Below are 57,671 nucleotides of genomic sequence, written 5' to 3'. Positions count from 1 at the left end.
TGAAGATACATGGAGACGTCTCCTGGAGCGCCATCATTTATCTTTTAGCGTGAATGCTTATCCGAAGACTTCTGAAGATATGGAGAAATTTCTGAAAAGGGCAAAAGAGTATGGCGGCATTCAACATATCAATGTTCAAGTGATGACGCCTTTTCTAATAGATGAGCCTGCTGTTCAGCTTCTCCATTCTATTGATGCTTTGTCTCGGGAGGCAGGAATTCCAACCTATATCGAGACGCATCGCGGTACGATTACTCAGGATCTACTACGTACGATTGATTACATCAAAGCGCTTGATACTCTTCGCCTGACGATTGATTTATCTCATTATGTGGTGGCTGGCGAGCTGCATACCATTTCGGACGAAGCGGAGCAGTTAATCCAGACTGTTCTGACACGCAGCTCGGCTTTTCATGCCCGGGTGTCTAATGGTGAGCAGGTGCAGGTCGACGTAGGGAAAGCAGGAGAACACCCTATGATGAGACACTTCGAACGCTGGTGGAGCGACGGCATGAAGAATTGGCAATCGGGAGCGGGAGAAGGAGATGTGCTGCCGTTTGTTGTAGAGCTTGGTCCGCCGTCCTATGCGATAACGACAGATGAATACGCCGGTCGTACCAATGAAATTAGCGATCGTTGGGAGCAGTCGTTGTTCTTTTTGAATACAGCTAGAAGACTTTGGTCGGAAATAAAGTAACTGTCCGTTAGTAGAGTGCTAGCAAAGCACAATAGGTCAATTCATAGCATAAAAAGTGATTATCAAGCTGCCCCGTTATATCCTAATATGTAGAGGTAGGAGGGGGAGATGATGTCATTGGATTATGAAGCTTATCTTTTTGTGCATTTTACCGGGGAGCATGAGGATGGAGAGCAGGTTTATTTCTCTGTAAGTCAGGATGGATTGCACTGGAATGATCTTAATCAAAGCCAGCCTGTATTAAAATCTGGTATTGGTGAAAAGGGAGTGCGGGATCCATTTATCATCCGTTCTCCGTTGGATAATAAGTTCTATATCATTGCTACGGATCTGCGGATTGCAAGTGATAAGGGCTGGGATACTGCGCAACACCGCGGCAGCCGCTCAATTATTGTTTGGGAGTCTTCTGATCTAGTGAATTGGTCCAGGGAAAGAAGTGTAGAGCTTGATCTTCCGTATGCGGGCTGTGTATGGGCGCCGGAAACGATCTTTGATGAGGAAGCCGGTGAACATCTTATGTTCTGGGCCTCGATGGTGAAAGAGGGAGACAAGGAGCCTAAGCAGATCATTTACAGCTCCAGAACGAAGGACTTTGTTACCTTCACGAAGCCTGAGAAATATATCGAGCGTGGCAATCATGTCATTGACACGACGATTATCAAAGAGGGTAATACGTATTATCGTTACTCGAAGGATGAAACAACGAAGTGTATTACGGTAGAAGAGAGCAGCTCCTTATCCCGTGATACATTCGTGGTTAAGAGCTCATCTGTTTTGGACAATCTGTTTGGGGTTGAAGGGCCTGAGGTGTTCAAATTTAATGATCGGAATGAATGGTGCCTGATGGTTGATCAATATGCAGCCGGCAAAGGGTATTTACCGCTCATTACCGAGGATTTGTCCAGCGGACAGTTCCGTATTCTGAACACGGAAGAGTACGACCTTGGAGCAGCAAAGAAGAGACATGGATCTTTCTTGAACCTTACTGGTAATGAATATAAAGCATTAGTGAAAGCATGGGGCATGTCGGCCGCCAAGTAAACGGCAGTCAAGTAAAACAAAAAAGCTTAGCATTGAGTACTCCATGCTAAGCTTTTTTGTTGTGTTTATTAGCAGCTGTTTACTCCGATGTAATGATCACTTGAATATCGTATTCGCTGCATATTTTATTAAATGGAGCAGGCGGCTCGGCGTCTGTGATTAGTACGTCGATATCGTCAAATGGACATACGCGGTGAAAAAGGTTTTTCTCGAATTTGGCTGAGTCTGCCAGAAGAATAACCTGATTAGCCCGCTTGATCATTTCCCGTTTCATATAAGCCTCTTCCACTGTAGGTGCAAATAAGCCTTCGGCAGTAATTCCGCATGTCCCCAAAAAGAGCTTATCTACTCGGATGTCGCTTAGCATCTCGATTGTGCGTGGTCCAAATGCATATCGATGCCAGGCGTGAAGCTCGCCGCCAAGCATATGGGTTGTCGTATGTGGCTTGTCGCAAAGAATTGCAGCGATATCAATGGAATTGGTAACCACGACATTGTCTTGAGTGGACATGAATTCGGCGATATATTGCGTCGTAGTTCCTGTATCGAGCATCAAATAATCACCGTTCTTGATTAACGATACCGCAGACAATGCAATGGAACGCTTGCAGCCAGCATCAGTGAGCCGTTCTTTATAACTGTTGATATGCTTGGTCATAGAAGGCAATACCGCACCGCCCCGTACGCGGAGGATCAGACCCTCCGATTCCATTTTGACCAGATCACGTCTGGCTGTATCGTAGGAGACCTCATACATCTTACAAATATCGGTCATACTTATATTTTGATTCAGCTTCAAATATTCGATGATCGATTTGATCCGTTCTTCTTGGTTCATATAATGCCCACCTTATAAGTGCTTCTTCTCTCATTATAAGCAAGCGGGCGTCTTATGTACAATTATTTTGTGCGTATTTCACTTATAAATATAAGTAAAATAATTAAATTTCATTGAAAACCTGCATGTAATCTCTTATACTGGTGAAAAGATATTACGGAGAAGGAGTGCTCGGGAATGAACAAAGTGAGCGTAGGATTAGTTGGTTTTGGATTATCAGGACAAGTCTTTCATGCTCCAATCATCCAGTCTATAGATGGAATGGACATTGTGAAGGTCGTCTCAAGCAACCCGGAAAAGGTGGCGCGATACTTGCCAAATGCGGCAGTCGTAGATTCATTGGATAACATGCTGTCTGATGAGAGCATCGATCTCGTTATTATAACTTCACCTAATCAGACGCATTATCCATTTGCCAAGCAAGCCTTACTTGCCGGTAAACATGTTGTTGTAGAGAAGCCTTTCGTTATTTCATCGGAAGAAGCTACCGATTTGATCGAGACAGCCAACAAGCAAAACAAGAAGCTCAGCGTGTATCAGAACCGGAGATGGGATAATGATTTTCTCACCGTCAAGAGCCTTATTGCCTCCGGTACATTAGGGGATATCGCCTCATACGAGACACATTATGATCGTTACCGGCCGCAAGTATCCGACAGATGGAGAGAGCAGGCTGGCCCTGGGTCAGGCATGCTGTACGATTTGGGAGCACATTTGATTGATCAAGCGCTGCATTTATTCGGGAAGCCGGCAAGCGTGTATGCAGATCTTTTTGCACAAAGAAAAGGCTCCGAGGTCGTTGATTATTTCCATCTTGTATTAACGTATGAGAATATGCGGGTCATTCTCCATAGCGGCTCTCTTGTCATGCAGCATGGTCCAAGGTTCCAGGTGCACGGCAGCCAAGGCAGCTTTATCAAGTATGGTCTGGATTCGCAAGAGGAGATGCTGCGGAAGGGCGGCCTGCCGGGGCAGCCGGATTGGGGCAAAGACCGGGAAGAATGGTACGGCGAGCTTACGTTAATGACTGACGGCAAGGCTGAAACGAGTAAGGTTGAGACTGAGCAAGGAAGTTATGAACGCTTCTATGAGGGGATGTACCAAGCGATAACGGACAATAAGCCTGTGCCGGTTGAGGCAGAGGATGCAAGGAATACGATCAGAGTCATTGAACTCGCGATGCAAAGCAGCGCGGAAAAAAGAGCGTTGCCCTTTGTGTAACACATAGGTGAAATAGGGGCTGTACCAGAAGCTAATTGATGAATTGGCTTAAGCGTCTGAGGATTCCTTAGAATAGGTGAGTTGCCAATAATCCCATTATCGATTAGAATACTGAATAAACGTTCAGTGTTATTACATGCATCATCCTACTAGATAGAGGTGAAGACTAAGTGAATAAGAAGCAGCAGCAAACCGAGCAGACAAAGAAGAGGATAGCTGATGCCGCTCGAGCTTTATTCGTGCAGAAGGGCTATAAGGCGACTTCCATTGAAGATATCGTGAAGGCAACCGGCTGCAGTGCCGGCAACATTTATTATCATTTCAAGAGCAAGGAAGGCTTGTTCCTGCATCTGATCGAGGATTGGAATACGGAGTGGGAGGTGAATTGGCTGGCGAAGGAGCCTCTCTATCCGACTACCATCGAAAAGCTGTATGGTATGGCGGAGCATCTGGCGGAAGATCAGCTGAATCACCCTCTTACTAAGGCCATTGATGAGTTTTTTTACAATGCAGAGAAAAATCCTGAAGTAGAAGAGCGCATTAATGAGATGGTTAAAGGTTATATTGATTTTAACCGAGAGCTGTTGCAGCGGGGGATCGATAATGGCGAATTCGAAACGACGAATGTGACTGGACTCGCTATTATTCTGGATAGTCTGATGTACGGTCTAAATCAGCATACGAGAAGAATGGAACGGGATGAAGCGCTGGCGGCTTACCGGCTGGCGATGGATGTGTTCTTGCACGGCATTGCCAAGACGGGCCGCTAGGCCTTTTTTTACGCAATAATCTAGAATGAATATTCAGTATTATGACAGCATGGAATCGGGGGGAAATAGAATGACGCTATTGCTAAAAAATCGGGGAGCAATGCTCATCCTGATGTTTAATTTATTGCTAGTCTTCACGGGGATTGGGCTCGTTATCCCGATCATGCCGAAGTTCATGGAGACGCTTGGTATTACCGGGGGAATAGTTGGCCTTCTTGTCGCTGCCTTCTCGCTGACACAGCTTCTGTTCTCGCCACTTGCAGGCCGTCTGTCGGATAAATTCGGCAGGAAAAAGATGATCGTCATCGGCATGATCTTATTTGCTGTATCGGAAGCATTGTTCGGATTTGCTTCTTCTTCCGTCCTGCTGTTTGTGTCGAGGTTACTGGGCGGCATTGCGGCAGCCATGATTATGCCTGCGGTTATGGCTTATGCAGCTGATGTTACAACCAAAGAAGAACGTGCCAAAGGTATGGGCTTTATCAACGCAGCGATTACAACCGGATTTATTATCGGTCCCGGTATTGGCGGCTATATTGCCGAATTCGGGATTCGTGCACCGTTTTATGCTGCGGGGGCAGCAGGTCTTGTTGCAGCCTTCATCAATCTGGTGAGTCTGCGGGAGTCGAGACCGGTAAAGGATGTGGGAGAGTCCTCAACAGCTCCGTCTACGACTAAAGCAAAAGGACAGGGAGGCCTTCTCAGCCAACTGAGGCATTCCTATCGCGAGCCTTATTTCTTAAGCTTAATTATTGTATTTGTCTTGTCCTTTGGCCTTGCTAATTTTGAGACCGTATTTGGATTGTTCGTGGATCATAAATTCGGCTATGAGCCTAAGGATATCGCCTTTATTATTACGTTTGGCTCGATCGCTGGTGCTGTTGTCCAGGTGACCATCTTCAGCTGGATCCTCCAGCAGTTTGGTGAAAGGCGTGTCATTTCGGTCTGCCTGCTGTTTGCCGGCCTATTTATTGCGCTGACGTTGTTTGTCCATCAGTTCTGGATGGTATTTGCCGTTACGTTTATTATCTTCCTCGCAATCGATATCTTGCGTCCGGCGATCAGTACCCAGATGTCGATGGTGGCCAGGGATCAACAGGGTTATGTAGCCGGTCTTAACTCTGCCTTCACCAGCCTTGGCAATATTGCAGGTCCGATCATCGCAGGATTCCTGTTCGATCTAGATATCAACTACCCGTACGCACTGGCTTGTATCGTATTGCTGCTAAGCTTCATGCTGACCTTACGGGAGAAGAAGCGCAGTCTGCAGAGAGCACGTTCATCTTCGTAAATTCATTGATTTTCCGTTTTTTCCTACAGATGTCGGTATATTTTATACCGGCGTCTGCTTTTTTTTAAAATATAAGCCCCCGTATAGATTTTCTCTATACGAGGGCTTATATTTTTCCGCGAAACATTTGCTGCTCCTCCTAAGGACGGCGCAGCCGTTACACTTATTTAATGCCATTATCAAAAAAATGAGCAACTTATCCCAAAAAAAGAGGCGCTTACTGACTTTGAAGTAAGCGTTTACACTAAAGGTGTCGACAAATCAGTTGTTTACTTCCGAGAGGAGGAAGGCTAGCCGTTGCAAGCTTAGCAAGCATCCATCGTCAGTCACAATCATTAAATTGGGATGAATAGGATGGTGTCAGCATGGTCAGTACGAAGGGGTTAAAGAGAAGAAGAGTAACGTCGGTCTTATTGGCGGGTACATTATTGCTTAGCGGTTCGCTGCAGGTAATGCCTGGTAAAGTCTCAGCAGATGCGGTTAGCTTTAACACGCAGGTTGGCGGCATCTTTGATGGAATGCCATTGTTTGATGGAGTTCCTTCGCACTTGGATGCATTCGTCGATACTTACTTTAATTATGTCGGACTTGAAGGCGCGGCTTTATATGCAACGGGTATCCGCGACAACTATACGTTCGTGATGGATGACAATCCGGTCAAGGGGAAAACCGTACCTGGGGGCATATCCGCAGCAGATAACGTGTACGGTGTATCGACCGATTTTCCGGCTCTTGTAGGCTTGGGGCAGACTTGGAATAAGGAGCTCCTGACGCAAGTAGGGCAAGTGATGGGCAGTGAGAAAATCAGCCAAAACAATGTAAAACAAGGCACAGCTAATATTCACAACGGTTCTAGTACTTCCAGACTGATTGCTTTCACTGCGTTATCGGATATGCGTATTAACCCGCTCAACGGACGTTTCCCGGAGGGTTATGGTGAAGATCCGTATTTGTCGGCAACGATGATCGACAATATGGCAGCAGGTCTCTCCGGTACGGATCAAAGCGCGAGTGAAGACGGCTTCTGGATCCGGGCCATTGTAGGAACCAAGCACTTCTCCATGTACAACGCGGAATGGTTCCGGCAATCTTCCAGTACGGCAGCCGGAGCGAGATCCATTTACGAGTATCAGACTCCATCTGCGTTTAAGGGATTAGCGTCGGGTTCAGTATCTGGCATCATGACTTCATTCGGCCGCACAAACGGCATTCCAAACCTTATTTCTCCTTACATGATTCTGGGCGATAACATAGCCAAATATGGCATGTACTCCTCGCCGGATTTTAACGGGGAGCAGCATTTGTATAACACAAGCTTCGGGAACGGCTATGATACCCAGTACACCTTGGACCGCAAACATGCGCTTGCGCTGATGGTGCTTGGTCATTCGGAGTCTGTTCGGGCAAGCGGCACCGATAAGACGGATGTCGTGACGCTGGCGAACGCTGTCAAAGAAGGTTTGTACGGCATTACCCTGCAGGATGTTCAAGCATCTGGTCGTCCACTTATCAATCAGCTTGTCCGCGCAGGTATATTTAACGAAGTGGATCAGAATGGTATTCCTAAATATTATCCGTTTGCCAGCCAGGCAAAGGATGTATCCTCTAATCTCACCAGCTTCAGCACCACGGCCCATCAAGAGGTTGCTCAGCAGGCTGCGAGAGAAACCGTTGTTCTGTTGAAAAATACGGACAATGCGCTCCCGCTTGCGAAAAACAAAAAAGCAGCTGTTATCGGTGCTTACGCCGATATGCGTATGAAGGCCCAATACTCGGCAAGCACACCAAGCCTTCCGACGGCAGGCAAAACACCATTATTCTCTATCCTCAGCACGATTGGCACTTCCAATGTTCAATTTAATACAGGCGGCGAAGTTATCGCACTTAAATCCAAGGCAAACGGCAAGTACCTGACTGCTGGAACTGCCGCAGGTGCACAACTGTCAGCTGACTATACGCCAGCCGGAGAAACATTCAACAATGCCCAGCTGTTCGAGGTTTATGACTGGGGTCAGCAAGCAACCAGTCTTGTCTCGAAGGAAAATAACCGTTGGGTGACAGCTCCAACCGCAAATAACTCGGCTGTTGGGAATACGGCAACAGCAAGCCTGCTGCTGACAAACCCAGACTGGTCTACCCTTACTTCTCTGGGCAATAACAGCACCGTGCCTGCCAAGCTTCGCTTCGAGAGCAACGCGGATAATTCCGTATCCATTATCTCAGGCGGATTAGGCTTCCAGACGGGTGTATACAGCGGCAGATTCCTGACAACTGCAGGGGATGGCAAGATCGCAACTGGCGCTGCAGCTATCGGCAATCAAACGAACTTGAATACACGCGGCGATGACGTGAAGTTCGAGAAAACAACAGTGAAGGAAGCAGGCGCGGACGCAGCTGCATTGGCCGAAACACAAGATTATGCCCTTGTATTCGTAGGCGCTCATCCAAGTAACAGTGCGGCAGAAGGCAATGACCGTGCCGATCTGTACCTTGGCACTAATGATTACAAGCTGGTGAAGAATGCAGCCGCTGCTTTCGCAGCGAAGAACAAGAAAACGATTGTGGTTCTGCTTGCAAGCTCGCCGGTTATTATGGAAGCTATTCAGAATGATCCTAACGTATCTGCCATCGTAGAACAGCCTTATTCCGGCGAATTCGATGCGCAAGGACTTGTTGATGTGCTCTATGGCGACTATGCACCAACGGGAAGATTGTCTTCCACGTGGTATGCAGATATGTCCGCACTTCCAGCAATCGATAAGTATTCGATTCCAGAAGGCAATGCAACAACATTAAGCCAGATCGATCCGCGTTATACGGTTGATATGTTTAATGCAGATCCGGTAGAAACGAAATTAACGTACATGTATACGAGTGCTCCGGTTACGTATCCATTCGGATATGGACTTGGTTATGCTGAATTTACTTACAAAGACTTCGTCTCTCCGTCTACAACCAGCAGCAGCTCGCCATTCAACGTGTCCGTCGAAATTACGAATGAGGGCAATATTGCAACATCAGAAGTAGTACAGCTGTATGCGAAGAAAAATGGCTCTGCATACGGTGCCGAGACACCTCAGAAGAAGCTTGTTGGTTACGAGAAGGTATCGCTTACAGCAGGTGAACATAAAGTGGTCACTCTGACTGTAGATCCTAAGGAYCTCGCTATCTGGGATGTGAATAAGGGAGATTACATCGTAGAGGACGGCTCCTACTCGCTTATGGTAGGCCACTCGTCAGACGATATCCGCTACACAAGCAATATTACGATTGCAGGTGACCAGCTCTCTACCCTCCCTGCAACAGAGAAGTTTAATGTGTTCGATCATGCCTTTGCTGCAAGTTATGTGAACTATTCGGAGGCTTCCAAAGCCCGGACGGTAGAGAGCTTGAGAGACGACAAAGTAGCAGGCGAATACTACACGGTTAATTCGAAGAAACAAGGCTCCTGGGTAGCCATGCCGAAAGCGGACTTCACCGGAGCGAACACGCTTGTAGCCAGCGTTGCGAGCAATGGAAGCGGCGGCAGCATTACGTTAAGAGCCGACTCTCCAACTAATGAGCCATTTGCAACAATCGCAGTGCCGGTAACGAGTGTATCCACCTACACGATGCCGACTGCGGCGGACCAAACCGTTAAAGAGCTTGGATTTACAGAAGTCGAAGCAGCAATTGACGATGCACCGCAAGGGCAGCACACGGTATACGTCGTGTTCGACTCTCCGGATCTGCGTATCGACAGCATGCAGGTGACGGAAAATGAGCTGACGATCAGCTCTCCGGCTGCTAATGCCGTTTTGCCCGGCGCAGAGATCGGCAGTGCTTATGATCAGCAGCTCACGCTTGGCGCAGTTGGCGGTACAACTCCTTATACATGGAGCGTGACGGGACTTCCGGATGGCTTGACCTTCGATCCAGCGACCGGACGAATTACCGGAACTCCTGCGGAAGGAACAAATGAAGCAAGCCCGTATACGGTGACGATTACGGTTACGGATGCCAATACGACTTCGATTTCAGTGACGAACTCACTGGTTGTCAACGCTGCTGGTGCTTTTAAAGCCTCCCTGAACGGAGTCAATCAAGTCTACTCCAATGCTCCATTTAGCCTTAACATTGGCTTAAGCCATGTATCTTCACCGCTGCTCGCTCAGGATATCGAGGTAAGCTATGATTCCAGTGCGGTTGAGTTCCTAAGTGCGGAGTCTCTGGCGGATGGTGTGAGCATTGTTGGTACAGATTCGGATGATCCTGGAACGGTGCGGATCCTGCTTGTCAGTGAAGGTCCGGACCATGCCGTATCAGCTGATGGTAATGTGATTAAGTTGAATTTGAAAGCCAAGGCGCTCACGCAAAACCAAACAGCAGCCTTCGCGATCACAAACGCTGTATTCTCGGATGGTACTACGGAGATTACGGCAGAACCTGGTGATTCGTTAAGCGTTCAAATTCTGTACGTCAATAATCATGCGCTGCTTGATAAGATCACAGAAGCACAAGCCTTCCATGATGCTGCAGTTGAAGGATCAGCACTTGGTCAATACCCTGCAGGCTCCAAAGCAACTTTGCAAGCGGCAATTGATGCAGCGATTACGGTTGCTGGAGGTACACCAACTGAGCAGCAGGTTCAAGATGCTGTTGCAGCACTTAGCCAAGCGCTTCAAGCGTTCAAGCAGCTTGTTGTAACGCAGGTTGTAGGCGATGTTAATGGTGACAATAGAATCAGCGTGCTCGATCTGGCTCAAGTGTCCGTCAACTATGGCAAAACATCGCAATCTACAGATTGGAATGCGATAAAACGGATGGATCTTAATAATGACGGCGTTATCGATATTTCCGACCTCGTCATGATCGCGCAAAAAATTCTGCAATCTTAATTCAAAGAGGAGGAGGGGGTGACCCTTCCTCCTGCTTTCATGGGGGAGATTATCGATGCTGCGGAAATGGTTCTTATCTACAATCGCCTTATGTTTGCTATTGTCCGGTGTTGCGGTTACTTCGGTGTCAGCGGCAGCAGCTTCTTATTCTATCAGCACGGATAAGACTAGCGTCGGCTTGAATAAAGCGTTAATCGTAACGGTTAATGGGAATGATTTGAAGGATGTTTATGGTTATGAGATCGTCCTTTCTTATGATACAAGCAAGCTTACTTTTCAATCAGCGAATAATGTTTTGCCGAAAAACAATACATCCGAACAGAACGGCTTCGCAATCTCTCCTATTAAATCGGGCAATAAAGTGACTTTCGCTTATACAAAGGTGGGTTCGGTTTCAGGTGCTTCCGGGGCTAAATCTCTAGCTGCCTTTACGTTTAATGGACTAGCAGAAGGAAAGGCTTCGGTAGTTATTGAATCCGTTAAGATTGTCCGCACGGATTTGACGGCCGATAAGCAAACGCCAAATAAAACCTTACAGGTGAATATCCTGGCTTCCACGAATGTCAGCGGCGAATTTAAAGATGTTGCTGCAAACTTCTGGGCGAAGGAGGCCATTACTAGAGCGGCTAAGCTTGGCTTCGTCAATGGTTATACAGATGGTACGTTTAAACCGCTTAAGCAGGTTACAAGGGCGGAATTTGTGACGATGATGGCGCGTGCGCTGCAATTACCTCTTAATGGGGATAATTCAGCTGCAGCCTTTAAGGATAATGACAAAATCGGCAATTGGGCGAAGCCTTATGTGGAGAGCGGAGTGGCTGCAGGCTGGATCAAGGGCTTTGCAGACGGAACGTTCCGTCCTGATCTTCCGATTACCCGTGCGGAAATGACTGTTATAGCAGTTCGTGCGCTTAAGCTGGATACCGAGCAAGCCGGTCAGCTTACATTCGCAGACGCAGACAGCATACCGTCTTGGGCGAAGGAGGCTGTTGCAGCTGCCGTTAAAGCCAGTCTCGTGAACGGCCGGGGCAATAACAGGTTTGTACCTGCAGATTCTGCGAATAGGGCCGAGGCTGTGACGATGATCTTACGAATTGTTGATTATAATAAATAGCGAATGCTGCACGTTAGAAGCCCGGAATCCTAGTGATTCCGGGCTTATTCGTATATTCTGCGTAAAGTTTGCGAATACTGAATATTTTCGCTTGAAATCTCGTATCTCCTACTGATAGACTGAACATCTGCCTGAAAGAGTAGTGCCAAATTCGAAGGAGGCTTATACCAATCTATGAATCAGGATTTTATTGAAATCGTTAACGCAAGAGTGAACAATCTCAAGAACGTCAGTGTACAGATCCCGAAAGGAAAGATCACGATCTTCACAGGGGTATCCGGTTCAGGCAAGTCATCCATCGTATTTGATACGATTGCCCAGGAAGCAGGAAGGCAGTTAAATGAAACGTATAGCAGCTTTATCCGGACTTTCCTGCCGCGTTACAGCAGGCCGGAAGCTGATGAAATTAGAAATTTAGCTACGGCGATTGTAATCGACCAGAAACGTCTGGGAGGTAATGCCCGTTCTACGCTTGGTACAGTTACGGACATTAACTCTTTACTGCGTCTGTTGTTTTCGCGTTTTGCCGAGCCTCATATCGGTTACAGCAACGCTTATTCCTTTAATGATCCAAGCGGTATGTGCCTCGAATGCGAAGGGATTGGCAGGTCGATTACGCTAAATGTGGAAGCCGCATTGGATATGGACAAGTCATTAAACGAAGGAGCTATTCTGCTTCCGGCTTTTGCGCCAGGTACTTGGCAGTGGAAGTCGTACGGGGAATCAGGCTTCTTCGATAACGATAAGAAGATTAAAGACTTTAGTGAAGAAGAACTGGACAAGCTGCTGTTCGCAGAGCCTCAGAAGGTTACCGTCACTTATCAGGAGAGCGATATTAATGCCACCTATGAGGGGCTTGCCGTCCGGTTTATGCGTCAGAATGTAAAGACCGACAGGGTAACTTCCTCCAAAGGGGCCGATAAGCTGAGCAAGTTTACAACGACCGGCAGATGCCCTGTCTGCAGGGGCAAACGGTATAATGAGAAGGTTTTATCCTCCAAAATGATGGGTTATTCGATTTACGACATGACCGTCCTGCAGCTGGATGAGCTGATTCATGTACTGCAACGCATCGACAACCCGGTGGCAAAGCCGATCGTGGATGGTCTTGTGGAACGACTCCGAAACCTGGTTGAAATCGGACTTGGCTATATGGACTTAACTCGGGAGACAGCTACTTTATCCGGCGGTGAATCCCAGCGGGTGAAGATGGTCAAGCATCTGTCGAGCAGCTTAACCGGGCTAATGTACATTTTCGATGAGCCTAGTACGGGTCTGCATCCAAGAGATGTATACCGTCTGAATGAACTGCTGGTCAAGCTCCGTGACAGAGGCAACACTGTACTCGTCGTCGAGCATGATCCGGATGTCATTCAAGTGGCAGATTATATCATTGATGTTGGACCCAAAGCTGGCTCAGGCGGCGGAAAGATTATGTACAGCGGCAGCTACGAGGGCTTGCTCACATCGGGAACCCTTACAGGCGAGTATTTAACCCGTCATGAGGAATTAAATGCTAATCCAAGGCCAGTCTCGGAATTCTATGAAAGCAAGCGAAGCAGCCTTCATAATTTGAAGAACGTCAGCCTCTCTGTTCCCAAAGGCGTCTTCACGGTTATTACTGGTGTAGCGGGCTCAGGTAAAAGTACACTTGTTAATCAAGTGTTTGCGCATGATTTTCCCGAGGCGATTCGAATTGATCAAAGTGCGGTGAACGGCAATATCCGCTCTAATCCAGCAACCTATTCAGACATTATGGGGTCGATCCGTAAAGCATTTGCGGATGCTAATGACGTATCGGCCGGGCTGTTCAGCTTTAACTCCGAGGGCGGCTGCGAGGCCTGCAACGGAACAGGTTCGATTGAGCTGAACATGTCATTTATGGACAAGGTGGAGATAGAATGCAGCGAATGCAACGGCAACCGCTTCAAACAGGAAGTGCTTCAATATGAGTACAAAGGGAAAAATATTGTCGCAGTGATGGAAATGACGATTACCGAAGCAGAAGACTTCTTCGAAGCCAAAGATATCCGGACTAAGCTGAAGGGTCTGGAATTGGTGGGTCTTGGTTATCTGACTTTAGGCCAGCCGCTTTCAACGCTCTCAGGCGGCGAATGCCAACGGCTGAAGCTGGGTAAAGAGCTGAATAAGAAAGGTAATATCTATATTCTCGACGAACCAACAACCGGTCTTCATATGTCGGATGTGTCCAACATTTTGAATATTATTAATGAGCTGGTCGAGAAGGGGAATACCGTAATTGTGATTGAACATAATCTGGACGTGATCCGCAAGAGTGATTGGATTATTGATTTGGGGCCGGATGGCGGCTCAGGCGGCGGGGAAATGATATACGAAGGACCGCCGGCAGGGATCTTAACCTGCGAGCGTTCGGTTACGGCAAAGTATTTGTAGTCTAGAATAGACAGCTCTGTTCACTTGATGCTATTGGTCAAGCTGAGCAGGGCTGTTTCTTTTTTAAACCCGATTAAACGGATTGGATATTGAGAACATATAGAGCCCGGCTACATATGCTGATAGCAAGCAACACATTGTGGCAGCACGAGGGGAGCATGCGTACAGATGGGCAGAGAGTTTACAGCGCTGTTTGACGAATGGTCGGAGTCTTATGATCGTACGGTTGCCGGGGAAGATGTGGAATATCGGGAAGTATTCGAAGGATATGACCGCATCCTTGAAGCGGTAGCGGATAGGGTAAGCGGCACGGTTGTAGAGTTTGGCGTTGGCACAGGTAATTTGACCGAGAAATTGCTTGCGAAGAGCGATAAGGTATACGGAATAGAGCCCTCAGAAGGGATGCGCCGGGAGGTGCTCAAGCGGGAACTGCCGATGGAGCTCTTGGACGGCGACTTTTTGGAATTTCCAGAGCTGCCTGCTTCGATTGATGCGATTGTAAGCACGTATGCTTTTCACCATCTGACGGATGTGGAGAAAGAACGGGCAGTCGCGTTGTACAGCCAGCTGCTTGCCCCTGGAGGGCGTGTTGTATTTGCAGATACGTCATTTGCAAGTGCGGAGGAGCGGCATGAGATTGAACAATCTGCGCTTGAAGCGGGATTTTTGAATCTTTATCAAGATTTGCGCACGGAATATTATACGTCTTTGGAGATCCTGAATAAGCTGTTCATGGAGCATGGATTTACGGTCAGCTTCACCCGCCTCAATCGTTATGTCTGGCTGCTGGAAGCAGTCAAGCTGGCCTAGAAACTGCACCTCCAGATGGGAACAGCAGAGGAGAGATGCTTACATGGCTGTATATCGCAATGTCCGTGAGCTGATCGGGAATACACCAATCGTTGAACTGACCCGTTTTCCGTTACCCGCAGGTATCCGGTTATTCGCTAAGCTGGAGATGATGAATCCCGGGGGCAGCGTGAAGGACCGTCTTGGGCTTGCGCTGCTTAACGACGCGGCGGAGCGGGGAGAACTGAAGCCCGGGGGAACCATAATAGAGCCGACAGCCGGCAACACTGGAATTGGCTTGGCACTAGCCGCAATTGGGCTTGGCTATAAAGTGATGTTTGTTGTACCTGAGAAATTCAGCATCGAGAAGCAAACATTGATGCGTGCGCTTGGTGCGCAAGTCGTCCATACTCCAACCTCAGAAGGAATGCTCGGAGCAATAAGTAAAGCGGAAGAGCTTGTACGGAGCATTCCGGGAGCGTATACACCGTCACAGTTCTCCAATCCGGCTAACCCTGCTGCCTATTATTCAACGCTTGGTCCAGAGCTATGGCAGGAGCTGGAGGGGCAGATTGATATCTTTGTTGCAGGTGCGGGAACCGGCGGTACTTTTATGGGGACAGCTCGCTATTTGAAGGAGCAAAGTCCGTCTGTGAAGACCGTGATTGTTGAACCGGAGGGCTCGATATTGGCAGGCGGAGCGGCAGGCTCCCACCGGACGGAGGGTATTGGCGTGGAAAAGCTTGCTCCGTTTATGGATCCTTCTTATTTCGATGCCATTCATACGATATCGGATGATGATGCTTTTGCTCGTGTGAAGGAGCTGGCAAGGCTGGAAGGACTGCTTGTTGGAAGCTCTTCCGGTGCTGCGCTTGAAGCTGCTCTGAGGGAAGCGGAGCTTGCCCCGCATGATAGCCGGATTGTTACGGTGTTCCCGGATGGCAGCGAGAGGTATCTCAGCAAGCAGATTTACGGGGAGTAAGGAGGCTGCAAGGGATGAAGCGATTAACGAAGCTGATCCACGGCGGTACGCCGGTTGATCCGCATACAGGTGCGGTAAGTGTGCCGATCTATCAGACCAGCACCTATAAACAGGATGATATTGGCGTTCACCGCGGCTACGAATATTCACGTACAGGCAACCCGACACGGCATGCCCTGGAGGAATTGATCAAGGAGCTTGAAGGAGGAGCGCGCGGGCTCGCCTTCAGTTCGGGGATGGCCGCTATTCATACGGTGCTGTCCCGCCTCGATAGCGGTGATCATCTGCTTGTAACCGATGATGTGTATGGCGGAACGTTCCGGATCGTAACTCGCGTGCTGGCGCGGCTTGGCATCGAGGCTACCTTCGTAGATACGGCGGATATGGTTGCGCTAGAGGAGGCTGTGCGGCCTACCACCAAAGCTTTGCTGGTAGAAACGCCAACGAATCCGCTGCTGAAGCTGACGGATATTGCTGCTGTATCTGCCTGGGCGAAGACTCAAGGCCTGATGTTTATCGTAGACAACACGTTTGGTACGCCGTATTGGCAGACACCTCTGACGCTTGGCGCTGATGTTGTTGTTCATTCGGCGACCAAATATTTAGGCGGGCATAGCGATGTTGTTGCTGGGCTGGTTGTAACGGCTGATGAGAAGCTGGGCGAAGAGCTGCATTATATTCAGAATGCCGTTGGCAGCGTGCTTGGTCCTCATGATTCATGGCTTCTGATGCGGGGGATGAAGACTTTAGGGCTTCGTATGGAGGCGCATGAGGCGAATGCCCGCGCAATCGCTAGTGTTCTTGCTGACCATCCAGCGGTACGGAAGGTTTATTATCCCGGGTTACCGGAGCATCCGCAGCATGAGCTGGCAAAGCAGCAGGCGCTTGGCTTCGGTGGAATGATCTCCTTTGATGTCGGAAGCGCGGATCGGGCAGCGGAAGTGCTGCGGAAAGTGAAATATTTTACACTTGCTGAAAGCTTAGGCGCGGTAGAAAGCCTTATCTCTGTTCCTGCACGAATGACGCATGCGTCAATTCCGAAGGAGCGGAGAGAGCTGCTTGGCATTACTGACGGGCTGATCCGCATCTCGGTTGGCATTGAGGACCGTGAGGATCTGATCGCAGATCTGGTGCAGAGTTTGGGAGAGTAGTGTGGGGAGTGGGGCTGTTCCAAGCCAGTTCGGCTGGTGGAACAGCCTTTTTTGCTGCTCTTTAAGTCCGATCAGGAGGCTTAAGTTGGATTTACTACAGTCTAATTCAACTTGCGGTTACTTAGGCTGGACTTATGTTGGATTTGCTCCAGTCTATTCAGCAAGTCATAGCTCAAAAGGGGCAAGCGGCAGCTTTTAACTGCATAAAATCCAACCTAGCCTACCTTGTCTAGCAAGTAAATGGAGCTTCATTGGACAAAATCCAACCTAACGTGTATGAGACAAGAGTGCGGGAAATATGAATGCGGCTGTTCAGAATATTGACTTCAAGTAACAAAGAAGAGCTTTATGTCGCACCAGTTCGCCGAGCATTCCGATAAGCCATAGGAGTCATCTGATACTGCTCGGCGAATATTCGGTAGAGGAATCCGAGGCTGCTGTATCCCACATCATGGGCAACGTCCTCAATGGGACGATCTGTGTTCGCGAGCAGGCCCGCCGCATGGATCAGACGCTGGGTTTTGACCAGCTCGATAAACGTTTTGCCGGTTCTCTTCTTGAGCATATTGCCGATGTAATTGGCATTAAAGCTGAAGGCTTTCGACAGCTGGGTTAGGCTGCAGTCCCGATAGTTCTTCTCAATATAATCGAGAATCTGGATCAGGTCGGCTTTGGCAGCCCCTTGCAGACTTTCGTTGTTCGTTCTGACAGTATAAACTCTCATTAATTCTGTAAAGATGAGCATGGTGTAGTTATAGATCATCTCCTGAGCGTAGACCCGGCTGCCAAACGCTTCGCCCATCATATTTTTCATGAAAAGTTGCAGGTCCTTATGCCCCTCCGACTCAAAGACGATGTACCGGTTATGATTCGTATTCTCCGTAATCGCATTAGCCAGGAAATCCGAGACAATTCCCCTCGATCCGAAACGACTTAAGAAGGAGGAAGTGAAGGTGTCTTTCTTCATGATTATATTAATGAGCAGGTCATCTTCCCCCATAGCTTCAATGCTGTGAACAACCTCGGAATCCAGAAGACAAACTTGTCCCTCTCGAAGCATTACTTCTTCACCATTAATCGTCTGCCTGCACGTTCCGGAATAGATATAATTCAGCTCGATAAAATCATGATAATGCGGCGGCATCGGAGCAAAGCGGTTATGCTTGCGAATATGAATCGGCCCATTGGTGAAAAAAGGAGAATCCGGCATCCGGAAGGGGACGGTTATTTCCCGCTGCCGTGGTGCAGAAGGAATGTCATTCACGTTCTCCTTCCACTCGAGCTGCCTTGCTTCCGTCTCATTGACTTCTTTTAAATACCTATCGAGCTGTTGGTGGTTCACCATAATCCCCCTGTCTTCATCATCTGTAAATCGGAGAACGATATCCGTAAAAGCGGAATTGTTAGGAGCGATAGAAAGCGTTTTAATAAGAATATCGCGATATGAACACTGCATGCAATCGAAGAATGCCGGAGAGGGTTGAACAGAAGATGAGACGATGGATGGACACAACGCTAAGCATTGAACAAAGAGTAAAGGAATTGCTTGAAGTTATGTCGCTCGATGACAAGCTAGCCCTGATGCATCGCGGAACACCTGATGAAAAATTAGGCATTCCTCTACTGAAGCTGAACGACGGGCCTGGCGGTGTGACTGGGCCTCATGAAACGGCAGGGACGCAGCTGCCTGCTCCAATTGCGCTGGGAGCAGCATTTGATCAAGAAGCCGCTTATCAATATGGGGAGATCATAGGCAAGGATGCTCGGGAGCGCGGGACATCGTTATTGCTTGGTCCCACGGTTAATATCGCTCGAACTCCGCTTAATGGACGGACATTCGAAGGCTACGGCGAGGACCCGATGCTGTCTGCTGTAACCGGAACGGCGGTTATTCAAGGTATCCAGGAGCAAGGCGTCATGGCTTGCATCAAGCATTACGCGGCCAATAATCAGGAAGCAGACCGTATGGTGCAGAACAGTATTATCGATGAGAGGACGCTGCGCGAGATTTATCTTCCTGCTTTCGAAGCGGCGGTCAAAGAAGGTAATGCCGCATCAATCATGGCCTCCTACAATAAAATCAACGGAGCATACGGTGCAGAGAACCACCATTTGCTCAATCAGGTACTGAAAGAAAATTGGGAGTTCGACGGCTTTGTTGTCTCCGATTTTCTAGCTACCCAAAGCACAGTCAGGTCTATATTCGCGGGTTTGGACTACGAGCTAACCATTCCTTTCAAGAGGTTCTTCGGCGAACCGTTAAAACAAGCAGTAGCAAGCGGACAGGTGCCGATGGCGAAAATTGATGACAGCGTTGGCCGTATCTTGAGGAAAATGTTCAGCTTTGGCTTGTTCGATCGAGAGGCAGACGGAGCAGGAAGTGAAAGGAAAGTCTATTCCAAGCATGATATGGAAGCTTTGCTTCTCGCGGAGCAATCGATTGTTCTGCTGAAGAACGATGACAGCATCCTTCCACTTGCGCCAGCCAATTCCATTGCGATTATCGGACAAGCGGCTGTAAACCTGATTGCATCAGGCGGAGGCAGCGCCCATGTGCCTTATGCAGGCTCGGTTACTCCGCTTCAAGCTATCGAGCATCGTGCTGGACCTGATGTACGGGTTAGCTACGTACCTGGTACAGCGCCTGTTCCTTCTGGCCCTTCCTTTATCTATCCGTCTCCGAATGCAGGCAACACGATTCCAGCCGAAGCGTTCGAGAATGGTTTGCAGATGGAGGCTTATGATTCTGCAGATTTAAGCGGTGAGCCTGTGCGCACACAAACGATGGAGAAGCTTTGCTTGAACTGGCAGTTTGACGGTGTTCCGCATGCTCCATCTGCGAAGTGGACCGGAACGCTGATTCCGAAGAAGACGGCAGACTATACGTTTTACGTTCCGGCTTCAGGCGGGACCCGTTTATATGTAGATGGGGAGCTTATAATCGACAACTGGAATTTTGAGTCGCTCTACCAGACTGGAGTCAAGAGATTAGAGGCAGGATGCCGTGTCACAATGGAGGTTCACTATACCTCTTCCAGCGAAGAAGCTGCAGCTCTTCCTTCTATTACGCTGGAGTGGTATGCAGGAACGGATGAAGCTTTAATAGAAGAGGCGGTTAAGACAGCAACGCTGGCGGATACAGCAGTTGTATTCGTAAATGACTACATGACCGAAAATTTCGATAAGCCGAATCTAAGGCTGCCGGGCGAACAAAATCAATTAATTAAAGCGGTCGCCGAAGCCAATCCGAATACGATTGTTGTGTTGAATACCGGCGGCCCGGTTGAGATGCCTTGGGTGGATAAAGTGAAGGGTGTTATAGAAGCCTGGTATCCCGGTCAGCAAGGCGGAGAGGCGATAGCCAAAGTATTGTTTGGTGATACGAATCCATCGGGGCATCTGCCGATCAGCTTCCCGGCATCAGGCGAACAAGGTCCAATCGCGACGAAAGGACAATATCCGGGCATAGGGCTCGACACGGTTTACTCCGAGAAGCTGGATGTTGGTTACCGCTGGTTTGCTGCATCCGGAGAGAAGGCGTTATTCCCTTTTGGTCATGGCCTTTCATACACCTCTTTCAGCTATAGTGACCTGCAAACCGAACAAATTAAGCACGCGGGATTACCTTATTTACGAGTTGCCTTCGAGATTCGAAATAAAGGTGAGATCTACGGCCATGCCGTCCCACAGCTGTATCTGAGCTTCCCGGCAGCTGCTGGAGAACCGCCGGTGCAGCTGAGGAATTACAAGAAAGTCGAGGTTCCGGCAGGTCAGACGGTCCAAGCGGAAATGCTTCTAAACCCAAGAGCCTTCAGCATTTGGAATAAAACATGCAATAAATGGGCAGTTCCGGCCGGAGAGTTCACCATTCTGATTGGAGAGTCCTCCGAGCAGCTTGTTCTGCAGACAGCTGTCACCCCGTCACCGGAGCTTGCTCAGGCAGTCGAACACTGCGACAGCGTATTACACGGCTGGAAGCAGGTATAGTAACAGCCATTATTAGGTAAGCCTGAATGCTGTAAGCAATCATCGCTCTGTAAGCTACCGAAGGAGTCTTACAGAGCTTTTTTCCACCCAACGAATCCAAAAAAAACAGACATTCCACCTAAAAAAAGGCGCCGTGATATTCGCCATGTATTCGTTTACAATGAAGGAAACATCATTACGAGCCGAATCGGCCAAGGAGATCAAAGCGGATGCGTTCATTTTCCCTATCTTCGCTTCTAAGGCAGTTCCGCCCCCGCAGACTTCGTACAAGAATACTCCTGGCCGTTGTGTTATTGTCGGTGCCGCCGCTCATTATCCTGGGATATATCTCGTTTAATATCTCGAAGGATACGATCGTGCATAACCACCTGGACAATAACAAGCATAATTTGCAGACAGCCAGCGAAGTGGCGGATTTATTATTTCGAAACGTGATTAATATGCACCGGCTGATTCTGGCGAATGATCAGCTTCGGGAAGAATTGAAGGATAGTGCGGCAGATGAAAGCCATGTACTTGATATCCGAACGGCTAACCGTCTGCAAAATCTCGTTGTACGCAATTTAATTGATACCCGCCATATTGACTCGATTTGTTTATTTGATCGCGGCTTCCATTCCGTCTGTTACGGAAGTGTTGAAGCTAATGCGGGTATTTATGATGATGAGACAAGCCGGGAGTTAATCGGTCAGACAGATTGGTACAAGCGTGCGGCTGCAGCTAACGGCCGAGAAGTATTTTTCAGCTACAATGTGCTTCAATCCCTTAACTCCGGCAATACGGGCATGTCTTTCTCAAGCGTGAAGCTGCTGCGTGACCCGGCGAGTTTCCGTGTTATTGGGCTGCTGATTATTAATTTGAAGAAAACGATATTTGAGCAAGCAATGGGGGATGACGGGGATTTTGTCGTGCTGGATACGACCGGTGAGCTGTCACGCAGCGTATATGCGCAAAATGATTCTATTGCGAATCTAATCGATCGGGAGGATGGAGAGGCTGCTGTGCTCCAGGAGCTGCATCAGCATGGCTATTTGACAGTTGGTTATCATAACGCAACGACCAATTGGACCTTCCTTCATGTTGTGAAGGCGAATGTGCTGCTGCAGGATTCGAACCGGATCGGTACGTATACGACTCTTATTGCTGCTTTTATTGCGCTTATTGCCATAATCCTGTCGATGTTTGTTTCGGGAAGCATTACCCGTCCGCTGCTGCAGCTGAAGAAGATGATGGTCGACTGGTCCAAAGGCTCAGGTGCCTCTGTTCATCTGGTTTCCTTTGAGGAGGATGAAGTAGGAGCAATTGGGGAGACGTTCCGTAAAATTTCCACGGAGAACATTCAGCTCAATGAAAGACTGATTCACTCGCAATTAAAAGAGAGGGAAGCGGAGCTTCGGACGCTGCAGGCACAGATCAAGCCGCATTTTCTCTATAATACGCTTGATTCTATTTACTGGATGGCTATCCTGCAAAATAATGCGGATATCGCCAAGATGACCATTGCTTTATCGGAAAGCTTCAAGATCAGCCTGAACAAAGGGAAAGAAACGATTCCGGTATTCAAGGAGCTCCAGCATATCGAGCATTATATGACAATACAGAACCTTCGATATAAGTCGAGGTTCCATTACACAGTGGATGTTGAGCAAGGGCTTATGAGCATAGAAATTCTGAAGCTTATTTTGCAGCCGCTGGTGGAGAACGCCATCTATCACGGGCTGGAGCCGAAGATTGGTGAAGGAACGATTCGGCTTACAGGCAGAATGGAGGATGGAACGGCTGTCTTCAAGGTAGAAGATGATGGCGTCGGGATGGAGGATATTCGGGCCACGGAGAAGGGGTATGGACTTGTAAATGTCCGGGAACGTATCATGCTCTACTATGGTCAGAGAAGCTCGCTTCGGGTAAGCAGTGAACCGGGAAAAGGAACGGTCGTTGAGATCAGATTCCGGCCAAATGAAATCAGAGAGGGTTGAGAGTCATGTTAAAGGCCGTTATTTTCGACGATGAGTATATCGTGACACAAGGGCTTCAAATGATGGTTGACTGGTCCCGCTATGGCATTGAGCTAGTCGGCACAGCCGATGACGGCATCTCCGCTCTGCAGATGGTTCGGGAGCTTGCGCCTGACATTGTCATGACCGATATTCGTATGCCCGGGTTAACCGGACTGCAGCTTATTGAAGAGATTGCGAAGGAAAAGCCCGATACAGCCTGTATTGTGTTCAGCGGCTTTAATGAATTCGAATATATCCGTAAAGCGTTAAAGCTTGGGGTCATCGATTATTTGGATAAGCCGATTACGCTTGAGAAAATCGATGAGGCCATTGTACGGACCATCGAGAGGATAGGCCATCAGCAGGAGCATACCCAATTAAAGACGCAGGTGTCGGCTAATAAAGAAGCTTTGCTGGAGAAGGCGGCTCTTGATTTGCTGCTGCTTGGTACAGAAGCCATTCCTGATTGGAGGGCTGCCTTTGGCAAAGCGGAGGCAGAGCAGGTGAAGGGAGTTACCGTGCTTGCATCAACAGGCAGGCTGGATCTCCTGGATGAGCATCCTTCTTACCATATCGTTTCCTTTTCGTATGGGAAGGAATGGATCATGGCGGTATTTCATTACACGCTCCCGGCTGAGGAATTATGGGAGCAGCTTACGATCCTGTCTCCCCAGATGCAGGAAACCGTTGGTTCCGGCCAAACCTATACGGATCTGGCGGGTGCAGGGGCAAGCTTGAAGGAAGCTGTCCGGGCTTTACGCTACGCGGTATTTCTGGAGGAGAAGGGCTGGACCCGTTTCGAGCCGGCCGAAGAGAGTCTGCCGAAGGGCCTCAGCGAACGTGAGGAAGAGATCGTCTTTTGCATGAGAACGGGTAATAAGGAAGGGCTTATTCGCCAATTGGATGATTATAAGCGTTGGATGGAAGCTCAGAGACTAAGTCCGGAGCTGGTGGAACAAGAGGTTATGAAGCTTGCCTATATCGGGTATCAGGTTGCGATGGAAGCAGGGGGGGAGGTCCGGACACTTGTGCCGCATTGGGAGCTTGGCGGAATGTCTTCGAGAGACCGGATGTTCGAGTGGCTTCGGGTGCAGATGGAGCAGCTTCATAATTTTATGCGGGAAGATAAGCATGCATCCAAGCATAATGCGGTGGAGAAAGCTCTTGCTTTTATTGAGAAGCATTACCTGGAGTCGTTCACCCTGCAGGAGGTGGCAGAGCATGTCGGCATGAATGCAACTTACTTAAGCCTGCTGTTCAAGGAGAAGGTGGGAACCTCCTATATTAAATATGTAACCAAGCTGCGGATGGAGCAAGCAAAGATCATGCTGTTGAAAGGCATGCTTGTTAATGATGTCAGCAAGAAGGTTGGTTACTATAATTACAGGCACTTTACGGAACTATTCAAGAAATATACAGGCGTAACGCCAGGGCAATTCCGGGAAGGGCATGGCATTAGCAAATCGCATGAGCCGGTACAGGAGGTGGGCGATCATGAGTAAGCCGGCTGCTGCTATAGGCGTATTTACAGCAATATGTCTGCTCCTAGTATCCTGCTCTGGCGGCTCTTATGGATCCGATGAACAAATCTCCGATCCGACGCGGGTTATTCATTATGTATCGTCCGATCTTGAGGAGCAGCAGCCCCGGATCATTAGCGAACAGGCACGTGAATATGAGAAGAAGCATCCGAATATCAAATATGAATTCGAGAGCGTCAATACCTCGGATCTTGTGCAAAAAATCCAGCTGCTTGCGGCTAGCAATGATTTGCCGGAGATTTTCTCCTATGAATCCGGCAGACCGCTGGAGCAGCTGGCCGATAATGGATTTATTCTGGATATCGAGAAAGTATTTCGTGAGCTTGGCCTGCAAAACGAATTAAATCCGGCGGCTGTGAAGCTGCTGAAATCGATGGTTAGGGACAAAGGGCTGTATGCCCTTCCGCTCGAGATCAATATCGAGGGCTTCTGGTACAACAAGGATCTATTTGCCGAATATGGACTAGCTGTGCCAGAGACTTGGGATGATCTGCTTCATGTGGCGGAGGTGTTCAAGTCGCATGGTATTCAGCCGTTTGCGCTTGCTGGTGCGAATAAATGGCCGATTACCCGACTCATTAACGGATACGTCATCCGGAAATATGGCTATGATGCGATGCAGCGTGTAGCCCGTAAGGAGCTGAAGGTGACAGAGCCCGGATTTGTCGAAGCGGCGGCTATTGTTCAGCAGATGGCGCAGCTAGGATATTTCGGCAAGTATGTGAATACAACGGAGACGGATGAAGCCTCAACGTTATTCCTCGAGGGGAAAGTAGCCATGTTTTATACCGGAAGCTGGAGCCTCAGGGATTTCAACAGCTCGCTCAAAAATCAGATCGGGACGGATGCCATCGGATTGTTCAATATTCCTCTGGTGAGCGGCGGTGTGGGGACCAAGGACGACTGGCTGATGAATGCGGGGCTTGCCACTACGTTATCGGCAGCTTCTTATGACGATACCATGAAGGAATGGCTGAAAGCGGTATTTACAGGTTACGGGGATAAAGCGATGAAGGAATATGGCGTTATATCAGGCTTTAATGTACAACATATGCCGGCCGATGTGCCGAGGCTTACGCAGCTGGCACAGGAGACGATCGACAGCGTAAAGAATGGCGCTTTATGGTTTGAGGCTTTGTTTGATCCCGATACGCAGACGATCGCCTGGAATAACGCTCAGCTGCTGATTGCAAGCAAAGACTACACACCGGAGATGTATATGCAGGATTTACAGGCGGCGTTGGATAAACAGCAATAACAAGTAGAGAAGATCCCGCAGCCGTCGCAGGCTGCGGGATCTTCTTGTTCGTCTAACCTTTGACTGCACCGGCTGTCATGCCGGCAACGATCCGTTTGTTGAAGAAGATAAAGAGGATGAGTGGCGGAAGCGAGATCAGGATAATATCTGCGAACAGCAGGTTCCAGGATGTATTGTACATGCTGGTGAAATTGTACAGTGTCAGCTGAATGGTGGCATTCTTCGCTCCCGGGAAGAAGTAGAGCGGGTTAACAAAGTCATTGTAAATGCCGACGGAAGACAGGACGACAACCGTTGACGTTACCGGCATAAGGAGCGGGAGGATCATCTGGAAGAACATCCTCATGCTGCCGCAGCCGTCGACTACAGCCGCTTCATCAATTTCTCTTGGAATGGTGGCCATAAAGCTGCGGTACAGCATGACGGCAAAGGAGATGCCAAGCGCAACTTCAACCATTACGATCCCGGTCATCGTCTTGAACAGATGAATAGAATCAAGCACCCATATGGTTGGTACAACAGCAGGCGGAATCATAAGGCCGGCCATGACAAGAAACTGGATAATGCCAGACCAGCGGTCGTTACGGCGCTGCAGCACATAGCCCGTCATGGCACTGACCACAATTAGAACAACGATGGACAGCAGCGTAATGAGCGTACTGTTCATGAACGAGCGCAGAACCATATGGTCTTGGGCTGTAAGAACTTCCTTATAGTTCGACCATTGGATGGAGGTTGGCCAGCTCAGATCAAGCAGCGAGGCGTCCGTCTTGTTTTTCAGCGAGTTAATAATAACAAATAAGAATGGTACCCAGAAGATGACGATGGATAAGAGAACGGCAACAATTTCGAAAATAAGCCGTTTGGTGCCTTTCAGCTTCATTACAAATCAACCTCCCTTTTCGACAGCAGCTTAAGCAGAGGGAAGGCCAGCAGAGATACGCCGATAAAGAGAATTACGTTGCCCGCTGTAGAGAGGCCGTAGAAGCCGCCTTGATATTGTTTATAAATGATAGAAGCGATCAAGTCCGTACTGAAGCCGGGTCCGCCTTTGGTCATCGCCCATACGAGGTCGAAGGAACGCAAGCCTCCGATAAAGGCGAGAATAATGACAGAGTTCATCGCGGGAGCAACAAGCGGATTCGTAATATGCTTGAATCTGTCCCATGAGTTGCCGCCGTCGATCTGAAGCGCTTCGTAATATTCTTCGGGAATGGACATAATGCCCGCGATAAAAATAACGGTAGCCATGCCGACGCCTTTCCACACATCAACAATAGCGACGGATAACAAGGCAATGCTTGTGTCGCCAAGCCAGTCAGGACCAACGATGCCTGCCAGAGACAGGCTTTTATTAATCAGACCTTGCGTTGGATGCATCATGCTGCTGAAGGCAATACCAACGGCAATCGTAGATAACAGAGTCGGGAAGAAGACGACAGAGCGCAAATATCCTTTAATCCGGAGACCGGATGTCAGTGCAACCCCAAGTATGAGTCCCAGGACAACCTTAAGGCCGCAGGTAACAACTGCGTAAATCAGTGTATTGCGAAACCCGATATTAAGCGATGATTCTGAGAAGAATGTCTTATAGTTATCAAAGCCGATATAATCCCAGTCCACAAGATCCCATCTCGTCATACTGAAGAAGAAGGACATGATGGTAGGCAGCAGGAATAGTACGAAATAGATAATGCCGGCGGGCAACAAAAACTTATACGTATAAAACTTTTTGGAAGTCTTTGTTATGGAAGCCTTCTGCATGGTGAATCTCTCCCATCTTACTTTCTTTACAAAAGCCCTGACCTGCCTTATGAGCAGGGCAGGGCTGCTTGTTTATGCTAACTCACCAGCCGGAAATACCGAGCTGCTTCGCTTGTTTCTCAACATCTTTGTCATAAGCTTTTGCATTATCTTCTGCGGACTTCATGCCTGCGCCGACTTCAACGGTCAGCTGCGGCAGGCTTGGTCCTTTAAGCGGAGACAAGAATTCGAGTGCCGGCGCGTTGTTGCCGTTATCGAAGTAAGGCATCATTTCTTTAACGCCTGCGTAAGCATCATCAGGCAGTGTAGCACCTTTGATCACATAAGGACCTTCCGGCTTCGCTTTGCTTGCCAGAAGTGCCATGCCATCCGATGAAGCGAAGAAGTTGATCCATTTTTTCGCTGCTTCGATGTTTTTGCCGTCTTTGTAGATTGCGATTCCAGCAGGCATCCATACCGTCAGAGCGGTTTTGTCGGCGCTGTCAGCAGGTTGTGCGAATACGCCGATGTCGTCGATTTTATCCGGGTAAGTCGTAAAGATATTAGTGAGTGCAAAAGTCAGCATCGGATATTGCACGCCAGTACCGTCAACGAGCATTTTGAGCGCTTGGTCATAAGTCGTTGCAAGGTAATCTTTGTTCATATAATCTTTCATTTCGGAAAGCTTCTGGAAGCTGCGCAGTGCTGCTGGTGTATCCGCGAATTTCGCTTTATTGTTCGTGAAATCATCGGCAAACGTTGGGGCATCTGCCTGTACGTTTGCGTAGTCAGCCAAGAAAATTAATTGTGAAGTCCAGCTGTCCTTGTAGGAACCAATGACAGCTGTTTTACCAGCAGCCTTGATTTTATCGCTGTTTGCTTTCAGCTCATCCCATGTTTTCGGAACGCTCAAGCCAAGCTCCGCATACACCTTTTTGTTGTAGAGCCAAGCACCAGCTTGTGATGCGCCGCTTGGAGCCGCATAGGTTTTGCCGTCAACGCTTACTGTCGGCAGGAAGGAATCCAGTACGTTTTGCATGAACGGTTCACTGGTCAAATCAAGGAAATACTTCTCAGGCTGCAGCGCCTTGAACAAGGAGCCGGAGTTGTAGAAGCTCAGGTCGTCCATTTCACCGGTAGCGAGTCTTGTCTTCACCAGGTTGTCGCCTTCATCTCCACCCGGACGTAGATCAAATTCAGTCTTGATGTTGTAGCGCTTCTCGATTTCGTCAGCGACTACTTTAATGCCGTCCGTCGAAGTCTGGTTGTCGATCATCAGCTTCAGAGTGACCGGCTTTTCGTAACGCTCCGAGGCAGTGTCATTCGATGCAGCCGGAGATTCGGCCGCTGCGTTCTGGCTTGCTTCAGGAGATTTGCTCGCATTAGCGTTTGTTGCTGCGTTATTATTGTTGTTGCTGCCGCATGCTGTTAAAGCGGAAGTGAGAAGTACTGCTCCTGTCAGAGCAAGAATAGTTTTCTTTTTAGATTGAGCCATTGAGATATACCCTCCTTGTAGTGTTCGAGCGTAAACTACGGTTCAAGAAATTGCTGATTAGGTTGGATGTTCGGGGTTCCGGAGCCCTGTGGACCTAAGTGTAAAGGCTTTCATTTTTACTGTTAAGCGCCGCATTTTTTAGATGTGTCTGCTTTTTTTAGGTCACCGCGCAGTTAAGCGGGGTTTGGGGAGGCAGCCTAAATTAATCGTACACCGCACCTAAAAATAGCAGACATTGCCTTGCTTGATCATCTAAAAAAATCGGATGTTTATCCAAAAAGTAAGACTATTGTGTTATGGTTTGTAAGCGCATACGATGATCGTAAGGAATATTGAATATAGCGTTAACAGCAGGAATTTCGGAAGGGGATTTATCCATGCTAATTAATCAATCCATGGTCGATAAGGCAGAGGCCTTAATACCTGAACTAGTTACTTCACTGGCAGAGCCAAAAGCAGTAGTTGAGATTGTTGCCGATGAGACGGCTTTTCAAAGCTGGAGAGTTGATCAGGCGGAGAAGCAGAACTGGCAGGAGCAGGTGCTTGGCAAGGGTGACAGCTTTGTTCTGGACTTCGAAGATCATCTTGTCGGGTATGTGAGCTTTAAAGTAAAAGCAGTAGGTAGTCCGCCAGATGCGCCGCTGAAACTGAAGCTGACGCTTGGTGAAATGCCATGTGAAATCGCAGAGCCTTTCGACAGCTATGATGGTTGGCTGAGCAGCTCGTGGCTGCAGGAGGAAACGATTTTTATTGATGTCTTGCCGGCTGAGATTAAGCTCCCTAGACGGTACACCTTCCGGTTCATCAAGATAGATGTGCTAGATACATCAAAGAAATACAACGTGTCGTTCGAGCAAGTAGCGTGTACAGCAGTTACTTCCGGTGATCCGTCTAACATAGTTCCATTGCCGGAAAGGCTGTCTGATGAGCTCGCTCTGATGGACCGAATCGCAATCAAGACGCTGCAGGACTGTATGCAATCGGTGTTTGAGGACGGTCCGAAGCGGGACCGGCGCCTGTGGATTGGCGATTTAAGGCTGCAGGCACAGGCGAACTATCTTACCTTCAATAACCTCGATTTGGTGAAGCGTTGCTTGTACCTTTTTGCCGGGATGAGGCTTGAAGACGGGGCAGTTGGGGCATGTGTATTTGAGAAGCCGCATGCTCATGTGGATGATACAAGGCTGTATGATTACTCGCTGTTCTTCGTAGCTTGTCTGTATGACTATTATGTGGCATCCGAAGATATGGATACGCTGCAGGAGTTGTGGCCAATAGCACTGGAGCAGATCGAGATAGCGGTGCAGCGGCTTGATGAGCATGGAATTGTGCGCGACGATGAGACCTGGTGGAGCTTTATCGACTGGCATCCGGACCTGAACAAGCAGGCGCCAACGCAGGGCGTTCTTATTTATTGTCTGAAACGAGGCTTGGGGCTTGCACGCATCCTTGGTCTGACGGACAAGCAGCAATATATGGAGGGCCAGATTGAACGGGCAACTAAAGCGGCAGTAACGGAGTTATGGGATGATAAAATAGGCTTCTTTGTCAGCGGCGCCAAGCGGCAAATCTCGTGGGCTTCGCAAATCTGGCTCGTGCTCGCTGAAGTGCTGCCTGTGGAAGAGAATGCCGCGTTACTCAACCGTTTGTTCGAGGAGCAGCCGGCAATCGGGATGACCACACCTTATATGTACCATCATCTCATTGAAGCTTTATTCTCGGTAGGCAGCAGCGAGAAAGCTGCTGAGCAGATGCAAGCTTATTGGGGAGAGATGATCAAGGACGGAGCGGACACGTTCTGGGAGCTGTATAATCCGGATGATAAGAAGCTGTCCCCATACGGCAGTAACCTGATCAACAGCTATTGCCATGCATGGAGCTGTACACCTACGTATTTCATTCGTAAATATTTGATCTAATATGAGAGCAGCCCTCTCCACTTCCAAATAGGAAGAAGAGAGGGCTGTTTTTTTTGCTGAAATCTATTTATACGGAATGGTCACCGTTGACTGCTGACCGTTGCCGCTGCTCGCATTAACACGCAGCGAGGAAGCTCCGTTGCCAATCGCACTCCATACTTTAATGGTGATCGTACCGTTATTCATATTCGCGAAGGAGCCGGTTGCGGATTGAGGTCCGCCACCTTGCGTATAATCCTCCCAGCCGGTTACATCATTGGTGGCGAAATAACCATAGGTCTCAGCTCTCGTAGCACTTCCATTGCCATTAAAATCATAAGTGACCTGAACCTGTACGCCATTGCCGACATTAGCCGCCGAATCAACGAATAGATGGAAGGCGGTTGCTTTCGTAGAGTCATAGGTGGCGTTAATGCCGGTAATGGTGTAGGTTGTGGCGCTATGAGGTGTGCCATCATAGTTGACTCCGCCTGCGCTCGCAATCGTATCGCTGGCTGCCGAGGTTCCTGCCGTGAAGCTTAAGCTGGAGCCGGACTTCGCGTATAACACGTTGCTTGAAAGCGCAGTTCCTGGAACGGTAAAGCTTACGCTATTACTCGTACCAGCTGAAGTCGTTACGGTCACATTGTAGCTGCCAGCCGTGAGGCTGCTTGGGACAGCAGCGGTAATTGAAGTATTCAACCAACTAGTTACGGTTGCTGTCACAGAGCCGAACTTGAGCGTAGATGTCCCTTGGGAAGCACCAAAATTGCTGCCGGTTACAGTAACGCTGGTGTTCACAGCTGCTGAAGAAGGACTCACACTAGTAATCGATGGGCCGCTTGGCACAACAACGGTTCCAAGGGAAGAGGCAACGGAGCCAGCCGGTACGCTTAAGGTTGTGCCATCCGAGAAGGTAGCTGTGATCGCCGATGTGCCTGCGTTATAAGCGACATAGTTGCGGGTAGATCCTTTCTTAAATACGCCATAAGTTGGTACGTTGGCCGTTACGGAAGTATCTACCTGTCCGAGTGCCTGCATGTTGTACAGGAAGCTGTACGTATGAGCCTTCGTTTCCCCGTCTTCCGGCGTGTAATTTGGGTTCGCATTAAACAAGCTGATTGCACCGCTTGCATCATAAAGCGCCTGGTATTCCCAGAAAATATCCGGCCACATCGACCATGACGTACTTCCGCCGCGTTCGGACGCCATTTGCGCCAGGAAGGCTGCAGAGTAAGTTGGCTTGTATCCAAGGTAAGCCGATGCTGCTGTTACCGGTAAAATGTTTATGCCACGGATCGCCTGCACATCCGCCGAGAACCAGGTCGCATAAACAGATTTGCCACCCCAAATCATCGAAGAGTAGTTATGATTGTATCCGCTCTTGAAGTTGGTTCCATCTGTATTAAACCAATATTCGTTTACCGCATTGACTTCGGTCGTATACAGATAGATACCCGCATCGCGGATCGCGGTATTGCCAGTTGCTTGCCCCCACAAAATCATTGCGGACCATGCGTTGATCGCCTCGGAGGAGGATTCCTGGTTATTGCCGTCAGCAAACTCAGAGTTACCTGATGCCCATGAGTGGCCGGCATAGGGGTCAAAGTTGCGCATATACGGGAATCTAGTATCTGAGCGGTCCCAGTTGGCGAAATCTTTAATCAGCATATTGACCATGCTGCCATAGTTCGAACTAGATGCCCAGCTTGGGTTGTTACGTGCAACCTCTGCTGCGGCACGAACCCAATAACCATAGTGGAAATGATGGTCATTCAGCGTGTCATTAGAACCGTAGCTGGCTGGGTAGCCGATCAATGTCCCCCAATTGCCATCATAGTAGAATAAGTTGTTTGTCTTTGTGCCAGCAGTCAGATTGTTACTTAATGTCGTCTCTAAATAGTTTTCGAAGTTCGTAACGGCTGCTGTATTGCCTGCCTGTTGCGCGATTGGCAGCAGATTAGCGATACGGCCCAAATATTTGCCAAGCCAGTAAGTATCGGTAGCCCCAACCGTGTGGTTAGCTTCGGTCCGAACGGATTCGATATAGTTGTTTAGTGTGGTCGTGTTATAGCTGCCTACGGCTGGAAGGTAGGGAAGAATACCTTGATAAGTAAGTGATGTGGTGAAGGATGAGCCCGATACAGTCTTCATGGTTCCTCTGACGCTGTCGTAGGTGTAAGGGAGAAGGGATTGCGCAGTGTTTTTCCACTGGCTTGGGTAGAGTGCCATAATGGTGCCGGTTTGAGTACCCTCCATAGCTTGTGTGGTTACATTGTAAGACGTAGATACCTTGCTAGTAGAAGAGGAATACGAGTAGTTTGATGTGGTATTGGTTACAAAAGAGTAGGCGTATTGCTTGTAGGCATTAAGTGTAGCTGCTGTATTATCAGGAAGAACAGCAACGGAGAAATAAGTTTTGCTGTTTAATGAATTCGTGAGGGTAGAGGTTCCGATCCCTGACCAAGTCGAACCGGTAGGACCAAATAATCCGTAATGATGTCCGTTAATTGTAACACCCAGCACGCTGCTTGATGCACTACCGGACCAAACCGTTGGAGTGGATGGGAAGGTCAGCTTCGGCAGGCCGCCGGAGTAGGTGCTGTAGATAAACGGCAGGCCATGCCCGGTAGTTACCCGCATCGTTCCGCCGCTGTTGAACAGCATCGATACCGTCCAATCGGAGAAAGCATCAACCCGTGCATCAGGGAAATTCGATTGCGCAGAATGGCCAAGCGTAAAATCATTCACATACGCGCCAAACATCGCATCCGCACTCCCGGATTGAACCGGATAGCCGATACCAAGTCCGTCGGCTTTGGCCTGAACAGCAAGCGGGTGGGGGAACATAACATCCGAGTAGGCTTTCCAGGCAAGCGAGCTCCACCAGTCATTAGTTGGCATGGCACCTGTGACATTGGACGTTTTATAGATCGTTCCCGGTGGTCCCGTCTGTCCTGCGGGCAGGGTTGTGGTGTAGCTGCCTGCACCTGACGCAATCGTAGCGGCCGCTGCTGGAGAGGCAAATGATCCTAATATCGTAAAAGCAAATAATGCGGTTAATACCATCAGTTTGGTCCATTTCATATCCTTCTTCATACCCTTCTTCATGAGTCTCCTCCTTGAATGTTAAACTGTAAGTCCATGACCTGCATTCAAACCTTATTGCCGAATTTGCGCTTGAACGCTTCAGCGTCCAGGCTGCATCACCCCTTTCCAAAACGGAATTGGAAAACGACAAAAAGAAGACCATTCTTCCTGAATTACACGAGAAATTCCCGGAACTGTCCTCTGTTAATTAAACGGCCTATAGATTGATCTGAGTTGGTGTCTAGGATGTGGACTTGTTGGTGTCTGAGATGAGGTGGATACGAAATCGAGGAGAAGCTTGATGGGATATAATTACGAAATGTTTTCGTAAATTCTCCTTGATTATGGATGGAATTCCGTCCGAAGTAAAGAGTGAAATGTGATTTTTAGCAAAAATAGGGCTTAAATCCTGATTATATTACGAAAGTTTTCGTGAAACTAGTATTCGGAGAGTGTTGTGTTTCCGAAACGGACTGCAGTATGATAGGATGAAATTAAAGTGAGAGAAGTAGGGCATACGGCCCGCGGAAGTGAGAGGAATAGTTGTGAAGATCACGATTAAGACGATCGCCGAACTGGCGGGTGTATCTGTATCTACCGTTTCTAAAATATTGAACAACTACGAGGATGTTGGTACGGAGACGAAAGAGCGCGTCCTTAAAATAATGGAGGAGCATGGTTATCCATCTGCCAATGCAAACAAGGCTTCGAGGCGTAAATCACAGCTTATTGGAGTTGTGTATGCGGGTAAAATTAATGCTGAATTTAACCATCTCTTCTTTGTTGATGTGATCAATGCGTTTAAGAAACGAATCGGTCTGCTAGGCTATGATCTGCTCTTCTTCTCGAATGAGAGACTCGAGGATTCTGAAGGGGATTACTTGTCCAGATGCCGCCACTATCAGGTGGATGGCTGCGTCATTATATCCGGGGATGAGATAGATTCGGGCATCGCAGAGCTGGATCAGAGTGATATCCCTTGTATCGGGATTGATCTTGAGCTCACTGGCAACAGATCCGGTTATGTTATGTCAGATAACAGCAGTATCTCCAATAGGGCAGTGGAGCATTTTTATCTGCAGGGGTATAAAGAGTTTGGCTTTATTGGCTGCTCCGGGACAAGCCGGATTTCTCAGTTCCGTGAACAATCCTACAGAGATGCTTTACAGCGTTACGGGCTGCCTGTTACAGAGTCACATTTCAACAATGGAAATGACTTTTTCGAGCATACGGGTTATGAGGTCATGACGAGAATGATAAAAGCGGGAACCGTTCCACGTGCCATCTTCGCTGCTTCCGATCTTCTTGCGATTGGTGCCGTGCGGGCTCTAAGAGACAAGGGGCTAAATGTTCCGGGTGATGTGGCCGTCATTGGCTGCGATGATATTGAAGCCTGCAATTATGTAACGCCACCTCTTACGACAGTTAGGCAGGATAAAGAGAAGATTGGTCTTCTGGCGGCGCTTATGCTATATGATCTGATGAATGGGCAGCTGCAGTCGAGCTCGGTGATGGTTGCCCCAGAGCTGGTTGTACGGCAAAGCTGCGGCTCATAGAATAAGAAAGGAGCTGTTCTCCAGGCCATTGTTGTGGCTTAGGGAACAGCTCCTTTTGTTTGCTGCAGCTATATTCTAACGCCGGCGAACAGCGGTAGAGTAGATAACACCATACCGGAATAGCAGCTTGCTGCCGAGCCAGCCGACAACACGGTCTGTTAAGAAGCCCATCAGCCCAAGGCTGATTAAGCCGACAAAGATCCAATCTGTTCGGAAGTAAAGTCTGGAGTTCCAGATCAAGAAGCCAACGCCTTCGTTTGCAGCGATCATCTCAGCACCAATAATCGCCATATAGGAGGTACCCATCGCAAGCCGAATACCGGTAAAGATATACGGCGTTGTAGCGGGAATAACAACATGGAGCAGAATCTGCCACTCGGATGCGCCCATACTTCTTGCCGAACGGATCCGATCTTCCTCAATCGCGAGTACACCCGTTAAGGTATTAATAATGACGATGAATAAGGTCGCGTACATAATTAGAGCGATCTTCGACTGCTCCCCGATACCGAACCAGACCAGGAACAGAGTGATAAAAGCGATAGGAGGGATGAATCGGACGAAGTTAAGGAAAGGCTCAGCGAACACGCGAATTGCGGTTACTTTGCCAATGGTTAATCCAATCGGAATAGCAATAAGGCTGCCTAGCGCCCACCCTGCAAATACCCGGTAAAAACTGATGCCGATATATCGCATCAAGGAGCCGTCGCTCATCAGTTCCTGCGCACCTTGCCAAGTAGCGACTGGGCCGGGGATAATCTCTGGACCATAAATCCATGCACCAATCTGCCAGACGATAAACGTCAACAGCCAGAGGAGGGGGATGGTAACCCATTTTTTCTGCAAAATCTTCATGGATACAGTCCTCCTTCCAGCTCGGCATCAAAGTGAGATTGAATCCGGCGGTGCAGCTCGTTTAGTGCAGGTGATGCCGGGTCACGCGGATACTCAAGCGGAACCTGATAGATGCTTGAGATACGTGCATTAGGACCGGTGGACATTACGGCGATCCGTTCGCCAAGCAGCAGCGCTTCTTGAATATCGTGTGTGACGAAAATAACAGTCTTGCCAGTCTCCCGCCAAATCTGGCTTAGTTCCTTTTGCATGATTCTTCTTGTCATCGCATCAAGCGCGCCAAACGGTTCATCCATCAAGAGGATGGCTGGATCATTGGCTAGAACACGGGCAAGTTGAACGCGCTGCTTCATGCCGCCGGACAATTCACGAGGGAATTTGTTCTCGTGACCAAACAATCCTACAAGCCGGATATAACGGTCCGAAATCTCATGCCGCTGCTCTTTAGGCATCTTTTTCATTTTTAGGCCAAATTCTACGTTTTGCCGTACGGTCAGCCAAGGGAAGAGGGAGGAGTCCGCCTGCTGGAAGACAACCGCTCTTTCCTTGCCAGGCTTGTCGACCTCGTCGTTACCAACGCGCAGGCTGCCTCCAGTCTTGGAGACAAAGCCTGCAATCATATTAAGCAGCGTAGATTTGCCGCAGCCGCTTGGGCCAAGTAAGACGAAGAATTCTCCGCCCTTCACAACCAGATCAATATCCTTAATGATATAGTGTACAGATCCACTTTTGCCCGGCTTTAGCTCGGAATAGCTCTTATTCAGCCGTTCGATCGTAATGGTATTTGGAGATGGATTTGTATTCAGCATTTGCGATCCCTCCTATTCTTTGTAGGTGAATGAATCAGGAAGGGCCTGTTTGATACCGTCCAGGCTCAGCTTATCGGCTAGGTTGAAGTCGTTCTGGATGATGCCTGCTCCAACCATATAGTTCTTCTGATTCGTCAAGCTGTCGAATGACTGCTGGGTGAAGCCAACTGTCCAATTGTTGGTGGCCAAATCCCGGATGGTTGCTTCCTTAGGCTGTTTCGTTTCTTTGAACAGGATATCAGCCGTTTCATCAGGGTGAGCCGCAATGAACTTCGAGGTTTCATCGAGTGCCTTCAGGAAGTTCGCAATCGCCTGAGGGTGATCCTTAATCAAGGAATTAGGGGCGATAAGGGTACCGCCGATCCGGACCGATGTCTTGGACATATCGGTCAACTCGTGAACACCTTCAATCGCTTTGAACTTATCAACTAGCGTTGCGCCTATAACCCAGCTGGCGTCGATCTCGCCCTTTTTGAGCGCGACATAAGACTCGTCAAAGCCGCCTTGGCCAATTTGTTTGGTATCATCAATGACTACACCATTATCCTTCAGATACACATCCCACAGATAAGGAAGGAAAGTGCCGCGCAGCGTGCTGAGTTTCTTGCCCTTCAGATCTGCAGCAGATGTAATATCGTCCCGGACGAACAGTTTCCATTGTGCTGCCGCTTGTTCCGTATCTGTGCCTGTTGCTCCTATAATGGAGAATTCACCCTTACTTACAGCATTTAGTGACGGGAAATCTGCGCCCCAGCCGATATCTGCCTGCTTGATAAATAAGGAGTTAATGCCTTCTGCTGGTGTAGCGAAGGTAATAATCTCTGCATCTATGCCGTATTTCTCAAGGAAGCCTTTGTTCTTCGCAACACGGAAGACCGGATTGGTTGAAGTGTCGGCAATTTTGATTTTAATAGGATCAGCGGCAGCTGCTGCCTGCTGATTGTTATTTGGGTCAGCCGCCGCTTGGCTGGGCTTATTGTCCTTGCCGCCGCATGCGGCAAGGGTGAAAGTGACGGCTATGATCGTAGCTAGGATTCCAAACTTTTTCATGGAATTTCCCCTCAGCTTTCTACATCAGATGGATTTGGTTTTTCATCATTGGTCGCTACGCAGAACGCACCCTCTTCGAAAGATAGAGTTCCGACCACTTCTACAACCGAGTTAGTGCCTTTTACTGCTGCGCCAGGTACGCGGTAATCCGCAACATCAAGTGGAATGATGGCTTCTTCTGCTGGCTTATCGAGCTGCGGTACCCATTCATATGGAACACGGTAAGCCCGATAGACCATGTTGGCATTGATTTTGTTTTTGTACGGAGAGATGTACTCCCAGACTAGTTCATGTTCTCTTGTAACCTCGAAAATCCGTCCGTCCGCACCTTCCGTAATGAGTGTATTGCCATTAGGCAGCCGCTGAGCAGAGCTGATGTAAGGACTATAAAAACGATAAGAGTCAAGCGGTGCCATGTAGCCGGCTTCAGTTGGCGTATACTGCCATTCGATTTCCAGCGTTACAGGATTAATCTCAAGAATACGCGAGTGGTCGCGTACAGCATTTTTCAGTCCATCCGGGGATGCCGGATTCGGAAGGCCGTAACCGCCCCAGCCGCCGTTATCAAATACGAGCAGATTGCCTTCGCCAGGCAGACCTTGTGGAATAATGTGGGCATGATGCTGACCAATGATCCAGCCGAGATGCTTCACTTCCGGCTTGGAGTAGTCCGGACCAAGCTGCCAAACGATCTTGCCAGTTTGACGGTCTGTAATGGCGATAATGTTGGATTCTCGCGCATCCCAGATAATGTTGTCCGGGTGGAAGCGCTCATCGCCAGCATCGTAGAACTTATTTGGGCCGACCCAGGAAGCGGAGTTGATATGCATCCAGTCGCCGCCGGTGTCATTGCCGAAGTGACGGCCGTTTGGATCGTTAAACAGAACATTTTTGGCAGCCTCATCAAATCCCAGCTCTTCAAAATGATCACTTACCGCCCATTGCCACAGGATATTACCTTCCCAATCGACTTCGATAATGACGTCATCTAACAGCAATTTATCCGAAATCTCAGGCTTTATCACGTTACGGTGGGCGAGGATGAGGGTGCGTCCGCCATTTGTCTGCGGCTCCTGTCCTGGTGCATAATAGCCGACTGGATTGCCCTCGCGCTGATAATCATGATGCGCACGTGCCATCCATTGCGGCTCATAGCCTGGATCCTCTATGTACTCCAGACGGTTGAATTTCCATACAATCTCTCCATCCCAATTCACTTGGACGAGATCGGCTTCATCCTGGAAGCCATATTTCGGATCTCGTTCTTTCGTGCTGCCTACCACATAACCACCTGGCAAGATCTTGTTCGGGAAGCCGCGAAGTCCTTTCCACAGATGAACCTCTTTACCATTCATGTCAATCAGCAGTGCACCTACATTAGCAGCTTGGAAAATTGTGTAGCCGCTCCAAGCCTTCTCTGGCAAATAAACAGTTGCTCCAGTTGGATAAATAGTGGGATGTCCCATGTTCAACACTCCTCAAATGAATTGTAATAGATTAATAATTCAAAAAATTCTTGTTTGGCGCCGCCGGCGGCCGTACTGCTGGCTTTTCCTGCTGCTCGTATTCTTTAACCAGTGCCATGTAATTCTCGGAGAAGCTTTCCAGGTTGGCGTAAATCTTCTCGAAAATCTCTTTCTGACTCGCTAACTCTTCCTCATTAAATCCGCCAAATAGCAGCTTCACGCCTCGCTGACCGAGATTCGGATACCGTTCTAACAGCTGTCGTCCTTCTTCTGTAATGTCCAGCCATACGTTTCTTCGGTCACCTTGCATTCGGCGCCGATCAGCGAAGCCTTTCGCCTCAAGCTTGTCGCATAACGCGGTAATTGCACCGGAGGTTAGATCCAGCTGCTCCGCAAGGTCTCCAAGCTTTTGCAAGCCGCTTTGCTGTATGGTCCGAAGAATAAGAAAACCGGGTAGTGCAATGTCCTCAATTGAGATTTTGTCCCGTTCCTTCACGAATCTCCGAACCATCCGCCTGAACAGCCAATCATTTTCTTCCATTTGAGATATGAGATCTGTCATGATAACTTGTTGATTCCCTCCTCTAAGAAAACAAAAAAGGCCGCAACAGACGTCCTGTGTTCAGGTACGTGAGTTGGGCCTTTGGTTATCCAATCGGCTTTATGAAATTAGTTCAACGTTAAAAGAATGAACGTTGAAGGATTATGGATTGATATTAACTCCATAATTCCGATACGTCAAGTGGTATTTAAAAATATTAGGTTTTATGCATTTCCCGGAACTGCAGAGGGGTCATTCCCTCCAGGCTCTTAAAGCATTTGCTGAAGTAGCTGGTCTGAGAGAAGCCGGTTTCGAGTGCAATGAGCTTAATGGACAAGCTGGTAGAAGCAAGCAGGCGCTTTGCCTGTAGGATACGGGACTCCATCAGAAAATCGGAAAATGATTTGCCAAACGTTTTATTAAACCTGCGGCTGAAATAATGCGGGCTGAACCCGGCAATGGCTGCGGCCTGTTCCAGTGTGAAGGGATCGCTGCAGTGGGCACGGATATAATTGGCCGCTGCACGTATTTTGTCAGCAGCTTGATTCACAGACACATTAAGCTGGGCAGCGGTGGCTTGAATTCTGGTGAGCAGCTCGTACAGTGTAGCGGCAGCTGCATATTCATCATCTACCTCATAGCCTCTGCCTAGCTGCAGCAGCTTTTCTATTAACGACTCTGCAGGAGTGGGATCAGATAATTGAAACAGCCATGGCTCATCCAAACCTTTCCCGTCCAATAATTCCTCCAGACGAACGCCGAAAAAATGGACCCAACGAATATTCCAAGGATCTCGGGAATCCGCATGATACGTTTGCCGGAGACCGGGACCATATAGGAAGCCCTGTCCCTCAGTCAGCTCATACGTCATGCTGTCCGTATGCAGATAACCCTTGCCGCCAAGAACGATATGCAGATTATAATAGCGGTCCAGATTGTTTTCGGTAGTGGCATATTCGCGATTGACGTCATGCTCGGGAAAATCACTGTACCCTCCGATAAAATCGGGGAAGCAGCTATGTCTGGGGAAGATGGGCTTCGGCAGAAAAATATGTTCTTTCATCAAGCACCTCATAACGCAATATTTTCATAAATATTTCAATTGAGTGGCAATTCACATAGTCGTTGTTTAAACATTATGACAATATATTAATACATATCGCATGTTTTTGTCATATCCTTCTCGAAGATACTTCAACTAGAATAGAGGGTAGTACATGAGATATTGGGAGGCTGACTTGCAATGGCAAAATCGATTCAAATGGAGGAGCTAACGTTAGGCGTATGTTATTATCCGGAGCACTGGCCGGAGGAATTATGGGAGGATGACTTCCGCCGGATGCGGGAGATGAATATTTCGGTCATCCGGATGGCGGAGTTTGCATGGGCGATGCTGGAGCCGGAGGAAGGCGTATTTGACTTTAGTTTTTTCACTCGGGTGATGGACCTGGCACATCAATATGGGCTGAAGGTTATCTTAGGTACACCAACGGCGACGCCGCCGGCATGGCTGACGCATAAATATCCGGAAGTATTAAACGCCCATCAGAATGGTGAGCTTATCAAGCACGGCATGAGACGTCATTATAATTACTCCAGTCCGAAATACCGCGAGCTTTGCGAGCTTATCGTGCGTAATATGGTCAGCGCTTACAAGGATCACCCGGCGGTTATTGGCTGGCAGATCGATAACGAGTTCAACTGCGAGAAGAACGTTTTTTATGCCGAGGCTGATCATGCCGCATTTCGGATGTGGCTCAGACAGAAGTATGAGACTTTGGACAATTTGAATAAAGCTTGGGGAACCGTCTTCTGGAGTCAGACATATACGGCTTGGGAGCAACTGCACCTGTCACAGACCGAGTCGCCGAATCCACATCTGGCATTAGATGAAAAGCGTTTTATCTCGGATAATGTCATCTCGTTTGCTAAGCTTCAAGCGGACATTATCCGTGAGCTAGCACCGCAGCATTGGGTGACAACAAACGGTTTATTCGGACATCTGGACAGTCATGAGCTGACCGATGAGTTGCTCGATTTCTTCTCTTACGATTCGTACCCGCAGTTTTCGACGATTTTCCCGGGAAATGATGAGAACTCACTTAAAGATCGTGGCTGGAGCATGAGTTTGTCTAACGTTCGTTCGATCTCGCCGAACTTCTGCGTGATGGAGCAGCAATCTGGTCCAGGCGGCTGGGTAGATCGGATGGAGATGGGATCTCCAAGGCCGGGACAAATCCGGTTGTGGTCTTATCAATCCGTTCTGCATGGTACGGATCTGCTGGTCTACTTCCGCTGGCGTACAGCAACGATGGGGACAGAAATTTATTGGCATGGAATCAATGATTACCACAATCAGCCGAACAGACGGGTTAGAGAAGTTGCACAGGTTGGCGGGGAATTCGAGAAGATTGGTGCCTTAATTGCCGGAACGAAATACCAAGCAGAAGTGGCCATCATGCAGGATTATGATAATCTCTGGGATGGAGAGATGGACAAATGGCATGGCCCGCTGCAATGGCAGAGCAAAGGCTCTTGGTATAAGCAGCTGCAATACCGTCATATTCCGGCTGATCTCCTTACTTTACGGTCGAACACCACCTTGGAGGATTTATCGAAATATAAAGTGATCGTTTATCCGCATGCGGCAATTATGACAGATGAGACGGCTGAACTCCTTACGAGATATGTGGAGCAAGGCGGCAAGTTATTTTTTGGCGCCCGTACAGGCTATAAGAATCCGACGGGACAATGCTACATGCGTCCGTTCCCAGGTGCAGTTGCAGAGCTGTGCGGCATAACGGTTGAGGATTTCACTTTAATAAAAGGGACCATTCAACCAGCAGAGTTGAATTGGGAGGGGCGTGTTCCTTCAGGAACAAAAGCCGTCGCATTTAATGAGGTATTGAACGTTCAAAATCCGGAAGCGGAGGTAGTAGCTCATTATGCCTCGGAATATTACAAAGGTGAGCCAGCTTTAACCCGGCGTACAGTTGGTAAAGGTGAGGTATGGTATTACGGCGCAGCTTATAGCGAGCCGGTTGTAGATGCTATCTTGGATGAGCTGAGCATCTCCACTCCAATCGCAGACTGGTTAGAAGTTCCTGCTGCAGTAGAGCTTGGCATTCGTTCTTCAGAGGATGCATCGTATGCTTTCCTGCTGAACTACTCCGATCAGTCAGCTACACTTCAAGTGAAGCGGGCAACCAAAGATCTTCTGACAGGAGCAACACTAGAGAATGAGGTTGAGATGCCGGCGTACGGCGTTATGATTCTGGAGCTTTAATAATAAAGAACAAGCCCCCGCGGGATTATCCACGGGGGCTTGTTGTATTAAGAAACAAATAGCCTGCGGCACGGGGGCCACAGGCTGCAAAAGAGAAATATATAAATAAAGGGGGGTCTTGTCCTTTATTATAGGAGCCAATCATGAAATGAACCTGAGTGGAATATTACAGGAGCGTTACAAAAATTCATTATGAGTATACGAATGGTAGAAGAAGAAGATAACGACTTGTCCTAGATTGAAACATGATGAGGAACTTGCTATCAAAAGCGAAGGCATTTTCCTGTTTATAAGCAACGGTGTAGGTTGGTAAAAGAATCGTTGGAAAAAAGCTCACTCGACCTTAGTAGGCCATCATACTAATAGATGGGCAGCTAATTTAATTTATAACTTAAGCAAGGGAACCCGCTCCTACATTTATTGTAGTAAACGGGTTATTTTCGTTTATCAGTGCAGTGCTAAGCAGCATCTGAGAGAAGGGGGGCGATAAGATGAGTTACAGATTTAGGTTTTAGAAACAGGAGAGGGTCTTTTAGGCCATAATTATATTTTACTAGAGTATTTTGAAGGATAAATTTGATACATTGATCCCATAATTTATGGTAAAATTAATAGTCACCTAATTATGGTGATTATTAATTAAATTCTTAATAGTGAGGTGATTTAGAAGATAATAGAGTTACAACCTAATAGAATCAATCATCTTCTTCGGTATTACCACATTATTTTGTGTTAATATATAATTTTTTTCATCAGGGGAGGATTGACCGATGTTTTTTGCTTCACCCAAGAAGAAGTTACGTCGCATTACTGCATCGTTAACTGTGCTGAGTGTCTTGTGCGCAACGATGTTTGCTGGAGCTGCGTTTGCTTCGCCCGTAGTAATACCCGATCCGACAAAGATTCAGATCGGTGTAATTCCAATGGTTTCAGGTGCAGTACATCAAGGGGAGACAGTAACGTTTGCGGCTGGTCTGTCAAATATACCTGTAGCCGATGAAGCTGGTATATCGTCTTTAAATTTCAACATCAATTTCGATTCAACGGTATTTGATCTTGAGGGCTACACATTAGACGGAGAATTGCTGCAACCTTCAAACTACATATTGAGTCCAGCTCTAATAAGCGAGGGTTTCAGTGTGGAAGACGTAACGATCACTGAGGATGCTGGAATGGGTTCTCTGAACTTCATTATTCTTGGAAACGAGACATCACCTTTGATCACTACGGAAACGAGCACTTTTATAACCTTCAAACTTAATGTGAAGGCTGACGCTCCCATTGGTGCATCAGAAGTTAGTATCTCGGTTCCAGAGGGTTTAGGTTGGATTTCCGACAGTGACTACAATGAGGTGCCAGCGAACAAGATTCAGTCTATCTCAGGTAATGTAGACGTTGCGGCTTTGCCAGTCCTTGATGGGGTAACGGCAAATGCTGATGCCTTATCGCTTATGATGATGAGTGGTTCGACTCAGGTGCATTTACAGGGTCATAAAACGGATAACTCGTCAGTTGACTACACGAACCTAGCAACATGGACTTCAAACAACCCAGTAGTTGCGGCAGTAAGTCCAACTGGTTTAGTGAAAGCAGGACCTTTGCCAGGAGTTGTTACAATCACAGGTACATACGGTGGTTTTTCATCAAATGTACAAATTTCGGTTGTGCCTGTAGTTATTCCACCGCCGCCTACGCCGATATTCTTAAATCTACAAGGGTCAGACACGTCCGTGGCTTTAGAAGGGGTGGAGGATTCGAAAGCTATTACAGTTTCGGAGATCTACTCAATGGGTGCCCCTGTTGACGTAACGTACTCTGGTACTTGGGTATCTCAAGATGTGAACATCGCAACTGTTGAGGACGGTTTGATCATGGCTCAAGGAGAAGGGTCAACAACTGTGACTTTCACAAATGGTCATGGATCGTTAATTATTCCTGTAACGGTAGGTGTGGCTTCTTCAGAGCCTGAGTTCGTGAGTATTCGTTTTGCGAACAGCACAAATCAATCTTTCGAGATTGGTGTCCCTTGGTCGTTGGAGCTTCTAGGTAAATACCTCGACAATGCAGAAGAAGATTTAGATCCATCAACTTTGACTTACACAATCGACGACCCTAATATCGCTACAGTTTCTGAGGACGGCGTATTAGAAGGGGTATCGGCTGGTATGACGATGTTGACGGCGACTCTTAATGGTGTAGGTTCAGTTTCGACTTACATAATGGTAGTAAGTGACGCTGAAAACCTACCAGCTCCTGCAGGTTTTGGAATCGTACCTGCACTTGACGGTATCGAGGTAGGTAGTACAATCCCATTCAAAATGATGATTAGTTTCGTAACACCTGTAGATGGTCTTGACGGGTATGATTTCGGTCCTTACACATCTTGGGAGTCTTCCGACGATTCGTTAGCTACAGTAGACGAAAACGGTAATGTAACGGCTCTTTCGGAGGGTACGGTAACAATCACAGCGCATGTGGCGTTACTTGGTGATTTTAACTTGGAGTTAGACTTAGTGCCAGGTACTATATCAGTTGAGCCTAAGCTTACGGCTTTGAGTGCAGACTCGGAGAATTTCGGACTTTCAATAGGAGCGGAACATCAATTCGTACTAACTGGTACATACGATGATGAAAGCACTGCTGATGTAACATCCCAAGCGACTTGGTCTTCTGACGATGAGGATGTGGTAACGGTATCCGAGAGCGGTAAAGTCACGGCAATCGGAGCAGGTTCAACTCAAATTCACGCAACAATTGGCGGGTTGACTCACGACATTGCAGTCACGGTAACCGGTTTAACGGTATCGAGTTTCACAATTGAGCCATCATCTGTAAGTATCACGACTGGCTCAACGAAGCAATTGAAAGTCAACGCAGTACTTTCTGATGCAAGCGCAGCTGACCTTGCTGCTGACGCTGATTACACATCAAGCAATACAGCAGTAGCAACTGTTTCTGATGCTGGTCTAGTAACTGGGGTAGCGGCAGGAACGACAGTAATCACGGTTGAATTGGGTGAAATCACACACAATATCACGGTGACGGTATCGGCAACAAGTGGGGGTAGTGAAAGTGGTACTGGTGGTACTGGAACTGTAGTCCTCCCGCCAGTAGAAAGTTTACCTGACCTAACGTTGAAGAACAAATATAACAATCAAGCTCTTGAAGAATTAAGAAACAAAGGTGCTGAAAATCCTACTACCTCGCCATACACTGATGTACCTTTAAGCAGCAGCGCAGCGGTACCTATTGGAAGAGCTACTAACATGGGAATCATCACTGGTTACGGTGACGGTTCATTCCGTCCTAACGCAATAATCACTCGAGCCGAGTTCGCAACAATTGTATCCCGAACATTTGGTTTAGTTAATACTGGTGCTGAGTTCTCAGATACTGCAGGTCATTGGGCCTCCCAGCAAATAGAAGCCTTAGCTTCGGCAGGGGTATTAACTGGCTACACTGACGGTACATTCCGACCAAATCAAGAGATCACTCGAGCAGAGATCGTAACAATTCTCTCTCGTTTAATGGATTACAAGGCACCAACAACTTCGACATTTAACGATGTAGAAGGAAACTGGGCTTCCCAACAAATCGAAGCATTTGCTAGTGCCGGTATTGTAACCGGAAAATCGGAGTCTGAGTTTGCACCTAACGATTCGGCAACTCGTGCTGAATCTATAACGATTCTAATACGTTTGTTGGACAAAATCACACAATAAGTTAGTCGAAGAGTAGAATAGATATAAGAGTCGTCGCATAGCGTAGAAGCGCTTGCGACTCTTATTTTTTTATATTTTACTATTATGGTGCATATTGGAACTATATAATAATTATCCGTAGATATAGTAATCGATAGAAGATGGAGAGCTCTTGCACTTCTCTTACATCATCAGTCAAAATAGTCAATCTGGTTTGTAAACCAAGCAAAAAAAGAACGCTTATCCTTTTGGGAGTTGGCGTTCTTTCGTTGTTTGTGTTCATTAATGACATTGTCACGCAATACTGTCATAAAGAATAAAAAGTCACCTAATGATATACGATGCTGTTCCTGATTGATAGATTCCAGCACCTATTTTCAAAATACCCACATCTTCTCGCATTCGAATTTTCACTATATTACGTCATGATCGAGGAAATTTCCTCCAAAGAATTTGGTAAGAGAATGCTTAACCGCTCAAACAGGGAGTCAGGATGATGTTGATTGACTAACGATATTGAAGGAGCTGTCGTGGACAGCTCCTTTAGTTATCTCATTTGTTACAATAATATTGTATTAAAAACTGAAAATGCTAAAATTTCATTGAATAATTCAATATATTTGAAACAAACTGTTGACTTTGCCTGGAAAATGCCGATATACTCTCGATATATTAGATTAATTGGATAAAATGAGGTGATGAGACAACGGTGGTGTAAGGGGAAAATCGACACGAGCAGTCATTGATGAAAGCGCTTTAATTAATTCGATGAGGTGATGAATTTGATGTTGAAACGAAGTTTATTTGCTATTCTGTGTGTGCTGCTCTTGATTGCCCCTCAGGCGGCATTCGCCTATAAGAATCCGGCATCGCTGCCAGACGAATGGGGACAATATGGCCTTGGCGACCCTTATGTGTTGAAGTTTAACGGTACCTATTATTTGTATGTGAGCACGAGAGATACTGATATCGGGGTCAAAGTGTGGAGCTCGCCAGACCTTGTCAACTGGAGCTATGGAGGATTGGCCGCAACCGATCCGCTTACGAAGGGAGCCTACGCTCCTGAAGTCGTTTATTGGAACGGATATTTCTACATGTATACCTCTCCTGCCGGCAAAGGTCATTACGTGCTGCGCAGCGAGAGCCCGACCGGTCCGTTCACGGTGCAGACGGGCAATTTGGGCAACTCTATCGATGGCAACGTCTTCATTGACGATGATGGCAAGTGGTATTTCTATCATGCGAACGGAGCGGGAATTCTCGCGGCTACGATGCCTACGCCGACGACGATCGGCAACAGCGTCAATACGGGTGCAAGCATGGACGGTTGGACGGAAGGCTCTACATTGTTCAAGCGCAACGGCAAATACTATATGACGTATACCGGCAACCATGTATTCAGCAAAGGCTATCGGGTCGACTACGCAGTCAGCACAAACCCGCTCACGGGATTCGTGCGGGATACGGATAACCCATTACTGATTAGTACGGAAGGTCCGACAGTCGGTCTCGGCCATAATACGGTTGTCGTTGGCCCGAATCTGGATGCCCGCTATATCATCTACCACAATCTCGAAGGACCGGGCATTGTCGGACCTCTTCGCCATATGGGGATGGACCGGATCGTGTTCAACGGGGATAAAATGTCGGTGCTCGGGCCGACGACAACCGAGCAGCCGGATCCGGAGATGCCGGATTTCGAGGACCGGTTCAATGGCGCGGAACTCAGCCCGGCGTGGACGAATGTGGACGGTGGCAGCTGGAGCGTTGATTCCGGCCTTCTGCGGCAGCAAACCGCCGGTACTAGCAGACTGGTGACCACTGCTGCAACCGGAAGCAGCTATACGGCAGAATTTAACCTGCAGCTGGCTGAGTCCAGCGATACCGGCAGCCCGCGGCTCGGGGTCGTATTCTCCTACAAGGGCGATAAAGATTTCGGCACAGCGCTGTTAGATCCGGCGAGCAATTCGCTACAGACGCAGTTCCGGGTGAACGGCACCGATCTGGGATGGGTAGCGAGCACGCTTCCGGAAGGGTACGATTATACGAAGCTGCACAATATCCGGGTTGAGAAAGCAGGAGATACGTTCAAGATCTACGTCGACGGCATGTTGAAGCAGACACGCAACGTGATGCTGGGCGGCGGCGGCATCGGTTATGTAACGGAGAACACGAAGGCTAATTTCGGTTATACTGCTTTCAGCAACGACGTAAACGGCAGCAGCGATTTTGACGCCGCGAAACCGGTTCCGGGTCAAGTCGAGGCCGTTCATTACCTGTCAGGCGGCGAAGGGGTCGGGTATCACGACCAGACAGCGGGTACAATCGGCGATTACCGCGGAGAAAGCGTGGATACGGGCAAAGCAGATGACGGCACCTCACATATCACTGCTTTCGAGAAAGGCGAATGGCTGCAATACCGGCTGAACATCGCGGAAACAGGCAAATACGATATCGATCTTTCTTATGCGGATGCAGTCCCGGGCAGCAAGGTACAGCTCACTCTGGATGGTGGACAGCCGCTGGGCGAGTTTGAGCTGGAAGGAGACACTGACGCTGCTGGTGCAGGATGGCAAACCGCACAGCTGAATGGGGTAGAACTGCCGGCAGGGGTTCATACCTTGAAGGTCGCTGCCGTATCGGGCACTATCTCGCTGGATAAGCTGACGTTCCACCGGCACGTGGACGTTCCCGTTCTCTTTGATAACTTCGATGATGGACAGGATGACGGCTGGAAACGGTATGAAGGTTTCTGGAGCGTGAAGAGCGACATTGCCGAGGAGGAGCAGGCTTACGACGCTTATCATCCGATCCCGGGTGCGATTGGTACGGTCCACTATATCTCCGGCGGCGAAGGTGTCGGTTATCATGAGAATACACTCGAAAACATCGGCGGCCAGTACCGGGGAGATTCGGTCGACATACGATCCAATCCGGTCGATGGCGGTTACAACGTCGGCTGGAACCAGACGGGCGAATGGCTGAAGTATAACATTGACGTAGCGGAAGCCGGATCCTATAACGCAGAATTCAAAGTGGCTACTACGCTGGATGGAGGTCAGATCCGGCTGTGGCTGGACGATACGACGGATCTTACCGGCATCGTGGATATTCCGAAGACCGGTGACTGGAACATCTGGAATGTGGTGCAAAAATCCGGTGTTACACTCCCGGCAGGCAAGCATACGCTGAAAGCCGAGACGGTCCGCGGAGAATTTGATTTTGCAGGTATAGCGCTGACGAGGATGGATCAGCCGATACCAGTACCCGGCGTCATCGAAGCCGAGCACTACAAGCCCGGCGGTGAAGGCGTAGGCTATCATGATTTGACTCCTGCGAACATTGGGGGCAAATACCGCAGCGATAAGGTCGACATTAGATCCGCTGCATCCGGCGATCAGATCGTAGGCTGGAATCAAACAGGCGAATGGCTGAAGTACAACATCCGTGTCGCGGAAGAGGGACTCTACGATCTCGACTTGTGGGCAGCTACGACGTTTACGGATGCACAAGTCCGGCTATGGCTGGATGACACGACTGACTTGACAGGCGTACTGGGCGTTCCTGCTTCCGGCGACTGGAATAAGTGGAAATCGGTGACGAAATCCGGTATCCAGCTGCCCGCTGGCGATCATGAACTGAAGGTCGAAATTGTGAAAGGCGAGTTTGACATGACGAGACTGTCGCTCACCCAATTCGATAAGCCGCACGTACTGCCCGGATTTATCCAGGCTGCTGATTATAAGGCAGGCGGCGAAGGTACGGGCTACCATGATCTGACTCCCGCCAACATCGGTACGGAATACCGGAATGAAGCGGTCGATATCCGCCGGAATGCGGGCGGCAGCTACAATGTGGGGTGGAACGCTACCGGCGAATGGCTGGACTACAACGTAGATATTGCCGAGGCCGGCGTGTACAACGTCGATTTCGTGACCGCTACATCGATGGACGGAGCAAAGGTCCGGCTGTGGCTCGACGATGCAACCGATCTAACCGGTGAAGTTGATATTCCGAATTCCGTCACCTGGGAGAACTGGGCGACAACAACGAAGCAAGGCATCTATCTCCCGGCGGGTGCACATACCTTGAAGATCGAAACCGTCAAAGGTGAATTCGACTTCCAAGGAATACGGATTCATCAGAATCCGGTCGAACCGAAGGTTGTTCATACCGGCGAATATCAGGCAGCGGTCGGCAGCTTCGCGAAGACGACGATCGGGGATGCCAATTGGTCGGATTACAGCGTGGAGTCCGATATCAAGCTGATTAGCGATTCCGGTGACGGGGGCATTCTGTTCCGTGCGAGCAACCCGGCTCACGGCAAGGAGCTGAATCAGAACAATGCGAACTTCGTGCAAGGATATGTCGCGTACCTGAACAAACAGGGCGTTCATCTCGGTAAGCTGAATTACAGCTGGACCTATTTGACAGGGGTGCCGCTCGAGGTGAAGACAGGCGAATGGAAGCATGTAAAAGTCGTTGCGCAGGGTGCACGCATCCAAGTGTATGTCGATGATATGAGCAAGCCGGTTATCGACTATACAGACACTAGCGGCAGTCCATTCACACACGGCAAAGTCGGCATGCGGACATTCATGAATGAAACGAGCTACGATAATTTCACGGTTCTCCCTGCCCCCATTAATGCTCCTGCAATCAGTCAGTTGCTGGATTTGTTTGGTTCAGCCGGACAGTTAGACGAGAAGATAAGGAAGCAACTGGATAAGGAGCTTGAGCATGCAGCTGATGCGGTTAGCAAGAAGAAGCCGGATTGGAAGCAGGGGATCAAGCATCTGGAGAATTTGCTGAATCAGCTGAATAAAGAGAAGAAGCAGGAAGAGGTTTCCGATCAAGTAAAGATAACGCTAAATCGGAGCGTTAACGCACTCATTGAGGTGTGGAGCGAAAATCTGGGCAAGTAGCCGACAATGCCCCTGCCAAGAGGCGTCTAACTAATAAGAACGTCCCTGTACCGAAGGAGCTTCGGTGCGGGGATGTTTTGCGTTATTGTATAGGAAATTATGATGGTAGTCGATAGGATTTTGTTTTATTGGACATCTGATGATTACGCTAGCGTAAGAACGTTTGTTGAAGTAAAGGGCAGGATAATTCAATCGTTTCTCGAATACTTTCTGAGTTGGATAATTTTATAAGTTTTGTGAATATAACGTATCTGAAAAATACGCAATGATTATTTTTCGAAGGGATGATTAAATTGAAGCAAGGGTTATTAGTTTTTCTAAATGGAACTTCAAGTTCCGGAAAGACCTCCATATCGACTGAACTGATAAATCAGAAAGAGATTCTTTTTTATCATTTATCTATTGATGATTTTTTTAATAATTACAATGAATTTATTAATAATAAATTTCCAGATGAACCTATAAGAGCAGTAGATGATCAAGTTGTCGCACAAATACTTGATGATTCCATAATCTCAGTGTACTATTCGACAATTAAATTGTTATCAGAAATGGGTTTTAATGTAATCGTAGATACCGTAATCAACAATGACAAGAGGTTTAATGAGTTTCTTGATCAATTTTTCGATCATCCTACGTTATTTATAGGTGTAATATGCTCGAAAGAAGAACTCATAAGAAGAGAGCAAGCAAGAGGAGATAGAAAGATTGGACTAGCAGCTTCACAGTTTAGCAAAGTATATTGCTTTAATGAATATGACCTTGAAGTAAATACTGAAGAGTTAAATCCAATAGAATGTGCCGAAAAGATATTAAGTTTTATTAAGTCCAATAAGGATTACTCGGTATTTAAGAAATTAAGTAAAAGAAATGTTAGTGCTTCCTAGAGGGCGTATCCGACAGATAACACCATATTCAAGTATTGGGGCTATCGCCCCTACGGTCTGCCCGATGGATTTCTGAAATAAGCTAACGTAAGAACGTTAGTTGAGAAAAACACAATGGCAGCTGATCCAGATGATCAGTTGCCATTTTTTATTGAAGTAAAGGGCAGGATAACGAAAATAACATCTTTACTTCAGTAAATATTCTAACTATAATTACAGTAAATATTTGGTATGTGTGACTGGCGTAAACGTGGAGACCCACGAGGGAGCACATATTGTCATATGCCGTACGCCTGGGCAGAGGTAAGGGAGAGGTATCCCTTACCTCTGTGTGTTTTAGGCGGTAAGCATGATGGTCCAGAGAGAATGCGCTCGATCTGATTTTTAAAAAGTCGAAATAGATGTGTGCTGGATTAACAATCAGATTCATTCAGGGAGGGAATAACATGCTATACGAGTTGCGAATCTATACGATTTACGAAGGTCGAATGAATGCCATTCAAGACAGATTTAAGGAGCATACGTTTAGAATTTTCACAAGACTGGGAATGAAGGTCGTGAATTTCTGGATAGATGCAACAGGCCAAAATAAACTATATTATGTGATGGAATTTAAGGATATGGCGCAGCGTCAAAGGCTATGGGAGCAGTTTAAGAAAGACATCGAATGGATTCAAGTAAAACGCAACTCGGAAGAAAACGGAGGGCTCATAGTCGAAAAAATTGATGAATATTTTATGAATCAAGCTGAATTTTTCGGATTGGGAAAATGAACTAACTGAGAACAATAGCTCAATAGAAACAGTACGGCAGTTCATATATGATGAGCTGCCGTTTTCTCAACTAATGGGCAGTTATGCGCAGTAAAGCGGGGATAATAAAGATAATATCGATTATGGATTGGTAATTGTAATAATGTAAGGAAAATGAAAATAGTACCGATGAATGCTCGCTTCATCGGTACCATTATCTCAGTTCGACTTTCTTTACCCCATACTGTTTACCTTACCCCTGCGCAGTGGGGCGGACAACAAGCTCGCCTACATCAATATCGGCCGGCTGCTCGATCGCAAACGCAATAGCTCTGGCGATAGCTTCCGGCGGCATCGCGAATTCACGGTACTCTTCGAGCTTGGCTTTTATCTCTAGATTTGTCATTGTTTCCGCGGCGTTTGTCCGCGTCGAGCCAGGCGAAATGATTGTCACGCGCAGCTTATCGCCGGCCTCCTGGCGCAAACCCTCGGAGATGGCACGCACGGCAAACTTCGTGCCGGCATAGACCGCCATGTTCGGCACAATGCGATAGGCTGCTGTAGAAGCGATGTTGACGAAATGCCCGGAGCCTTGTTTGCGGAAGAGAGGCAGCGCTGCCGCAATGCCGTACAGAACGCCTTTAATGTTGATGTCAATCATCGCCTCCCAATCCTCGACACGCAGTTCATCGAACGGGGAAATTGGCATAACGCCGGCATTGTTGACCAGAACATCAAGCTTGCCGAACTGCTCACATGCCAACTTGACGAGGTTGGATAAGTCGTCGCGCCGTCTCACGTCTATGGCTGCATAGGCGGCTTCACCGCCTACATTCGTGATGCGGTCCGCCAGAGCCTCAAGGCGATCCAATCGGCGCGCCCCAAGCACGACTTTCGCACCTCGCTCAGCGAGCAGAAGTGCAGTCGCCTCACCAATTCCGCTGCTTGCGCCTGTAATGACGATAACTTTATCTTTGATTCCCGACATTATTACATTTTCGTTCGTTGTCACAGCCCAGTCCTTCTTTCATCTGAATATTGTCTTACACTTTGAATTATAAGAAATATCCTATTGAACCAGGTAGACGATTCATGCGCGTTCCTTGCCTATTCCTGTCCGGTTTCGTTACAATATCATTATCAGATTGTACGAAAAAGGATTGTGATTAAGCTTGAACCAACTCGTTTCCGAGTTAGCTCGGCAAATTGCACGCTATACGCCTGTGGATGGTACGCACAAAACAGCGATTCCGGAACTTTGTTTCAGGCGTGCATCCGAGGAATCAGAACCGACGCATACCCTTAACATGCCATCACTTTACGTAATTGCCCAAGGCTCAAAGACTGCCACATTAGCCGGGGAAAGCTTCCGGTTCGATCCGGGCACGTATATGGTTGCCTCCGTTCATCTGCCGGTTATCGGGGAAATTATTCATGCATCGCCGCAGATGCCGTACTTAAGCTTAGGATTAACACTTAACCCAGATGTCGTTCTGGATTTAAACAAGAAAACTAGCCCGCAGAAAAGGGGAGAGACGGGACGGGGCATTTTGGTCAATCCATCCACCCCTCCTTTTCTAAATGCTATTCTGCGCCTCGTCAATCTTTTAGATACCCCCACCGATATCGAGATGCTAGCTCCGCTCATCATCAGAGAAATATTTTACAGGGTGATGCAGGGCGAGCAAGGGGCGTTGATCAGGCAGTTTTCCGTGATCGGTAGCTATGCACAAGGCATTTCAAATGCAATACATCTGATCAACCGTGATTATTCCAAGTTGCTCATTATTGAAGAGTTAGCGAAACAAGTAAGTATGAGCCCAACATCCTTGCACAAGCATTTCAAAAAAGTAACGGGAATGAGCCCGCTGCAGTATCAGAAGACCATTCGGTTGCAATCTGCACGTCGATTGATGCTTACGGAAGGCTTGGATGCTGCAACGGCAGGATTTCGAGTCGGTTACGAAAGCCCTTCCCAGTTTAACAGGGAATATACCCGTTTATTCGGACGCCCGCCGATGAGAGATATCAATCACCTGCGCGATTCTTTATTTGAACTTCAGTGAATTGTTTATTTCGAAGTAAACTCTATTTAGTCACTTCACGCGAATGTGCTAGCTGTCAACTCTTATCCTCTTTTTGCAAAATTGGACAGTGACATTGTACCCTCGTTTCTCATACTCAGCTAAACTAAACATTCCTGTATAGCCTAAGAAATGGCCTTTGTCAAAAAAGAAGCGCCTCGGTATGATGGGTTTGTCCACGGGTTTGAAACCCTTATGCTGCCTGTGGGAAAACTCTGGTTGAATCATAGGCTTCGTTGCTTTTCGCAAGACCGACAAGCATACGTGCCACTTTACCACATAATTTCATGACAGATTTCATTTTCTTAAGTTTCTTTTTCTTTACGTTGTAATGATGTAAAGCTTGAACCTCTGGATTCGTCATTACCATACACATCGTTCGTTTAACCCCAGCATGACGCTTTAAATTTTTCGTTTTACAGGAATTCTAACGGTGAACATTAGTTTAAAACAATAACCGGTAACAGATCAGAGATCCGCTGCCGGTTTGTTGTTGAAGTAAAGGGCAGATTTGCGCAACAATTGATTGTATTTCACGTCCTAATTTATGGGAGAATTACGAAGGGTGGGAAATGCGTGAGAATTGTAATGTTTGTTGTTCTGTTAATTTGCTTCATTATGACAGGATGCACGAAATATGATCTAAAAATTACGTCAGAGCAGATTAAAGCCTCTTTGGAGTCGAAAGATATTCAGTTATCAGAACCACAAGAATTAAGTTCACAGAACGTATTTATTAAGACTTTAAATAATGTTAAACCTGAATTTTTTGCAATAAATGCAAATCAGCTAATTAGCTTCTATGTCTATCCCTCCCGCCAAGAAGCTGAAAAAGGGATAAAGGATTTCGGAGAGAGTACAGCAGCTACTGAATTGTATATACACAGCGAATACCAAGTAGCGAATGTTATATTATTTTACGAATATGCAGGTTCTACAAAGGATGAACGGGTTGAAGAGATAATGAAGGAATTTCAGGTTACGAAGTAATCTATATTCACTACTTGTCATTAAGCTATCGGGGAACTATAGTTCAAATAACGAGAGAAATATTGAAAATGTCCAATCAACCGAAAAAGTCTTCTGCAATATACGCAGTAATAGTAGTTCTTTGTGTCATTACTTCTATACTGAGCATCTTGTATGGATTATTGGTATATGGCTTTGATGGGCATACTAAAGAATTTTTCGTAACAGCATTAATAGCAGTAGTTGCTTGTTTGTTGGCGATAATTTTATTCTAAAATGCCGGACGACAAGAATCCTCTTAATATGAGGCTTTATTGAATAAACAAGAACTTCTATACAAACGACGGTAGTAGATATAAGTGGTTAACTAACATCAAGTGATAGAATGATTGGACAGATTTTTGATCTTATAAGAAGCCTGGTTCCTTAGTGGAACCGGGCTTCCGTTTTTTTGCGCTGTATTTACTCAAATTTCTTTACGTTACGGGCTGAGTGCTCTACAGATTGATTTTGCTCGAATACCTCTGCAACTTCCTCGGCGGAAAATTCCGTGTCGTTTGAACCTGGCACCGGCATTTTGTTCATCTTCGTACTC

At 47.8% G+C, this 57,671-nt stretch carries 37 protein-coding genes, 1 pseudogene and 1 riboswitch (1 of these 39 running past the window's edge); of the genes and pseudogenes, 24 read left to right on the top strand and 14 right to left on the bottom strand.

Going from position 1 to position 57,671, the window contains the following annotated elements; translation table 11 throughout:
• Together AB4Y93_RS10725 and AB4Y93_RS10720 are read left to right on the top strand one after the other, a co-directional pair.
• Positions 1-697 carry the 3' portion of a sugar phosphate isomerase/epimerase family protein gene (locus AB4Y93_RS10725; RefSeq protein WP_441891698.1) on the top strand. The gene continues 164 nt to the left of window position 1, outside the view, so only the last 697 of its 861 coding nucleotides appear in the window; its start codon lies off the left edge, out of view; its stop codon occupies positions 695-697.
• 108 nt (positions 698-805) lie between these two features.
• Positions 806-1,738, top strand: a complete 933-nt coding sequence (locus AB4Y93_RS10720; RefSeq protein WP_441891696.1) for a glycoside hydrolase family 43 protein — start codon at positions 806-808, stop codon at positions 1,736-1,738.
• A 79-nt stretch (positions 1,739-1,817) separates the two neighbouring features.
• Here AB4Y93_RS10720 and AB4Y93_RS10715 read toward each other — a convergent pair whose 3' ends face one another.
• Positions 1,818-2,576, bottom strand: a complete 759-nt coding sequence (locus AB4Y93_RS10715) for a DeoR/GlpR family DNA-binding transcription regulator (protein ID WP_441891694.1) — start codon at positions 2,574-2,576, stop codon at positions 1,818-1,820.
• Between the two features lie 177 nt (positions 2,577-2,753).
• Between AB4Y93_RS10715 and AB4Y93_RS10710 the strand changes: the two genes are divergently transcribed.
• From AB4Y93_RS10710 to AB4Y93_RS10670, 9 genes are all read left to right on the top strand, one after another.
• Complete coding sequence (locus AB4Y93_RS10710; RefSeq protein ID WP_441891692.1) at positions 2,754-3,797, top strand: oxidoreductase; 1,044 nt, start codon at positions 2,754-2,756, stop codon at positions 3,795-3,797.
• Between the two features lie 170 nt (positions 3,798-3,967).
• Positions 3,968-4,567 (top strand): TetR/AcrR family transcriptional regulator, encoded by a 600-nt coding sequence (locus tag AB4Y93_RS10705; protein ID WP_441891690.1) that lies wholly within the window; start codon positions 3,968-3,970, stop codon positions 4,565-4,567.
• Between the two features lie 70 nt (positions 4,568-4,637).
• Positions 4,638-5,858, top strand: coding sequence for an MFS transporter (locus tag AB4Y93_RS10700; protein ID WP_441891688.1), 1,221 nt, complete (start codon positions 4,638-4,640; stop codon positions 5,856-5,858).
• Between the two features lie 365 nt (positions 5,859-6,223).
• Positions 6,224-10,735 carry a glycoside hydrolase family 3 C-terminal domain-containing protein gene (locus AB4Y93_RS10695; protein WP_441891686.1) on the top strand — a complete coding sequence of 1,504 codons (4,512 nt, stop codon included), beginning with the start codon at positions 6,224-6,226 and terminating at the stop codon, positions 10,733-10,735.
• A 55-nt stretch (positions 10,736-10,790) separates the two neighbouring features.
• Positions 10,791-11,849 carry an S-layer homology domain-containing protein gene (locus AB4Y93_RS10690; RefSeq protein WP_441891684.1) on the top strand — a complete coding sequence of 353 codons (1,059 nt, stop codon included), beginning with the start codon at positions 10,791-10,793 and terminating at the stop codon, positions 11,847-11,849.
• A 174-nt stretch (positions 11,850-12,023) separates the two neighbouring features.
• Entirely contained in the window at positions 12,024-14,264 is a 2,241-nt protein-coding gene (locus tag AB4Y93_RS10685; RefSeq protein ID WP_441891682.1) for an ATP-binding cassette domain-containing protein, read from the top strand.
• A 168-nt stretch (positions 14,265-14,432) separates the two neighbouring features.
• On the top strand, positions 14,433-15,074 hold the full coding sequence (locus tag AB4Y93_RS10680; protein WP_441891680.1) for a class I SAM-dependent DNA methyltransferase: 642 nt from the start codon (positions 14,433-14,435) through the stop codon (positions 15,072-15,074).
• 43 nt (positions 15,075-15,117) lie between these two features.
• Positions 15,118-16,035: a PLP-dependent cysteine synthase family protein gene (locus tag AB4Y93_RS10675; RefSeq protein WP_441891678.1), complete on the top strand. Its 918-nt coding sequence runs from the start codon at positions 15,118-15,120 to the stop codon at positions 16,033-16,035.
• Between the two features lie 14 nt (positions 16,036-16,049).
• Positions 16,050-17,186, top strand: a complete 1,137-nt coding sequence (locus AB4Y93_RS10670) for a bifunctional cystathionine gamma-lyase/homocysteine desulfhydrase (RefSeq protein WP_441891676.1) — start codon at positions 16,050-16,052, stop codon at positions 17,184-17,186.
• A 346-nt stretch (positions 17,187-17,532) separates the two neighbouring features.
• Here the strand turns inward: AB4Y93_RS10670 and AB4Y93_RS10665 are convergent, their stop codons facing one another.
• A complete protein-coding gene (locus AB4Y93_RS10665) occupies positions 17,533-18,531 on the bottom strand; it encodes an AraC family transcriptional regulator (RefSeq protein WP_441891674.1) in 999 nt (332 codons plus the stop codon).
• A 146-nt stretch (positions 18,532-18,677) separates the two neighbouring features.
• Between AB4Y93_RS10665 and AB4Y93_RS10660 the strand changes: the two genes are divergently transcribed.
• The 4 genes from AB4Y93_RS10660 to AB4Y93_RS10645 all read left to right on the top strand — a co-directional run bounded on the left by AB4Y93_RS10660 (position 18,678) and on the right by AB4Y93_RS10645 (position 25,969).
• Positions 18,678-21,173 (top strand): beta-glucosidase H, encoded by a 2,496-nt coding sequence (locus tag AB4Y93_RS10660; RefSeq protein ID WP_441891672.1) that lies wholly within the window; start codon positions 18,678-18,680, stop codon positions 21,171-21,173.
• Positions 21,174-21,382: 209 nt separating this feature from the next.
• Entirely contained in the window at positions 21,383-23,149 is a 1,767-nt protein-coding gene (locus AB4Y93_RS10655) for a histidine kinase (protein ID WP_441891670.1), read from the top strand.
• A gap of 5 nt (positions 23,150-23,154) precedes the next feature.
• On the top strand, positions 23,155-24,672 hold the full coding sequence (locus AB4Y93_RS10650) for a response regulator transcription factor (RefSeq protein ID WP_441891668.1): 1,518 nt from the start codon (positions 23,155-23,157) through the stop codon (positions 24,670-24,672).
• Positions 24,665-25,969 (top strand): ABC transporter substrate-binding protein, encoded by a 1,305-nt coding sequence (locus tag AB4Y93_RS10645; protein ID WP_441891666.1) that lies wholly within the window; start codon positions 24,665-24,667, stop codon positions 25,967-25,969. Before AB4Y93_RS10650 ends, AB4Y93_RS10645 begins: the two co-directional genes overlap by 8 nt.
• 52 nt (positions 25,970-26,021) lie before the next feature.
• Here AB4Y93_RS10645 and AB4Y93_RS10640 read toward each other — a convergent pair whose 3' ends face one another.
• From AB4Y93_RS10640 to AB4Y93_RS10630, 3 genes are all read right to left on the bottom strand, one after another.
• Positions 26,022-26,852: a carbohydrate ABC transporter permease gene (locus AB4Y93_RS10640; RefSeq protein ID WP_441891664.1), complete on the bottom strand. Its 831-nt coding sequence runs from the start codon at positions 26,850-26,852 to the stop codon at positions 26,022-26,024.
• Positions 26,852-27,733: a carbohydrate ABC transporter permease gene (locus AB4Y93_RS10635; protein WP_208420398.1), complete on the bottom strand. Its 882-nt coding sequence runs from the start codon at positions 27,731-27,733 to the stop codon at positions 26,852-26,854. The genes AB4Y93_RS10640 and AB4Y93_RS10635 overlap by 1 nt, the downstream gene beginning before the upstream one ends.
• A gap of 82 nt (positions 27,734-27,815) precedes the next feature.
• Complete coding sequence (locus AB4Y93_RS10630) at positions 27,816-29,207, bottom strand: ABC transporter substrate-binding protein (RefSeq protein WP_441891662.1); 1,392 nt, start codon at positions 29,205-29,207, stop codon at positions 27,816-27,818.
• 377 nt (positions 29,208-29,584) lie between these two features.
• On the opposite strand from AB4Y93_RS10630, the gene AB4Y93_RS10625 reads away from it, so the two are divergent.
• Positions 29,585-31,126, top strand: coding sequence for an alpha-L-rhamnosidase-related protein (locus AB4Y93_RS10625; protein WP_441891660.1), 1,542 nt, complete (start codon positions 29,585-29,587; stop codon positions 31,124-31,126).
• Positions 31,127-31,189: 63 nt separating this feature from the next.
• Here AB4Y93_RS10625 and AB4Y93_RS10620 read toward each other — a convergent pair whose 3' ends face one another.
• On the bottom strand, positions 31,190-34,216 hold the full coding sequence (locus AB4Y93_RS10620) for a glycosyl hydrolase (RefSeq protein WP_441891658.1): 3,027 nt from the start codon (positions 34,214-34,216) through the stop codon (positions 31,190-31,192).
• Between the two features lie 524 nt (positions 34,217-34,740).
• Between AB4Y93_RS10620 and AB4Y93_RS10615 the strand changes: the two genes are divergently transcribed.
• Positions 34,741-35,751 carry a LacI family DNA-binding transcriptional regulator gene (locus tag AB4Y93_RS10615; RefSeq protein WP_441891656.1) on the top strand — a complete coding sequence of 337 codons (1,011 nt, stop codon included), beginning with the start codon at positions 34,741-34,743 and terminating at the stop codon, positions 35,749-35,751.
• A gap of 75 nt (positions 35,752-35,826) precedes the next feature.
• Here AB4Y93_RS10615 and AB4Y93_RS10610 read toward each other — a convergent pair whose 3' ends face one another.
• From AB4Y93_RS10610 to AB4Y93_RS10585, 6 genes are all read right to left on the bottom strand, one after another.
• The gene (locus AB4Y93_RS10610; protein ID WP_167279344.1) at positions 35,827-36,606 is read right to left on the bottom strand and encodes an ABC transporter permease subunit; all 780 of its coding nucleotides are present in this window, start codon (positions 36,604-36,606) and stop codon (positions 35,827-35,829) included.
• Positions 36,603-37,415 (bottom strand): ABC transporter ATP-binding protein, encoded by an 813-nt coding sequence (locus tag AB4Y93_RS10605; protein WP_441891654.1) that lies wholly within the window; start codon positions 37,413-37,415, stop codon positions 36,603-36,605. Before AB4Y93_RS10605 ends, AB4Y93_RS10610 begins: the two co-directional genes overlap by 4 nt.
• A gap of 12 nt (positions 37,416-37,427) precedes the next feature.
• A complete protein-coding gene (locus AB4Y93_RS10600; RefSeq protein ID WP_441891652.1) occupies positions 37,428-38,465 on the bottom strand; it encodes an ABC transporter substrate-binding protein in 1,038 nt (345 codons plus the stop codon).
• Positions 38,466-38,476: 11 nt separating this feature from the next.
• Positions 38,477-39,931 (bottom strand): aryl-sulfate sulfotransferase, encoded by a 1,455-nt coding sequence (locus tag AB4Y93_RS10595; protein WP_441891650.1) that lies wholly within the window; start codon positions 39,929-39,931, stop codon positions 38,477-38,479.
• A gap of 31 nt (positions 39,932-39,962) precedes the next feature.
• Positions 39,963-40,493: a MarR family winged helix-turn-helix transcriptional regulator gene (locus tag AB4Y93_RS10590; protein WP_441891648.1), complete on the bottom strand. Its 531-nt coding sequence runs from the start codon at positions 40,491-40,493 to the stop codon at positions 39,963-39,965.
• 196 nt (positions 40,494-40,689) lie between these two features.
• Positions 40,690-41,535, bottom strand: a complete 846-nt coding sequence (locus tag AB4Y93_RS10585) for a helix-turn-helix domain-containing protein (RefSeq protein ID WP_441891646.1) — start codon at positions 41,533-41,535, stop codon at positions 40,690-40,692.
• Positions 41,536-41,715: 180 nt separating this feature from the next.
• Here AB4Y93_RS10585 and AB4Y93_RS10580 point away from each other — a divergent pair, with 180 nt between their 5' ends.
• From AB4Y93_RS10580 to AB4Y93_RS10560, 5 genes are all read left to right on the top strand, one after another.
• Positions 41,716-43,758 carry a beta-galactosidase gene (locus AB4Y93_RS10580; RefSeq protein ID WP_441891644.1) on the top strand — a complete coding sequence of 681 codons (2,043 nt, stop codon included), beginning with the start codon at positions 41,716-41,718 and terminating at the stop codon, positions 43,756-43,758.
• 770 nt (positions 43,759-44,528) lie between these two features.
• Positions 44,529-47,480, top strand: a complete 2,952-nt coding sequence (locus tag AB4Y93_RS10575; RefSeq protein ID WP_441891642.1) for an Ig-like domain-containing protein — start codon at positions 44,529-44,531, stop codon at positions 47,478-47,480.
• A 764-nt stretch (positions 47,481-48,244) separates the two neighbouring features.
• On the top strand, positions 48,245-52,384 hold the full coding sequence (locus AB4Y93_RS10570) for a carbohydrate-binding protein (protein ID WP_441891640.1): 4,140 nt from the start codon (positions 48,245-48,247) through the stop codon (positions 52,382-52,384).
• A gap of 293 nt (positions 52,385-52,677) precedes the next feature.
• Entirely contained in the window at positions 52,678-53,271 is a 594-nt protein-coding gene (locus tag AB4Y93_RS10565) for a chloramphenicol phosphotransferase CPT family protein (protein ID WP_441891638.1), read from the top strand.
• A 225-nt stretch (positions 53,272-53,496) separates the two neighbouring features.
• A riboswitch (ZMP/ZTP riboswitch) is annotated at positions 53,497-53,577 on the top strand.
• Positions 53,578-53,717: 140 nt separating this feature from the next.
• Positions 53,718-54,044, top strand: a complete 327-nt coding sequence (locus tag AB4Y93_RS10560) for an NIPSNAP family protein (protein WP_441891636.1) — start codon at positions 53,718-53,720, stop codon at positions 54,042-54,044.
• Positions 54,045-54,276: 232 nt separating this feature from the next.
• On the opposite strand, the gene AB4Y93_RS10555 is transcribed toward AB4Y93_RS10560, so the two are convergent.
• Positions 54,277-55,011, bottom strand: a complete 735-nt coding sequence (locus AB4Y93_RS10555) for an SDR family oxidoreductase (RefSeq protein WP_441892529.1) — start codon at positions 55,009-55,011, stop codon at positions 54,277-54,279.
• Between the two features lie 184 nt (positions 55,012-55,195).
• Here AB4Y93_RS10555 and AB4Y93_RS10550 point away from each other — a divergent pair, with 184 nt between their 5' ends.
• Positions 55,196-56,089, top strand: coding sequence for an AraC family transcriptional regulator N-terminal domain-containing protein (locus AB4Y93_RS10550; protein WP_441891634.1), 894 nt, complete (start codon positions 55,196-55,198; stop codon positions 56,087-56,089).
• Positions 56,090-56,300: 211 nt separating this feature from the next.
• On the opposite strand, the pseudogene AB4Y93_RS10545 reads toward AB4Y93_RS10550, so the two are convergent.
• Positions 56,301-56,486: pseudogene (locus AB4Y93_RS10545) on the bottom strand (IS110 family transposase); the annotation flags it as partial.
• A gap of 197 nt (positions 56,487-56,683) precedes the next feature.
• Between AB4Y93_RS10545 and AB4Y93_RS10540 the strand changes: the two are divergent.
• On the top strand, positions 56,684-57,097 hold the full coding sequence (locus tag AB4Y93_RS10540) for a hypothetical protein (RefSeq protein ID WP_441891632.1): 414 nt from the start codon (positions 56,684-56,686) through the stop codon (positions 57,095-57,097).
• Positions 57,098-57,671 lie beyond the last annotated feature (574 nt).

This window comes from Paenibacillus sp. YAF4_2, assembly GCF_052113225.1.
In the GTDB taxonomy this organism is placed as follows: Bacteria; Bacillota; Bacilli; order Paenibacillales; family Paenibacillaceae; genus Pristimantibacillus.
Note: the sequence above shows the minus strand (reverse complement) of the source record. Positions and strands in the feature narration are given on the sequence as shown.

What these genes read in the sequence shown, in the direction of transcription:
- AB4Y93_RS10720 (WP_441891696.1), top strand. Translation starts at nt 806, where the DNA reads ATGATGTCATTGGATTATGAAGCTTATCTTTTTGTGCATTTTACCGGG.
- AB4Y93_RS10715 (WP_441891694.1), bottom strand. Translation starts at nt 2,576, where the DNA reads ATGAACCAAGAAGAACGGATCAAATCGATCATCGAATATTTGAAGCTG.
- AB4Y93_RS10710 (WP_441891692.1), top strand. Translation starts at nt 2,754, where the DNA reads ATGAACAAAGTGAGCGTAGGATTAGTTGGTTTTGGATTATCAGGACAA.
- AB4Y93_RS10700 (WP_441891688.1), top strand. Translation starts at nt 4,638, where the DNA reads ATGACGCTATTGCTAAAAAATCGGGGAGCAATGCTCATCCTGATGTTT.
- AB4Y93_RS10690 (WP_441891684.1), top strand. Translation starts at nt 10,791, where the DNA reads ATGCTGCGGAAATGGTTCTTATCTACAATCGCCTTATGTTTGCTATTG.
- AB4Y93_RS10685 (WP_441891682.1), top strand. Translation starts at nt 12,024, where the DNA reads ATGAATCAGGATTTTATTGAAATCGTTAACGCAAGAGTGAACAATCTC.
- AB4Y93_RS10680 (WP_441891680.1), top strand. Translation starts at nt 14,433, where the DNA reads ATGGGCAGAGAGTTTACAGCGCTGTTTGACGAATGGTCGGAGTCTTAT.
- AB4Y93_RS10675 (WP_441891678.1), top strand. Translation starts at nt 15,118, where the DNA reads ATGGCTGTATATCGCAATGTCCGTGAGCTGATCGGGAATACACCAATC.
- AB4Y93_RS10670 (WP_441891676.1), top strand. Translation starts at nt 16,050, where the DNA reads ATGAAGCGATTAACGAAGCTGATCCACGGCGGTACGCCGGTTGATCCG.
- AB4Y93_RS10665 (WP_441891674.1), bottom strand. Translation starts at nt 18,531, where the DNA reads ATGGTGAACCACCAACAGCTCGATAGGTATTTAAAAGAAGTCAATGAG.
- AB4Y93_RS10660 (WP_441891672.1), top strand. Translation starts at nt 18,678, where the DNA reads ATGAGACGATGGATGGACACAACGCTAAGCATTGAACAAAGAGTAAAG.
- AB4Y93_RS10655 (WP_441891670.1), top strand. Translation starts at nt 21,383, where the DNA reads ATGCGTTCATTTTCCCTATCTTCGCTTCTAAGGCAGTTCCGCCCCCGC.
- AB4Y93_RS10650 (WP_441891668.1), top strand. Translation starts at nt 23,155, where the DNA reads ATGTTAAAGGCCGTTATTTTCGACGATGAGTATATCGTGACACAAGGG.
- AB4Y93_RS10645 (WP_441891666.1), top strand. Translation starts at nt 24,665, where the DNA reads ATGAGTAAGCCGGCTGCTGCTATAGGCGTATTTACAGCAATATGTCTG.
- AB4Y93_RS10640 (WP_441891664.1), bottom strand. Translation starts at nt 26,852, where the DNA reads ATGAAGCTGAAAGGCACCAAACGGCTTATTTTCGAAATTGTTGCCGTT.
- AB4Y93_RS10635 (WP_208420398.1), bottom strand. Translation starts at nt 27,733, where the DNA reads ATGCAGAAGGCTTCCATAACAAAGACTTCCAAAAAGTTTTATACGTAT.
- AB4Y93_RS10630 (WP_441891662.1), bottom strand. Translation starts at nt 29,207, where the DNA reads ATGGCTCAATCTAAAAAGAAAACTATTCTTGCTCTGACAGGAGCAGTA.
- AB4Y93_RS10625 (WP_441891660.1), top strand. Translation starts at nt 29,585, where the DNA reads ATGCTAATTAATCAATCCATGGTCGATAAGGCAGAGGCCTTAATACCT.
- AB4Y93_RS10620 (WP_441891658.1), bottom strand. Translation starts at nt 34,216, where the DNA reads ATGAAGAAGGGTATGAAGAAGGATATGAAATGGACCAAACTGATGGTA.
- AB4Y93_RS10610 (WP_167279344.1), bottom strand. Translation starts at nt 36,606, where the DNA reads ATGAAGATTTTGCAGAAAAAATGGGTTACCATCCCCCTCCTCTGGCTG.
- AB4Y93_RS10605 (WP_441891654.1), bottom strand. Translation starts at nt 37,415, where the DNA reads ATGCTGAATACAAATCCATCTCCAAATACCATTACGATCGAACGGCTG.
- AB4Y93_RS10600 (WP_441891652.1), bottom strand. Translation starts at nt 38,465, where the DNA reads ATGAAAAAGTTTGGAATCCTAGCTACGATCATAGCCGTCACTTTCACC.
- AB4Y93_RS10595 (WP_441891650.1), bottom strand. Translation starts at nt 39,931, where the DNA reads ATGGGACATCCCACTATTTATCCAACTGGAGCAACTGTTTATTTGCCA.
- AB4Y93_RS10590 (WP_441891648.1), bottom strand. Translation starts at nt 40,493, where the DNA reads ATGACAGATCTCATATCTCAAATGGAAGAAAATGATTGGCTGTTCAGG.
- AB4Y93_RS10585 (WP_441891646.1), bottom strand. Translation starts at nt 41,535, where the DNA reads ATGAAAGAACATATTTTTCTGCCGAAGCCCATCTTCCCCAGACATAGC.
- AB4Y93_RS10580 (WP_441891644.1), top strand. Translation starts at nt 41,716, where the DNA reads ATGGCAAAATCGATTCAAATGGAGGAGCTAACGTTAGGCGTATGTTAT.
- AB4Y93_RS10575 (WP_441891642.1), top strand. Translation starts at nt 44,529, where the DNA reads ATGTTTTTTGCTTCACCCAAGAAGAAGTTACGTCGCATTACTGCATCG.
- AB4Y93_RS10570 (WP_441891640.1), top strand. Translation starts at nt 48,245, where the DNA reads ATGTTGAAACGAAGTTTATTTGCTATTCTGTGTGTGCTGCTCTTGATT.
- AB4Y93_RS10560 (WP_441891636.1), top strand. Translation starts at nt 53,718, where the DNA reads ATGCTATACGAGTTGCGAATCTATACGATTTACGAAGGTCGAATGAAT.
- AB4Y93_RS10555 (WP_441892529.1), bottom strand. Translation starts at nt 55,011, where the DNA reads ATGTCGGGAATCAAAGATAAAGTTATCGTCATTACAGGCGCAAGCAGC.